Raw genomic sequence first — 49,870 nt, 5'->3', positions numbered from 1 at the left:
CTGAGCGAAGCGTTTATGAAACGTGTCGTAGTGTTGCTGAGCCAAGACCGTTGTCGGGACAAGAACCGCCACCTGCTTGTTGTTGCTAGCAGTCTTGAAAGCGGCGCGGAGCGCGACCTCCGTCTTGCCGTAGCCAACGTCGCCGCAGACGAGGCGGTCCATGGGCTTGGCCGTCTCCATGTCTCTCTTGACATCCTCGATCGCCATAAGCTGGTCCCGTGTCTCATCAAATGGAAACATCAGCTCGAACTGATACTGCCACGGCGTGTCTGGGCCAAACGTAAACCCCTGGATCGCCACCCTGGCCGCATAGAGCTCGAGCAGCTCCTTGGCGATCTGCTGTGCGACCTTCTTGACGCGACTAACGGCCTTCGCCCACGCGCTGCCGCCCAGGCGGTTGAGGCGTGGCTTGATGTCTCCCGAGGCCACGTATTTCTGCACGCCTGTCAATTCCTCTACGGGCACGTAAAGCTTGTCTTCTCCATCGTAAAGCACCGTCATGTAATCGACCGGGCGACCATCGACCAGCATCGTAGAAAGACCCACGTATTTGCCAACGCCGTGATCAATGTGAACAACGAAGTCGCCAGCGGAAAGGCTTGCAAAGTCGAGCATCTGCTCATCAACCTCTTTGCGCCGGCGCTTCTTGGCCGCCATCTTGCTGCCGAGCAGTTCCTCCTCCGAGACGAGAGTTATCGCAAGCTCCGGAAACCTAAAACCGCGAGATAGACGCCCAACGAAAAGCTGCGCCCTGCCCTCCCGATAGAGGTCAGCGAGGCAGAGCTCGCCAAAGAGAGCATCGGGGTCGCCCTGCACCTCTGGGCCCAGGTCGTCTGACAGCATCAGCCGCCTCATTTTCCTGGCCTGTTCCGCGGTATGGCAGACCACGTTCACCGTATCCGTCGCAGGACCTCTCCCCTTGCCGAAAAGCGACAGCAGCATGAGCACAACGTCGCTTCCGGACGGAATTACAGACGAAGTCTCAAACGAAAACCGCTCAAGCGACTGGCTAAATACATCTTCCGAAATGGGTGTTGCGATGGAGGTCTCGCCCTGTAAGAAAAGCCGGTGTCGCATCGAAAGCAAGCTCAAAAGGTCATTCTGAGAAACAAAGTTCAAATACATCTGCTCGCAGAAAAAAAGCGACGTCCTCGTCGCCGTCTTGGCCGCATCTCTCGCTCTCTCCCAGAAACTCGCCACGAGCTCCTCCACCGGACACGTCGTCGCTATGATCGTGCAGAAATCGTCGTCGAAAAAATCAAGCGTCATCGGGGCGCTCTCGTAAATGAGCGACAGGTAGTTCTCTATCCCGCTAAAATGGTTCAGCTGCTCGATCTTCTCCATCAAGTTCTGGTAGTTGAGGTATTGGTCTGAACGAGGTTCGATGGAAAGCAGCCTTCTCGTCGCATCTTTCGCAACCTCCTCGGTCAGGATGATCTCGCTGGCAGGAGGAATCACGGCGGACCGCAATTTTCTAACCGATCGCTGCGTGCTCGTATCGAACTCACGTATCGATTCGATGCGGTCGTCGAGCAGCTCGAGCCTGATACCGAGCTCCTCGTTCGGCGGGAAGACGTCAAGAATGCCGCCGCGGATGGCGAATGAGCCGGGCAGCTCAACCACATATTCACGTTTGTATCCCGCACCAAGCAGCCTTGTCGCGACCCTCTCCATGTCGCATTCCTCCAAGACGGCAAGGTCTAGCACGTGCTCGGCGATCAGGTCCTTGGGCGCCGTGCGCAGCAGAAGGGCCTCGGCTGGCGCAACTACGATTTTGGCCCGCTTCGTAAGCGCGGCTCGCAGCGCCAGATGCCGAAGCGCCATCTCCTGGTGCGGAGGTGAGAACATCTCAAAGGGCAAGATCGATCTCGACGGGAGGATGAAGATGTCATCCCGCGTGTCGGCTGGCGACCCATCCGCGATCAGATAGGCTCCCTCTTCCAGCGCATACGCGCCTCGCCGGACATTGAGGAAAAAGGCGAGGTCGGCCATCATGGAGTGGGCCTTTCGCATATCATCGACCACCACCAGGAGACGCTTTGAGGACTGATGGGCAACTTCAGCGATGATGAGCGTGGCCGCCGCGCCTCGTAGGCCCTCGAGAATTGCAGACTGGGCGCCGTCATCGACGAGCTTCAGTAGGGAGCTGATGTGCTCCTGGTCGATGAGATGCCTGATCCTGTCCCTAAGGTTCATCCTTCACCGGGCCTGAGCTGCCGCCTGTCAATAGCGAATCGTAAAGCTTGCTTGCATCCTTGAAGGAATAGTCGATATCGAGCACCTGCTCGAGGCATTCTTTCCCCTTTTCGAGCATGTTACCCCTGATCGAGGCCAGGGCAAGTAAATAGTAAATCTCCGTCGCCTCACGTGAGCGGGGACTGAGGGACTTAATCGTTGGCTCGAGGATGTCCCTTGCCTTCTGGTATTGGCCGTCTTTTATCAGACGTTCACCGAGAAGGCGAAACGCATCCAAGAAGTCTGGGTGGCCTGGTTCTACCCGCTGGAGCATTGACATGGCTTCCACGTCCGCGCCCAGGCTAAACAGGTATCTGGCCGCGTCTAAGAAGTCGCCAAGTTCCGCCTTTAACTCAGCCATCTTACGCACATCTTCTAGGCGACGATACATCTCGATGGCAGCCTCCTTGTCATTCAACTTGAGGTAATCTTTCGCAGCACGTTCGAACTCCTTGGCCCGTGCCCAGAGCTCCGCCGCAAGCTCGAGATTGCCATGCCGCTCGTAAATCTCGGCCGCCTTGCTCAAGTTTCCTGTTCTTTCGTAAATAGCTGCCGCCTCGATCGACCTTCCCGCAGTAAGCAGCGTGGTCGCTGCCGCGTCAGGCTTGCCAAGCTTCTCCATCGCCCGCGCGAGCAGCTCAGGATCGATCCTCTCTGCATCCGCCTTGTCAAGCGCCTCCCTCAGGAGCGCTAAGTCATTACTCCTAACAAGGACGTTGACCGCCTCAATAAACCGCTCAGCCTTGAGAAGCATCTTGCCAGCAGCCACGAACTCCGAAAACTCCGCGAATATCTGCGCGGCCATTCGCAGCCTCCCGCACGTCGCGTAAAGCCTTGCGCTCTTGAGAGCGTATTTGCGGACATAATTGTAGGCCTTCTGGTCATGCATACTGCCAAAATGGTCAATCTTCTCCTGCTTATAGAACTTCTCATACAGCTCGGCCGCCTTCAGTTTCTCACCAACCTTCTCGTAGTAGGCCGCCGCACCATGAATATGCCCCCCTGCCTCGTTCATCGCGGCCGCAGCGACGAAGTCCTGAGCCTGGGCATACATGTCCGCAGCAAGAAGGTATTTCCGCTCGGATTCATACTCTTTGCCCTGAAGCAGAGAAAGCTGCCTCATCTTGCCCGGCACGCCCAACTTCGCCTGAAGCTCCGACGCCTTCCTATAATCTCTCGCCCTCTCATAAAGCTCCGTGGCCTTCTCAAGGAATGGCCTTTTGCGCGGCTCGCCCGGCTCGCCCGGCACGTCACTCACCGCATCCAGAAGCATCGACTTCATCTCGTCTGCGGCCTCATAAAGCTGCGCCGCATCCAAGAACCGTTCTCTTCGTTCGTAACGCCGCGCCATCGAGGCCAGCTTACTGACCTGAGACATACTTGGTAATACTGCTTCCCCTGCACCATGGTAGCGCCGAATCGGCCTAACCACAGGTCTGACGAAAACGTTGAACGAAAGCTTCAGCACAAAAGCGAGGAGGAGTGCGCCCGGGACGCCGATCAGCACCCAAAAAAGATAACTCCCTTCCCTCTCAACCTCCACCATCCTCTTCCCCACCGCATCGGGAGCCATCGGCTGGTAGCCATCAGTTCCCTGGCCTGTGCCTCTCACGCGCTCAAGCATGCGACCAACCTTTCTGCGCGCCTTGCTGTCACCAGTCGCCCACCTCAAAGGCTCTTGCCCCGTCGCGCCGGGCTTGTTCTCCTGCCGGCGTATTGCCTCTCCAACCCCATCGCTCTGCGCACGAGCAGAAAGCGAGAATACGCTAGTGAGCACAATAATAACGGCAGCCAGAACGCAGCCAAACCAGCGCCCGGAAACTGGCACAGTCACGCAACTGGAGAGAGATAACGCTGACACGCCGTAGCCGAATGGTGCCTCACTGCGTGGCAAGGCGCGTCTCCATTTTTTGATGATCCATACTCGCTAACGGATTATAGCGTATTGTACTGTCCATAAAAGCTCACCATCGATCCTGATAGTCTCCCATCAACGGAACAAAAACACACTGCACCAGGCATGAGCGATTTCTGCGTGATCAACGCACTTATTATCGTTATGCTTTTAATATGTATGGCATGGTCAAAACTTGGAGAGGTGAGAGAATGACGCTTAATTATCTGTATCGACCAGGCGGCTTGGCGGCAGGCTTGTGCATCCTGGCCGCTTTGTTTGGGCTATTGCATGGACCAACTTTTGCGCAGCCGACGGTCTCAATCCACACTGACAAGCCGAGCTACCGAGGCGGCGAGAACGTCGAGACCGACGTGTCTGTCCGCAATCCTGACCGGGGCTTCAATGCGAGCATTTACGTTGGCCTGATCCCGTCTGAAAGGTCTCTCTTTATGTTTGCCGGTGGCCGATTCACCGAATCGATACTTCCCTGGGTCGAGAATGTCTATCTGCCGAGCGGGCTCAACGTTGAGCACATTTCGGTCTGTTCTATCGGCCTTCCGAGCGATGTTCCACCCATTGATGAGCCGGGCGAGGTCACCATATTCGCGGCCATTACTCATGTAGGCCAGCTTGAGCTCCCAGGCCAGCTGTCCTTTATTACCTTCAGCTATCTCGGCACTGGCCAAGACATTTATGTGGACGCCGAGCGCGGCAGCGACGGAAACGACGGAAGCGCCGAGCTGCCGTTCAAGACGATCACTCATGCCCTCGCAACGGCTTCTCCAACCGAGACCGAGCCTATCACCGTTCATGTCGCAGCCTCAATCTACTCGGCCTCGCACAGTGGCGAGAGCTTCCCGCTCAACATGAAAAGCTGGGTGTCGCTCATCGGCGAGGGGGCTAATCGTACGCTGCTCGACGCGGAGAGCTCATCGACGGTGGTCAATGTTGGCGCCGTGCAGAACGCCGCTGTGGAGGGTTTCACGATCACCGGCGGCAAGGCAACCAATGGCGGCGGGGTGACGTGCTCCGCAAGCTTTGTTACTTTCGCTGACAACAGGATAACCGAGAACACAGCTGATATGGGCGCCGGGATATATTGCCTCGGCGGCTCGCCGGTCTTTCGGGACAACATTATCGTAGGCAATACGGCAACTGGGCGCCTTGGTTATGGAGGCGCAATGTTCATCATCAACGCATCCCCCAGTCTCACTGGCAACACCATAAGTCAGAACTTTGGCGACTCGATCGGGTGCATCTATCTTGATCAGAGCTCTCCGATCATCGAGAACAACACCATTGCCGGCAACGTCGCGACTGGCGAGTGGGCTCTTGCAGGCGCGATATATGCTCAGGGTGGCTCGCTCATCATAAAGGGAAATGCAATCGTCGATAATGCAGCCACAAGTGGGTCAGGCCTCGTCGGAGGGGTTCACCTTTTGATGGCGTCAGGGTCACTCGAGGGCAACGAGTTCTCGGGCAACTGGGTAACGGGCGATGACGCACTCGCCGGCGGTCTTTACTGCCACCAGTCCTCGCCAGCGATCTTTGGGAACACTTTTTCAGACAACACATCGACGGGGGTCGGGGCACTTTATTGTCTCGAGGCATCACCGGACATAACTGCGAACCTATTCACGACGAATTCCGGGCTCGTCGGGGCGATATGCGCCGCCGAGGGTAGCCAGCCCATCATCACGAACAACGTGCTTGCGGGGAATTATGGCTTTGGAATAGCCTGTTTCCCGAGGAGCAGCTCGACAATAGTCAACAATTTGATTGTCAAAGGCGAGGCGTCCTACGGCGGAGCATCAGGAATCTGGTGCTGGGGCTGCACAGGTCTCATCTCCAACTGCACAATCGTCGGAAACGATGGTTCCGGCATAAGATGTTACAGGGAGCACCCGGTCATTCAGAACTCGATCGTGTGGGACAACGGCGACGACCTCTGGAACTGCCGAGCCACGTATTGCTGTCTCCCAGACCCCAGCGATCACGGCGCCGGCAACATCTTCGAGGACCCTCGTTTCGTCAAGGGACCCCTCGGGGATTACTATCTCGACCCGATGAGCAGCTGCATAGACGCTGGCAACGTGTCCGCTGAAGATGCGGGACTCTCGGACTTCACAACGCAGGCCGATGGGTCTCTCGACACAGGCCAAGTCGATCTCGGCTGCCACTATCCGGTGGAGTAGCCGCGCCTGGTAAGCGGATCACCTTCTGACCGGAACCGATGCTTGCCAGCCGCTGGCAGCCGCCCGCCTGAGGTTTGACCTGCACCCCTAAAGCGGGTTTGACCCTTGCGCCGTTTGACACCGCTTCGAAGTGTGTTATCGTTCCCCTCAAACGCATCCGGCGTTACCACTAGCACAAAACTGGGGAGAATGTATGTCTAATAACGAGGCGCTGCTGATGTATTCCGGGGGCCTAGATTCTTCCGCCTCGGCAATAATCATGCTTGAGCAGTTCGAGAGGCTCCACCTCATAACCTACAGCTATGGATACGGCCAGCTGTTTCTGAAATGGGCGAGGAAGGGGTCAAATGGGCTGATCGAGGTCTTCGGACCACATCGATTCATACACGTGATAACCTCCGTTAAAGACATCTTTCAGCGCATATTCGTCAGAAGCGCCGTCCGAGATTACAAAGACTACAAGTCGAGGTTTATATGGTGCCTGGCCTGTAAGCTCTCGATGCACACCGCAAACATCATCTACTGCCTCGAGCACGGCCTCAACACGGCGAGTGATGGCTCATCGGGCGAGACCGCCTACTACGTCGAACAAATGCCGCAGAGCATCAAGGCCATTCGCCAGTTCTACCGTGAGTTTGGCATTGATTTCGTGACGCCCGTTTACAACATGGGCTCGCGTGAGGCCAAGCTGAAACTACTCGCCCAAAAGGGCATTAGAAGTGTCGGGATCGCCGTCCGAGACCGTAACCCAGGAACGCAGCCGCTGTGCGTGGTCGGCAACATGATCCACTTCGCCTCAACGTTTTTCGACAAGCATCCCAGTTACAATGAGGAGCTAGTTTTGCGGTTCATCCGGGAGAAGACGCAGATATCCAAACGGATAATCGAGGACCGGGTCAAGAGCGACAAACCTGAGTAGGTGCGCACCCGCACGGGTGCTACTGCTGCGCCTGTATGGGGTAGTCGTCTTCAACAAATGCGGCCGCTGCGTGGTAGAGAAACATGGGGGTCAGCAGCTCAGCGTCGCGGTCGGGTGGGTCCCACTCGAGCTTCATTACAGCACCCCACCCAGCATCGAAGTAGTCAACACGGATGCGGTGGTAACCCGCGGCCAGCGTCGCTTTGCCGGCCCTGGTCGCCGCAGCGTGCTCGCCCCAATTATCTATGAGCAGGACACCATCAACAAAGAACCGTGAACCGTCGTCGGACGTGATGAGAAAACCATACTGCCCTGTCTTGGGGACCCGGAGATAGCCATCCCAGCGCATGCTTGCTGGGGCATCGAAATCCTTCCCAAAGTCCTTCTCATACTCGAAATCGACAACGTTTTGGACCTCCACCCGATACGCAGGAGGAAGCAGCTGCGGCCCCTTGAAGTATCTCGCGACCAGGCCGGTCTCGAGCGGCACTTTCGTGTCGAGCGGCAGAAAAATCTCTCCCTCGCTATGGGGTGGCTGTAAGAGGGCTGCATATCGCCGGGGAGCAAACACCGTCAGCGAGACCTGCGGCCTCAGATTGAATCGCTCCGCAACGAACCGGCCCTTGCTCAGCTCCTCAATCTCCTCTTCCTGATCGAGCGAGGCGACAATAATATCCGCCCGGAGAACCTTGCGAGCCGTTATGGTCTCTGGAAACCTACTGTCGAAACGGTGCAAGTACCAGCTCAGCGGCCACTGGCCCTTGGCGAAGACATAGATACACGTCCTGTCGCCGGCGACGCGCTTGGCGATTCTATCTATCCGGCTGACGAGGTCATTCATCTCCCGAAATGTCTGGACATATACGATCGGGATCTCGTTGTCGTCATATCGCACCAGAGAAACATCCCACGCCAGTGCCCCCGACCAACCGACGGCTCCGACGAAGGCGGCAACGCAGACCGCAGCCACCACACGGTGACCCTTCAGCGCCTTCAAGACCCGCCTGACAAAACAGGCAGCGCAGATGACCAGCGGCAGCATGATGTCCATGACAAGCCACGGCGTCTTGTATGGCACGGCAGAATAGACTATGAACGTCAGTAAGGCCCAGAATGACGCAAATCGCTCAAGAACATCTTGCGACCGAAGGCTCGTCGCTACCCCAAGCGCACCCAGAAGAAGCGTCAGCGGTTCAATCTCCCACAAAACCCTCAAAAAATAGAACGCGGGCTTGGAATGGCCACTCATCTCTAGCCCCGTTCTTGTCCAAGTGGTGAATGCGGCGAAGAAGTCGGCGATGCCCCTCAAGTTTGTGAAGAAGGATGAGAAGAACGTTACGATGACAACCCAGAAGAGCACAAGCGACGCGGCAAATGCTACGGGCTGGTCTTTGATGATCGACATTATCGCTCGTGCGGGCGCATACATGAGGCGGAGGAGGAGGTCTCTTGCCCGCGCTGGGGCTCGGTCGGGGCTTAGGCCCATCGCCAAGGCAAAAGCAAGGAGCATCATGGCCGAATGAAGCAGAGTCGTTTCCTTGGTGGTAAAGCCGAGCGCGAGCCATAGTCCGGATAATAAAAGCATCCGGGGCCTGCGTGTTCTGGCGAAGTCCTCGGCAGAGAGCAAGAAGGCCAACGTGAAGAAGACCAGATATATCTCGTGAATGAACTCTCGGCTGTAGTAAACAAGAGTCGGCGACGCCGCGACCATCGCAGCCGCACAGACGGCCGGGAACTTCCCGAGACGTTCCTTGAGCAGCCAGAATAGGACGACCATCAGTGCGCCCAGAAGGGCCGGCACGAACCTAAGAGCGAAGATGCTTCTCCCGAACGATTTGACGGCCGGAGCGGCCAAGTAGTATATGATAGGCCCGTGGTAGTTCTGGGGGTCGTAGCGATAGCCGCGCTGCTCGATCAGGTTGTCCAAGAAGAAGCCATTGACGCCTTCGTCGTGGTGAAGCGGCTTGACATCAAGGTTCCAGAACCGCACCAAAACGGAGAGCAGAGCGACAGCCAAAAACAGAAAGAAGAAGACATCGTAGGCCCTCTTGTCAGTGCTCATCCGCCTGCCTCGACACTCATTTTGGGCCTCCTCACGTCGAACACCTTGACCCCGTCCGAGGCATAGACCGTCTCAAAAGCTGACTGGAACTTCTGAAGCCCGGCCTCCCCATAGATTTCCCCTTCGACCTCGCCATAGTAGATCAGCTGAATACCATATTTTGAGATGACATCGATGGTCACGTTTGGGTCGGTCGACCTGAAGAGCCGTTCGATCTCGAATGCTCTGTGATGTATCGCCTCGAACTCATCCCGCCATCCTACCTCATGTCCCCACCAACCAACTACTGCACAGTGCCCACTGAAAGCAGAGATTCGGCCCGGCCAATCGTAGGCGGATGTGCTAGCCTCCGCGATGACAAGCTGACCTGGTGCGTTTTCCAGAAGCCATTTGACCGCGGCAGCGTCGGAAGGATACTTGTTCCTGAAGGCCCGGTCCGCATCAAGAGTATGGGCCTGCGAGAAGAGTTTGGTTCTGGAGATCGGCGCCAGCAGCGGATAGAGCACGCCCGAGCCAAGACAGAAGATAACAAGCCCCCAGACGGCTGGTCTAGCGACATGGCCCAGTCGTTTTAGCAAATGGCTTCTGAGCACCCACGCCGCGCACGCCGCCGAGACCCCCCACAGCACCCACACGTGCAAGTAAAGCTTGAAGACGGTATTCATCCGAGCCAGACCTCCACTGTAAACGTCCTCTACATAGAACATCTCACATGAAAAAGCTATCAGCGCCCCCGAGACCACAAGGACCGCGAAGAACCGACCCCGTGAGAGCCAAGCCTCTAACTCATCCTTGTCCCGCCCGGAAACTAGCCTACCCATGTGAAAGTATCCCAGGACTGCCAGCGGGATGACCAATAGGAGTAGCATCCAAGTTGGCCGCCCCAAAGCGACATATAGACAGACAACAAAAAAGGCCCGGACCACCCACGACGTCCCACCACTTGGCCCTGCATGACCCACCCGTGCAAAACGAATCGCAACCAGCGCCTCCACTAGAATCGGCACGAGCAATACCCCGAAGACAACCACAAAATCGGCAGAATCGGTTCGCTCCTTGACGAAGCCGATGGGGCGGTTCTGCGAGACGGAGAGTATGAAGGGGAGAAATAGAACCACTGCCCCGCCGAGAACCGGGAATGTAGTCCTGGCAATGGCGATAACATGCCGCAGGAGGCCAGTTCTCACAAGGGGCAGGGCGGAGATCACAACAGCAAACAGGACAAGTGACATCGAGATTAAGTCCCAGGCGTTCGTTACCATGAGCGCGCCTCCGCACAGTGCCAAGAGGACGATGAGCCCGTATGGGGTTTCCCTGCTGTCAGAATGCCCGCGCCTTGGTGTGAGTCGCCCATTCAGGCAGTAGATAAGGGCCAGGGACGTCGCAAAGAGCGGAAGCGAGAGGACGTAAGCGTGCAGATCACCCCACAGCAGGCTGAAGAATGGGAACTCATTGATGGTGTCTGGGATGATTCTCGAGGAGCCGAACCAGTCAAGCGAGAGGGGGTTACAGAGCGCCAAAAGTTGCAGTAGGGCGTCGAAGTTCCCCGCTATCCCGACCAAGAAAATGGCTAGGAAGCCGTATGAGGCGCGCCGGGTCATCGAGAAACCCAGTGAAAATATCCCGAGCCAGAAAAGAGCGAACCATAGCGCTTTGGCGGGGTTGTAGAACGCCACAGGGGTCATTTGGCAGAGCTTCGCAACCGCGGCCACGAGGACATGGCCGAAGTAGTAGTAGTTCATGCTCTCGCCGCTCATCCAGACGTCTTTCGCAGGGAAGTAATCGGTTCTGGATACGGAGTTGAGAATGCCCAGGTCCATCATGCCCTCCGAGCCCGGCGTTACGTCCGGATAATAGCCGACCAGCAGGAGAATCAACGCCAGGATGACGATGAACACGACCTCGGTCAGGGCGATCGAGCGCAGGCGGGGTTTGACGAGAGTCGGGACCTCCTTGCGCCTCAGAAGGAGCGTTAGGGACGAGGTTATGGCGAGCACAGCTGCGGAAGTAAGGATTGAAGGCAGGCCGAAAGGCACAACCTTGAGCGATGATGCGAGCCACGCGCCGTAGGTTACAAGCAGGGTCCCAAAAACTTTGCTGATGGCATATCCCCGGTCGCGGAGAGGCTTGCAGGGGAACATGATGACGGGCCAGGCCAGCAGGCCGAGGCCGAAACTCGCTCCCCACAGCCTAGCGAGTGTCGAGAAATAGGCAGTCATTGCCCTTCGTCGCAGCTATCCACAGACTTCTCTGAAGACTCTAAGCAGGTTCTCGCCGGCAACCTTGCGAACGGTCGCCTCCGTGTGCCCTCTCTCGAGAAGCCTGTCCACTAGAGACGGCAGCTTGCTTACGTTCTCCAGTCCCTCAGGCCCCACCGGAATGCCATCAAAATCCGACCCAAAGCAGACATGATTGTCGCCGACCAAAGAGAGAATGTACTCAATGTGGGCTATCACGTCGTCAATGGAAGCACCCGGGCTCGACCGCAGGAACGCCTCGCAGAAGTTCACGCCCACAATGCCATTGGCGTATGCGATCGCGCGAATCTGCTCGTCGTCCAGGTTGCGCGCGTGATCCTGAAGCGCCCTTGCGCAGGAGTGCGAGGCTATGAAGGGTCTATCGCAAACCTCCGCCACGTCCCAAAACGTCCGCTCCGAAGCGTGCGAGACATCAACAATTATACCCCGCTGGCTCATTCTCCTGACCGCTGCGCGCCCCAATGGCGTCAACCCGTGTGCAAATGTGTCCGCCTGGGCCGCGGAGGTCGCCAGCCAATTGGAGTTGTTCCAGCAAAGCGTTATCAACCGGACGCCGATGTCGTGACAAAGGTCGATCGATCCCTCGCCCGGCGCCAGACAGTGAGCGCCCTCGATCGCCAGCACAAGGCTGGTTTTAGACTCCGAGAGGTTTACCTCGAGATCCGAGCACGACCGGGCCGGAGCCACAAAACTTGACCCTGAAGAGATGAGTGATGAGACCTCGGCCAAGAGCGCCAGCAACCTCTCAGCGCTCCGCTTCGGAACCGTCGAGGCGCTCGCCCACAGGGCGAAGACCTGTAGATCGACCCCACCCGCACGGAGTTTGGGCAGGTCTATGTGGCAGTCAGGGTCTTCGCGGGTCAGGTCATGCCCATCTAACGCCCTTAGCACAGTGTCGCAGTGTGCATCCGCGACGATCATACCCTTGTACATCAGTAAACATATACCCTTCGAGTATAGGTGTCGGTCGCCCCCTCCGGGTCCTTAACGCGGAGCACAATGTCGTAGGCGCCCGGGTCCTCGAACGTGTGTGTAACCGTCTTCTGGACAGTGTAGGACGTATCGTAGGTCCCGTCTCCATCAAAATCCCACTGGACCTCGAGCGTCCCCGTGGTCGCCTCATCCTCATCAGACGAGCCTGACGCGTCAAGGAAGAAGACTGTCGCAACAGTGCCCGTGTCGGGGGTTACGGTGAAGTATGCCACAGGAGGACTGTTGCCCGAAGATTCCACCGTTATCTGTTTCGCGTAGTGCCCCGTAGCGCCGCCCTCGTCCAGAACCTCAACGACGATAGTGGGCTGACCAGGCTCCTCGAAGCGATGGCTTGCGGTCTTCATTGTGGTAAACGAGGTGTCAAACACCCCGTCATTCTCCCAGTCCCACCTAACCTGAAGCGTCGAGTCGCTCCCGTCCGGGTCGCTGCTGCACGAGGCATCAAACTCGAAATCGGTCTCGGTTGTCCCTCCTGCGGGGGTAACAGTGAAACATGCGCTCGGGGGAACGTTTCCCTCCTCGACATCGATTGTCCAGGTCGTCTGGTCCGTCGCTCCGTGTGCATCCCTGACCTGGAGCTTGACGGTCTTGGCGCCTGCCGTTGGGTAGCGATGGCTCGCGGTCTTCGTCGTGGTAAACGAGGTGTCAAACACCCCGTCATTCTCCCAGTCCCACCTAACCTGAAGCGTCGAGTCAGTCCCGTCTGGGTCTGTGCTGCACGAGGCGTCAAACTCGAAGTATGTGGCCGTGTCGCCGGACACAGGAGTTACCGAGAAACACGCCTCGGGTGGGTCATTCTCCGCCTCAACATCGACATCTTTCTGCGCTGTATCTGTGTCACCAGGTGCGTCGATGACCTCGAGTATCACCGTCCAGGTGCCCGGCGCCGCAAACTGGTGGGTTATGGTAGGTGAGCTCATATATGACGTATCGAACGTGCCATCCCCGTCGAAGTCCCACCTGAACTTGAGCGTCGAGAATGTGCCGTCAGGGTCGCTTGAGCACGAGGCATCAAAGGAGAACTCCGTGGCTGTGTTCCCGGTCTGAGGTGCATACGTGAAGCATGCGACTGGTGGGGAGTTCATCTCTTGAACGAAGATGCGCTGGTTCGTGGTATCGGTTGCTCCCTCTTCGTCCATAACCTCTACCGTCGGCGTCTTGTAGCCAGCCGTATCGAACGTGAAATAAGCCACTTTCGTGTGGCTGAAAGCGGTATCGAAAGCCCCATCTCCCTCGAAATCCCAGCGCACCTGCAACTGCGAGGTATCGGCCGAATCGGGGTCGCTCGAACAGCTCGCGTCAAACTCGAACGCCGTCTCGGTCGTTCCCGACTGCGGCTCAATCTCGAAACATGCGGTCGGCGGCAAGTTGCCCTGCGCCACAAAAAACGAACGGCTTGTCTGGCCAGACAAGCCCTGCTCATCCCGCGACTCAAGCACTACCGTCTTGGTGCCTGGACTCTCGTACTTATGATGCACAGTCGGTTGGTCAGAGAACAGCGTGTCAAATGTCCCGTCTCCCTCGAAATCCCAGCGGAACTCCAGCGTCCCGGCTGTAGACTCCCAGTCAGTCGTGCACGACGCGTCAAACGCAAACTCGGTGCTAGTGTCGCCTGTCGCCGGTGTAAACGCGAAACAGGCAGTCGGGGCGGTGTTCAAGACGGTAACCGTCCGCGTCGTGGTCGAGCGAGCGTCCTGTGTGTCAGCAACCTCGAGCGTTATCGTCTTCTGGCCCGGTGTGCTGAAACTTCGAGAGGTGGTCTTGAACGTTGTGAAATCAGTGTCGAAGGTCCCGTCAGAGTTGAAATCCCAACGCACCAGAAGTTCCGGCGCCGGGTCCTCCAAGTCTGAGCTGAGCGAGGCGTTGAAGGAGAAAGCCGTCCTGACGGTCCCCTCGTTGGGCGACGCGAGAAAGGCCGCTGTCGGAGGCGTGTTGATTACCCTGATGTTCTTCAGGCATACGCTGCTTCCGCCACTCGAATCCATGACTTCCAAACGAACCACGTGCGTGCCAACAGTCCCAAAGAGATGATGTGCGGTCTTGTCGAAGCCAAACGCGGTGTCAAAGATGCTGTCGTCGTCCCAATCCCAGCGGACCCGAAGCGAATCAAGCGAATCCTCCGTGTCGCTTGAGCAGCTTGCGTCGAACTCAAAATCGGTAATCACTGTGCCTTCCTCTGGGGTGGCCATGAAGCAAGGGGACGGGCTTAGGTTTGCCACTTCGAGGTCGTCCGTCGTCTGGCCGAGCCCGCCCTGCATATCCCGAACCTGAAGCGTTGCTGTGTAGAGCCGTGGACGGTCATATTGATGGTGCGCAGTCTTCTCTCTCGTGAAATCAGTGTCGAACGTGCCGTCCGACTCAAAATCCCAGCGCACCTCGAGCTCCTCGGTCGCGTCTTCGTAGTCTGACGACCCCGAGGCATCGAACGAGAAGACCGTGCCCACCGTCCCCGTCTCGGGAGCAACCACAAAGGCCGCTGTCGGGCGAGCGTTGCTGACCACCAGAGCACTTGTCTTGCTTCCCGTGGCACCATCGGTGTCCATCACGAGAAGGGTTACCTGCTTTTCGCCCGACGACCCGAAGCTGTGATACGCGACCTTGTCGAATGAAAGCTCAGTGTCCCAACTGCCGTCAGAGTCGAAGTCCCAGCGGGACATCAAACTGTCCGCCTCATCCTCTGCGTCCCATGAGTCCGAGGCATCGAACGCAAACGTTGTGCTCGAATCACCGGCCTCGGGCGAGATGGTAAACTCCGCGACCGGCGGTGTGTTGTCCGTCTCAAAAACGAAGACAATAGCATCGTCCGCGGTCGAGCCGACAACGTTGAGCGGCGTGAGCCGAACCACGCCTGGCCCCAAAAGAGCGTCCACAAAGCCCGTGATGTAGCCAAGGCCGAGATACCAGTTCTCTCCGTCGTAGGCCAACGTCGCCTCGTCTAGGTTCGACGAGTCGCTTAGGCATACGCCTGAAACGCACAGCGCCCCAGCGAACTCCATCGTTACGTCCTGCGCCTCGAAGTCATCGAGGTCGAACAGCACTATCTGGCCATAATCCCAGGCCAACAACTCATCGAATTGTCCCTCCCGATGAACAACGGAAAGCCTTCTGGGCTGGAATGCAAAGACGTCCGCGGCGAAGGCTCCGATCGGCACGACAGCCCAGGTCCGAGCGTCGCAATAGGACATCTGAAGCGTGTTCTCACTGAAGGCGATGTAGCCATCTACGATAGAATCTCCCGAAAAGTTGATAGGGATGACGTTCGTCGGGCTGAAGCTGAAAAGGTCCTCGCACAGGGCCGTGATGTCGGTAACCTGCCCTACGGAACCGTCGTAAAGCCCTATTCTAATGTAAGAGGCGCTAACGCTCGAGACGAGAATCGTAGCGAGCAGGAGCGCGAGCAGACATCTGTTCGGTCTGTTCATGGCAATCCTCCATGCGGAAGCCTACAAATTATTCTTAATAACGCTGTTGTTACAAACCCACGGGGTTGACCTCAACACACAGAACGCTGCCCTCAATCCCAGGCACGGCTAAGAACGGCAGGCACCAAGTATGACCACCTTGCGAATCCCAAGCAACACGAGCCCTAAACGAGAAACGCATCTCAGACCTCACCTAACCAGCAGCGCCAAGACCGACTTCTGCACATGCATGCGGTTTTCGGCCTGATCAAAGACTGCCGACCGCGGGTCCTCGTGGACTAGGTCAAAGGTTATCTCCTCGTCGTAATGAGCGGGAAGACAGTGCAGTATAGTTGTGTCCGGGGCCGCGACCGATACCAGCTCGGCGTTCAGCCCGTAGCCGGCGAAGTCCTTTCTCCTCTTGTCGGCCTCATCCTCTTGCCCCATCCCGGTCCAGACATCGGTATAGACCACGTCAGCGTCCTTGAGCGCCTCCTTAGTATCATTTCCGATTAGGATTTCCGCCCCGCCGGCGGAGCCTATCTCCCGCGCCCGCTCAACGATAGTAGGGTTCGGCTCGTACCCCGGTGGCGTGGCGATACTAACATCCATTCCCACGGCCGAACAGCCAAGCATCAACGAATTGCACATATTGTTGCCGTCTCCGATGAAGGCCAGCTTGAGGCCATCGAATTCGCCCTTTTTCTCCCATATCGTCAACAAGTCCGCCAGAACTTGACAGGGATGATAAGTGTCGCATAGCGCGTTTATGACTGGAACGCTCGCGAACTCCGCAAGGTCCACCACTGTCTTATGTTCGAGAACCCTTGCCACAATGCAGTCCGCATATCGCGACAGGACCTTCGCGGTGTCCGCGACGCCTTCCCGATCGCCGAGCTTGATGTCGTCCGGGGCAAGATAGACGGCGTGTGCACCCAGGTGCTCGGCGCCGATCTCGAAGGAGACCCGCGTCCTAAGCGACGGCTTCTGAAATATCATCGCGATGTTCTTGCCCTTAAGCAGCCTGTGCTGCTCGCCTGCAAAGTGCTTGAGCTTGAGCGTCTGAGCATATTCAAGTATCTGAATGATCTCCTCGAGCGTGAGGTCACCGAGCGTAAGAAGGTCGCGTCCTTTGAGATTTACTGCCATTCCGCCTCCATTCCGGCTAGTTAGGTTGGCGGGTGTGGGCAAGGCCCCGACCCAGCCAATCTTGCTAAAACAAGTTCAACTACATCTCAGGCAGCCAGTTGTCCTATGACCCTAGGTGCCGGCCGCAAGATAGCACTCATCGCCGCCCGCCGTCAAGATAGAGGCAAGGAAGAGCAAAGCGATATGCGGCTTGAGGCTGCCTCGGCCAATCAGGCACAGCCCACAGCCACAACCTGCCCGACCCAAGTCTTGGGCAAACTCCGTGCTCTCCTGAAACGAAAGCAGTGCTTTGGACGGTGTTTACGTCCGAAAAAAAACACTTGACGCTTCTAGTTGCAGGCGTCATATTTTAAGTAAGGTTGTAGGATAAAATAGGGGAATGGGATGAGGTTCCTACATTCTGCGGCGTCATTCTCAACTGCTGCTACATGTCGTAGGGGGAATGTCGTGCGCTATTCCCTCTTGCCCGCGATAGCCTCCTCCCTCGCACTAACTACCAAGGACAGGGCGGAGACGGCCGACCCAAACGAACGAGGCCCACCTATGCACACCGCGCAGAAGTTTCACCTCGGTGATTTTCGGCATGAAAGCCGACCAAGAGACCTGAAGCCCCTCGGCCGGGAGAATCGGAAATGAGCTTAAGAGAGAGGAGGTCGATATCAGCCAAGAATGCAGACTGAAGAATTGTCGAGCTGAGAAGAAAGCCGACCAGGAGGCATTAGCCCCCCGGCCGGCAAGGTTGAGCGCCATGCGGCGCTCGCCAGAAACGGTAGGGAAACCTACCAAACTACGACTTTCAAGTAAAGGAGATAGTCGATGAGTAAAAGATCTTTGATAGTCTTGTCAATCTGTTTGGTGGTGGGTGCCGGCATCGCTCTGTATGTCTGGGCTGATAACTGCTGTTCGGGCGATGCGCTGTGCAACGGCGGCGTTGTAGCTGGCGTCAACAGCTGCGTGTTCACTTTCAGCGTTTACCACAACTTGGTGGACCCGCCTCATGATGTATATTTGTACATCAAGAAAGATGGGGACCCAGCTTTTGTGCCGCATCTCACGGAGATCGGCGAAAGCCCTCAGCCGCTTTGCGTCTTGCATGTCGTAGCTTTGGAGCTGGACGAGAACAGCACCTATTACTACTACTTCCAGTGCGAGGATTGCGATAGCCGAGATCCGGATGGCTCCCTGCCATACAGCCTAATGACCGGAGACTGCGGCGGATAGGCTGAAGAGGTAGTTTAAGAGGTCTGGGGGACCGGGAGTGTCCGGCCCCCCATTTAATCCTGTGAAGAATCAAGAGAGGAGTTGGAAAATGAAGAGTCTTCTGTCTTTCATTTGCTTCGTTGTTCTCTTCTGCGGCATCGTCAATGCGGGCGACTTCGTGCTTTATGATAATCCGTTCTGCGCTACGGGTGTCAGCTACCCGCAGGTGGGCACTGACGGGACCCTATGGTTTAGGGCCGGTCCCGGAGGAGTTGTTAGCTTCGTGCCATCGACGGGCGAGTATAAGACCTACCGCGTTGAGGCGGCTACCTGGTCGATAGGTCTCGCTATCGATACTCAGGGCCGGGTGTGGGTCGGCTCGTGGAACAAGGTCTTCTGCATAGCTGAGGATTTCGTTGCTTGGCACGAGTTCCCGGGTAACATTGGGGCTATTGCCGCGGCGCCCGACGGAAGCGTGTGGTGCTCGTTGTGGGGCGAGCTTTGGCGCTTCGACGGCGAAATCTGGCGCTCTGTAGAAGGTGTACCTAGCTTCTATGCACAACAAATATGTTTCGAGCAAGACGGGACGGGATGGTTCGCTGTCTCACGACAGGGAGGGAGGCTTGCCAGGTACAGAGATGGCGTGTGGAGGGTGTTCGACGACTTGCCCCTCCTTGATCCGACGGACATGGCCGTCGGCGGGTCGGGCGAAGTATGGATAACGGACATGAACCTGGCGCATCGATTTCAGGATGGCGTCCTGGTGCACTCATACATGCCCGATGACGGTCTTGCTGGCTATATGCCCATGTTTGTAGATGTAGGTCCGGACGGCCGGGTGTGGGTCGGCGACTATACTTCAGGTGTCTCCATGTTCGACGGCGAGAGCTGGACCACCTTCAACACGCTCAACTCCGGCCTCGAATCGAACGTCACCATGGGCGTCGCCTGCGCCCCGGACGGAACCGTGTTCATCTGCACCACTCAGGGCATAGCGAGCTACAAGAACGGCCTCTGGACGAACTTTCCCGGCGATACGGTCATGAGCAACGACGTGCACTCCGTCGCCGTCGATGAGCGAAGCAAGGTCTTCTACGGGTGTGGACAGGCCGAAATCGGATACTACGACGCGCCGAACTGGGAGGTCCTTTACCGCCCGGAGGCCTACGGCGTCAACGCCGTCTATGACATCGCTTTCGACGGGACAGGCGCGATTTGGTTTGGCCAACAGGGCATGCTGCGGAAGTGGCAGGGCACGTTCATCAACTACTCCAGGGCCGGCAGCGATGGGATACCGCTCAGCTACTGCAAGGCCCTCTGCTGCGATTACGAGCGCAGGCTCTGGGTCTGCGCCCTAAACGGCCTCGCCCGATACGACGGCGCCTCTTGGATGTCCTGGCCAACCGAGTCGTGGGGTAGTCCGCAGGCCATCGCCCTCGACGAGCTCGGCAAGGTCTGGGTCAGCATCCCTTCGGGCGTCGCGGCCTTTCTCGGAAACAGCGTTGTCAGATGGCTGCCCGAGTATCAGAACGTAACGGCGATGGCCTGCGCAGGCCGCGACGCGCTTTGGCTCGGGTTCAAGGATACAGGAGTCTCCCTGGTGGATTTTTCAGGGGAGCTGGCTCGGTACACGGTCGATGATGGGCTTCCCTCGAACGCTATCAACTGCATCGAGTGCGATGCGCAGGGCAACGTCTGGGTGGGCACGGCCGACGGCCTGGGCTACTTCGACGGCCACGAGTGGAAGATGTGGGACATCGACAGCGGCATTCCCGTCAACGAGATACGCGACATCTCGATAGCCCCGAACGGCGACGTCTGGTTCGCAACGCCGGCTGGCCTTTTGTGCCGCGAGTCGGGCGTCAAGCCGCCTGGACCCACGATAACGATAGGGACCGACAGCGAGGAGTACCACGCGGGGGACGTGATGACGGTTGCGATAAGTTACGAGAATCCGGGGCCGGACATAGACATCGACATCCAGATCGCCTGTATGCTGCCTGACGGCACGCTCTTCTATTATCCTGGCGGGGACCTGCCGGCGCCGTTTATGAGCGGCATGCTGCCGTCCGGGACGATGATGCCAACGGTGCTCGTGCTCATCTACGACTTCCCGGAAGATTTCGCGACTGGGCAATACACCTGGATGACAGCGATATTCGAGCAGGGCACTTTCAACATGATAACCGACATCTCGAGCGCCTCGTTCACATTCATGTAGGGGCGGCGGAGAGCCTCCGCTCCCTTACCCTGGGCCTGGGTGGCATGGCCAGTTGTAGAGGCTGTCCAAAAACATCGGGCACCGTAGGGGCGATTCACGAATCGCCCTGGTCTAGTCCGATCGGGGCTCCGTAGGGCGAAGGGCGGTTCGTGAACCGCCCCTACATGGCTGTGCCGTGGGCACCTATGGGCCGCCGCCCAGACACTGGGTCGCAATTGACTGACGGGGCTGGTGGCGTTATCTTGTCTGACCTGTGAGACCAGTTGCTTCTGTGGTCAGTGGAGTATTGTGGTTTGAGGACGTGCAAAGATAAGAGGTGCTAGATAAATGGACCCCAAGAAGATAGAGCAGGGCGTTCGGCTTATACTTGAGGGCATTGGCGAGGACACCGAGCGAGAGGGTCTGGTTGGGACGCCGAACAGGGTGGCGCGGATGTGCGAGGAGATATTCTCGGGCATAGGACAGGACCCCAGGGATTTGCTGAGCAAAGTCTATCAGACGAAGCACGACGAGATGGTGATGGTGAAGAACATCCCGTTGTATTCTGTGTGTGAGCATCATCTCTTGCCGTTCCTGGGCAAGGCACACGTCGCCTACATCCCCCGTGAGGGGGCGATCGTTGGGCTTTCAAAGCTTGTGCGCGTCTTGGAAACACTGTGCAAGCGCTTGCAGTTGCAGGAGCGCCTCACTAGCGAGTTCGCGGACATGATCATGCAGGGGCTGAACCCGCTGGGTGTCTTAGTCGTGATCGAGGCGGAGCATCTTTGCATGTCGATGCGTGGCGTCGCCAAGTCAGGAAGCGTTGCCACGACGTCCGCTGTTCGGGGCGCGTTCCAGAAAAGGGAAAAGACGCGCCTTGAGGCCATGAACCTTCTGAACGCGTAGTTGAAGTTGCCTGAGACGGACAGGGGTAGGTTCAAAGTCTTATTCGTGTGCAGCGGGAACATCTGTAGGAGCCCACTTGCGGCCGCGTTGCTTGAAAGGGAGCTGAGGGTGCTTGGGACCGAGGGTGTTGTCGCCGAATCTGCTGGGACGTTGGATTTGGATGGCCGTGGCGCTTCGCATTGGGCGATAGAGGTCGCAGCGGAAAACGGGCTTGATCTCTCACATCACGTGTCAAGACAGGTGAATAAGAGAATGCTCGAGGATGCAAGCATAGTCGTGGCTATGAGCCAGGGACACGCGGAGCAGTTGAGCTCGATCCTGCCAGCCGTCGAGCGTAGAATGCTAGTGTTGGATGTTCCTGACCCGTATGGGCTTCAAAAACAGGCTTATGAGGCGGTGTTCGGGGCCATAAAAGATGCGATGCCCTTGATAATCGATGAGGTGAGGGTGAAACTCGGTCAGTAGGGAGTTGTTATGGAAACTAGACTTGCGATAGCCAGCGACCACGGAGGCGTCGAGCTGAAGCGGGTGCTGATCGAGCATTTGAGAGCCTTGGACTACGAGGTTCTTGATTTGGGCACTGAAGGCCCTGCCTCGGTTGATTACCCGGACTTCGCCGAGAGGCTGTGCAAGGCGATTCTTGCTGGCCAGGCCGAACGAGGCATTCTAGTCTGCGGGACAGGGATCGGCATGTCGATTACGGCAAACAAGTTCAAGGGGATATATGCCGCGCTTTGCACGAACGAGTTCATGGCCAGGATGTCGCGTGAGCACAACGATTCGAATGTTCTGTGTTTGGGCGGTCGGGTGCTGGGGGATGAGGTCGCGAAGGGCATCGTCGAAGTCTGGCTGAACACGGCATTTGGGGGCGGAAGGCACTCTCGCAGGACAGGGGAAATCAGGGTGATAGAGGGGGAGAACATTGCGGAATGATGCGTCGCCGGCAGGGCATCTGCGCAGGCGAACCGTTTGCCCGCAGCAGTGGGGTTGTGCGCACAATACAACAGGCATAAGTAGGACAATGGATGCGCTCGATGGAGAGCATTATTAGATTAGGAACAGACTTGGGCAGAAGGAGGCGTCTTGATGGAACCAGTGGCGATTGCGTCCGATCACGCCGGATTCAGTATGAAGCGTGTGTTGTGCGAACATCTGACGAAATCGGGTTATGAGGTTATGGACCTCGGCGCGGATAGCAGCGCTGAGGTGGACTATCCCGAATATGCTGAGAAGCTCTGCAAAGCGATTGTCCAGGGCGAGGTCAAACGGGGCATACTGCTCTGTGGCATAGGCGTATGTATGTCAATTGCAGCCAACAAGTTCAAGGGGATATATGCCGCGCTTTGCACGAACGAGTTCATGGCCCGAATGTCCAGGGCGCACATCGATTCAAACGTGTTGTGCCTCGGCGCCGGTGTCATAAGCGATGAGGTAGCAAAGGCCATAGTGGATGTGTGGCTGACGACCGACTTCGAGGGCGGCAAGTACAGCCGCCGTCTGGATAGAATCAAGAAGATTGAGAACAGCCTTATCTAAATGCCGGGGCCATTCATGTCGCCGGGGCGGGTCGTATCGATAACGGTTTGTTCGTGATCGATGAATGATTGAGGCCAAGTAATGTCCGACAAGAACATCCTTTACTACGGAGATAACCTGGAGGTCTTAAGGCTACACATCAAGGATGAGTCGGTCGATCTCATCTACCTCGATCCACCCTTCAAGAGCAACCAGGATTACAATGTCTTGTTCGCCGAGAGAAATGGGGCTCGCTCGAGGGCTCAGATCAAGGCGTTTGATGACACCTGGTTCTGGGGCGAGGAGGCGGCAGAATCTTATCAGGACATTGTCGAGGCGGGGGGAAAGGTCTCTGAGGCGATGCAGGCCTTCCGAAAGCTGCTCGGCCATAACGACATGATGGCCTACCTCGCCATTATGGCGCCGCGACTGGTGGAGCTAAATCGGGTTCTGAAACCGACCGGCAGCATTTATTTGCACTGCGACCCCACGGCAAGCCACTACCTGAAGCTGCTCATGGATGCGGTATTCACACGTAATTTCCGCAATGAGATCGTTTGGCATTACCGGAGGTGGACCGCTGCCTCGAAGACCTTTCAAAAAATGCATGACGTTTTGCTCTGGTACAGTAAGACCAGGACTTGGGTTTACAACAAACTAATGCAACCATTCTCTGAAAAAACTGCAATTGCTACCTTCAAACGCAAAGTAGAGGGAGGCCGCGCTATCCAGGACAAGACCCGGCTAATGGACCGTGACCCAAGCAAAGGCGTGGCTATGCACGATGTATGGGACATCCCATACGTACATCCTGTGGCGAAGGAGCGTTTGGGCTATCCTACGCAGAAGCCGGAGGCTCTTCTGGAGCGGATTATCAGAGCCAGCAGCAACGAGTGTAACGTTGTTCTCGACCCATTCTGTGGCTGCGGGACGACCATTACTGTAGCGCAGAAACTCAATCGGCGCTGGATCGGGATCGACGTAACGCACTTGGCAGTGACGCTTATTAAGCATCGTCTTCAAGACACATTTGGGGAGAAGATCAAGGACACTTACGACATCGTTGGCGAGCCAGTATCCATTTCTGGGGCGATGGAGCTTGCCAAGCAGGACCCGTATCAGTTCCAGTGGTGGGCGTTGGGTCTGGTAGGGGCAAGGCCTGCGGAGCAGAAGAAAGGAGCGGACGAGGGGATAGACGGGCGACTCTACTTCCACGACGAGGGCAAGGGCCGCGAGACAAAGCAGATAATCTTCTCGGTGAAGGCGGGCCACGTAGGTGTTTCGCACATTCGGGACCTGAGGGGCGTCATGGAACGCGAGAATGCCGAGATGGGCGTCCTGATAACCATGCAGCCGCCCACAAAGCCCATGCAAAGGGAGGCCGCAAGAGCGGAGTTTTATCATTCTCCGGGCTGGAACAAGCGCTATCCCCGCATCCAGGTCCTCTCGGTCGAGGAGCTCATTGGCGGCAAGGGCGTCAACTACCCCCCATCAAAGCACGTGAATGTAACATTCAAGAAGGCTCCGAAGGCCAAGCCAAACAGCGACTGCAATTCGAGCGATCTATTCAACTGACTGAAGGACAAGGAGATCAACTGATGCTTTCGATGGAGATTGTCAAAGAGGTCGATCCAGAGATTTACGAGGCGATAATGAACGAGGAGCATCGTCAGCTCGAGAAGCTGGAACTGATCGCGTCGGAGAACTTCGTATCCGAGGCTGTTCGGCAGGCGCAGAGCTGTGTGATGACGCACAAGTATGCGGAGGGCATTCCGGGCAAGAGGTATTATGGGGGGTGCGAGTTTGTCGATGTTGCCGAGCGGCTCGCGAGGTCACGCGCGATGAGCTTGTTTGGTGCGGACTACGCCAACGTGCAGCCTCATTCAGGCGCTCAGGCGAACATGGCGGTATACATGGCGGTGATGAAGCCGGGCGACAAAATGCTCGGGCTGTCGCTCACCTGCGGCGGGCATCTGACGCACGGCAGCCCGGTCAATTTCTCCGGGAAGCTCTATAACGTCGTTCCCTATGGCGTGAATCGGCAGACTGAGCAGATCGATTTCGATGAGGTCGAGAGGCTGGCACTCGAGCACAGGCCGAAGCTGATCGAGGTTGGCGGCAGCGCCTATCCGAGGACACTGGATTTCGCCAGGTTCAGAGAGATAGCGGACGAGGTCGGCGCCGTTGTCATGGCGGACATTGCGCACATCGCGGGCCTGGTTGTTGCTGGGGAGCATCCGAGCCCCGTTCCACACTGCCAGTTCATTACGACAACGACACACAAGACGCTTCGTGGCCCGCGCGGTGGGATCATTCTGTGTACCAAGTCCGACCGGAAGCTGATCAACAGGAGCGTATTTCCGGGGGTGCAGGGCGGGCCTCTGATGCACGTCATTGCATCGAAAGCGGTTGCGCTCAAGGAGGCGGCGACCGACAGTTACAGAGAATACATCGGTCAGGTTGTGAAGAACGCGACGTCGCTGGCCAAGACGCTCATGGATAGGGGGTATCGGCTTGTTTCTGGGGGCACGGACACGCACCTGATGCTGGTCGATGTGAGCGCGAAGGGTATGACCGGCAAGGATGCGGAGGAGTGGCTGGACAAGGCGAACATTACCTGTAACAAGAACACGGTCCCGTTCGAGACGGAAAGCCCGTTCATAACCAGCGGGATCAGGCTCGGAACGCCGGCGCTCACAACACGCGGGATGAAAGAGCCAGAGATGGAAAAGGTGGGAGAATTCATTGCCGATGTGCTTGACAGCCGCGGCGACGAGGGCGTCGTGGCGCGGGTTGGCAAGCAAGTCAAGGAGCTCACGTCGGGCTTCCCGCTTTATGCGCACTAGCGGGTGTATGGAATCTGCGAGGAGCTTGCGTGCGGATTGGCGGGACCTATCGAGCGTAGGGCGAGCCCCGGACGCCGGCGGTTTGTAGAGCTTCCCCGGCCAAAAGGCCCACGTATGCGGCAAATTGACGGCGAGGCGGCCCGCAACTGGCCCGATTTTGTCGGAGCGTTCTGTCAATCTTGCGCTTTGTTGGTTGACAGATCTCGCGATCGATGATATAGTTAGAAATAGCATGGACATGTCAGAAGCGGTTTGGACTGCGATAGCCCGCAATTGTTGTTCGGTAATTAGAGCGTAAATAATCCCAATTCCTCTAGGGGTACCCAAATGGTGACAAAGACGAGTCTGGCTAGGTTACGGGAGGAACTCCTTAAGAAAGCAAAGTGTCGCAAGGTAGTTACCTACCAGTGGATAAGCGACGAGTTGCCTTCTGGCGTTCCGGTATCTGGCGAGGAGCTGGATGACCTGATGATGGCGTTGAGCCAGCACGGCATCGAGATCGTGGACGCTGGCGCCGACGAGTTGATGGACCAGCTCGTGCAGGAGTCTGTGCCGGAGGAGGCGCCTGAATACGCCGATGACGAGTTGGATATGGATGAACATCATTACGACTCGGCCAAGGAGCACTCGCCCGTTAATGTGTCCGACACGTTGAAGATGTACTTTCGGGACATGGGCAAGGTGCCGCTTTTGGATAGAGAGGGCGAGGTCAGAATCGCCAAGCGGATCGAGATCGGCAAGACCAGGATTCTCAAGGCCGTTGTGTCTTCCCCGTTGGGCATCAAGGACCTGTTGCGTTTTGCGGCTGACCGGAGGCGGCGGGACAACATTCGGGAGATCGTCAAAGTTGAGGATTATCGGGAGAGTTATGACGAGGACGAGGATCGTGCGCGTGTTCTTAACACACTCTCCGATGTGAAGGCGGGATACAAGGATTATCTGAGCATGATGCGGCTTTGCAGGCGGGATGCGACCGCGACCAGGGATAACCGCAAGAGGGCCGGCAAGCTGTTTGCCGAGATAATCCAGAAGCTCATGTCACTAAATCTAAACCCGAAGTACGTCAACAGGATCACCGAGAAAATACGCGATCTTCTGAACCAGTGGACGGAGTGCGAGAAAGAGATTCGCAAATATGAGGAACACTGCGGGATGCCGGTTCAGGAGATCAGGAACGCGATACGTAGGCTGCGCGGCATTGCTGTCGAGAACAGAGACCGTAAAGAGAGACAAATAGGGTTCACGCTGGAGGAGCTCAGGGAGATAGACAGCATAATCAAGGACCGGCGCAGAAAGATAAAGAAGATCAAGGCCGAGTCGGGGATGACCTTGCCTGCATTGATGCAGGTATCGCACAGGGTTGCGATGGGCCAGGAGATCGCCAAGGAGGCCAAACGAGAGCTTTCAGAGGCCAATCTTCGGCTGGTTGTAAGTATCGCCAAGAAGTATGCCAACCGCGGATTGCATCTGTCCGACCTGATTCAGGAGGGCAACATTGGGCTGATGAAGGCAGTTGACAAATTCGAGTATAAACGTGGCTACAAGTTCTCGACGTATGCTACGTGGTGGATACGCCAGGCAATCACTAGGGCAATGGCGGACCAGGCTCGAACGATCAGGATACCGGTCCACATGATCGAGACTATCAACCGTATTGTTCGCACTTCTCGTTACTTGGTGCAGGAGTTTGGCCGTGAGCCGACGCCAGATGAGCTCGCACAGAGGCTCGCGATACCTCCGGACAAAATTCGCAAGATCATGAAAATAGCTCAAGAGCCGATCTCGCTGGAGACCCCGATCAACGAGGAGGAGGACAGCCACATCGGCGACTTCATCGAGGATAAGAAGATAATATCCCCGACCGACGCGGTCGATCGTCAGAACCTCAGGGAGATCACCCACCAGCTTCTGAGAAAGTATCTAACGCCGCGCGAGGAGATGGTAATCATGCTCAGAATGGGCATCGACACCGGATACGAGCACACCCTTGAGGAGGCGGGCATCATGTTCAACGTCACGCGGGAGCGCATTCGCCAGATCGAGGCCAAAGCCCTCAGGAAGCTACGGCATCCGACGAGGCGCAAGTTCCTCAAAGGCTTCACCCCTTAACCTGCTCGACCGACAAGACAGCTTCGATGGGCGCGTATCGCCTCTTGCTTTCCTGATCAATGAGCCTTATTGCAGTTTCGGACCTTCATCTTGCGCCAGGGGAGAACGAGCTTCAGGCCTGCTTCGTTCGCTTCCTCGAATTCATAAAGCCTGAGGCCGAATCAATTATCATAAACGGCGATCTGTTCAGTTTTTGGTTCGGATATCGCGATGTGGTTCCGTACTGCTATGTGCCGGCGCTATCCAAGCTGCTGGACCTTGCCGACAGCGGTGTTACTTTCAAATACCTGCACGGGAACCATGACTTCAACCTCGGGCCATTCTTCGAGCGAGCGCTGCCCGCAGTGATTTTCGCCGACTCGCTTCAGCTGGACTACCTGGGCGCCAAGGTCCACGTAGAGCACGGCGACCTCCTCGATCCAGACGATATCGGCTATAGGATTCTCAGGAAGGTCGTCAGGAGCAGACCCATGGCCTGGCTATTCCACGCTTTGCCGCCTCATATAGGCCTTCATGTGGCCAACTGCTCTGCACACGTCAGCAGGAACTACGTGATCGGCAAGAACAGCAACTTCTACTATCACTGCTTCGATTCGGCATACAGAACGATGAAGTCGGGCGCAGACCTTGTCGTCTATGGCCACGGCCACCGCACCATCTTCTCCGAGATGCTCGTCGATGATCGCCAGAAGCTGCTGGTGATGCTCCCCGGCTTCGAGCAGGACGGGCTGTGTTTCCTGCGGCTTGCGCCGGGCAGAAGTGGGATATTCACTTTCGACATGAGCACTGGCAAGGAGAGGCCGCTTCATCTTTTCGATATCGCCACGCTTGGTAAGGAACTCGAGGTGTAGTGTTACTTGACGCTTATCTTAGGCATAGATACATCCTGCGACGACACGTCCTGCGCGGTTGCGTCGGACGGAAGAGAGATTCTCTCCAACGTCGTCGCCTCGCAAATCGCTGACCACTCCGAGTTCGGCGGCGTAGTGCCGGAGATTGCCTGCCGGCGGCACATTGAGAACATCATATCGGTTGTCAGAAGAGCTCTTTCGGATGCGGACTGCACGCTCGGCGACTGCTCCGCGATAGCGGTTACGCAAGGCCCTGGGCTTGTCGGTGCGCTGCTTGTTGGGATAGGCGTTGCCAAGGCAATCGCATACTCACGCGGCCTGCCACTGGTGCCCGTCAACCACCTTGAGGGGCACATCATCTCGCCTCTTCTTACCCCAAGCGCTCAATGCAGTTTCCCGTTTGTCTCGCTCGTCGTCTCCGGCGGCCACACCAGCCTCTACGTTGCAAGAGACTTCGGTCAATATGAACTCAGGGGCCGGACGGTTGACGACGCGGCCGGCGAGGCGTTCGACAAGGTAGCAAAGGCGCTCTCGCTGGGCTATCCGGGCGGCCCGGTGATTGAACGGCTGGCGAGCCAGTCACGCGGCGATTGCATCTCTTTCCCAAGCCCGATGATCAGGCACGACAACTACGACTTCAGCTTCTCCGGTCTCAAGACAGCAGTCCTCAACTACCTCAGGTTCGAGCTCGGGATTGCCTCACCGCAAGATGCCTCGGCCAAGCTCGAGGCCAGCATGGTCAGCAGGATATGCGCTGGGTTCCAGCAGGCCGTATTCGACGTCTTGATCCACAAAACTCTGAGGCTTGCCCAATCAGAGGACATCTCGCTGATCGGACTCGGCGGCGGAGTCTCAGCCAACGCCGAGCTGCGCAAGCGGCTCTCGGACGCGGCTCGAGAACGGGGGCTTCACGTTCTGTTGCCGCCCAAGGACCTCAGCACTGACAACGCCGCGATGATCGCCTGCGCTGCGTTCCACCACCTCGAGAAGAACGAGCTCGCAGGCCTCGACCTCGACGCGGTCCCTGGCCTTGCTCTATGACCGCTCCCCTCGCCGCAGCTTCAATCGGACAAGCATATTGAGAGGGTTATGGTGGAAGACAATAACGATGCCGAGAACCTAATACGGCCGAGCAGAAACGGACGGAGCGAGCTGCTCCTCCTCGCGCTCGTATTCCTCATGCTTTCCGTGGTCTTCACTCGCAACGTTGCGCTGTTTATCGCTGACGGGACCCCGTGCGGCGGTGGCGACTCGGCCATGTTCGCCTGGAACTTCTGGTGGGTTGCCGAACAGATCAAGCATGGCGACCTGTTCTTCAACTGCGACTGGGCGATGATCCCGTTCGGGATCAGGACAATCTATCACACCACAATCCCCCTGCACTGCGCCGCGCTTGCGCCCATTACTTGGCTTTGGGGACCAATTGTCTCGAGCAATCTAAGCCTGATCTTGTCGTTCGCTCTTGGAGCACTCGGCATGGCCGTTCTAGTTCGGTTTCTCACCGGCTCCCATTTGGCCGGCCTCTGTGCCGGAATCGCGTTCGCCTTCTCTACAACGCACTGGTACCACGCTATCGGACACTACAACCTGACAGCTACAGAGCTTCTCCCATTTTGCCTCTATTTCCTGCTCAAATGGACCAAAAACCACAGACAGTTTGACCTTGTCATGGCGGCCGCGCTCCTTGCTCTAAACCTCTACAACGACTACACCACGACAATCATCCTTGGCCTGTGCGCTGCCCCGATCTTCGTGCTGGGTCTCGTCCGGACAGCAAGGTCTCGCGGCAAGAAGAAAAGCCTGTTGGCCCTTAGTTTGGCGGCTGTTGTGTTCTGTGTCATAGCCTCTCCTGTAATCTACTACGCCAGCGAGTTCTCGTCGCTGTTCGACGCCGATTGGGGGCGCGACACGGGTCTTGCGGTGCGGTCATCGGCAGACGCATTCAGCTACTTCGTCCCGGACAGCCTCGTGTGGTTCGCCAGCGAAAGGCTCAAGCAAGGATGGCCCTCTCGAATCACCGGCGGCGGACTGGACCGGCCCCAGTTCTTTGGCGTCTTCGCGCTGCTTCTGCTTTGTCTTGGCGCTTTTTCTCTTCGCAAGAAAGACAAGGGCCTTCTCGTGTGCCTGCTGGTCGGACTTCTTGTCTGTTTGGCCATATCGCTTGGGCCCAAGCCAAAAGCGTTCGGCGTGCAGTTCATTCCAGCTGCACTGTCTCCATTCACCCTCCTAACAAGCCTTCCGCTGCTCGCAGACCTCAGAATCCCCGGCCGCTTCGGGCTCGGAGTAGCGCTGGCCGGGGCGATTCTCGTTGGCTTCGGCGCTGCAAGACTCTTCTCAAAACAAAGGTCTAAGGAGGCCACGGCGATACTGACCGTGCTGGTCGCCGGACTATTGTTCGCGGAGCGAGTGCACGTGCCCATCACCACAAATAGGACCAGGCTCCCTTCGGTCTATAATGCGATTGGAACGCTTTCGCCCAAGCCACGAGGGATTCTCATTACTCCATTCCAGGTGTGGTCAGGGCAGGGCATGGTTGGGACCTTCCCGTTCGTGGACCCCTCGATCATGCTCTTATACCAGACAGTGCACAAGACCCCCATGGCTAACGGCTATGCATCTCGCATACCGAGGGAGATCACATCGTATTACCGACAAGCGCCCCTTCTGTCCAGCCTCATGGCTCTTCAGACCGGACGAGGGATTGACCTCGACCGTATTCTCTCTGAGAGGGACTATGTCGAGCAGATCACGTCCCTTCTGGGACTGACTCATATCGTCTGCGATTACAGGGCCAACTACTGGGCGGGCGGCTATCCAATGAAGCGCTACATCGAAGATGTGCTCGGCGCTAAAATGGTCTATCAAGACAGGACAGGGCGCATCTATCGACTGCCACTCACCGACAAACCGGCGAGACGGCTCGTCATCACACCCGACGAGCCCTCGGCAAGGCTATATCTCATGGAGGGCTGGCAGAACCCCATCACATATTCAGGCAGAAAGCGCATCATCTTCGACCCCTGCCGGCGCCGCGCCGGGAGCTCTCGTGCCCCGCGGCTGAGGGTGATCTTCAGAAACTGCACGAGCTCGAATGAGCTACATTACGTCTGTCAATTCACACCTGTCTTCCCTGCTCGATTCAAGATGACTCACTTCAGAATCGACCTTGACGGCAACGCCATCCCGAACGACCAAATCTCTGAAGACGACAGGACGTTGGTCCGAGGCGCACTCGATTCAGAGTTGCTGCCGGGCCTGCACTACCTGACGCTCGCGCCGAACCACGATGTTGAGGAGGACTCGCAGCCGGATAGCCTGTCCGACCAAGCGATGTTCATCGAGAGCATCGAACTTCGGTGGTGACGTGGGTCGCTCGCCGTCTAGGGCTTGCGCCGAAGAAGCGAGAAGAACATCCCGTCGCAGTCATAGACATGCGGAAACAGCGTGAGGCCAAACTCGCCCATCGATGGACGAAGCAGCGCGGGAACATCGGGTAATCGGCAGACCTCGAAGTCAGCATTGCGGCTCAAGAACTTCCTGATGACTTCCTCGTTTTCCTCGGGCTCCAGGCTGCACGTGGAATATAGAATCGTGCCTGGCTGCTTGGCGAGTTGCATGCACGATTCGAGCATGTTGAGTGCCAGGCTGGCCGTTTTTCTCAGATGCGACGGCCGCACGCGCCACCTTATCTCTGGGTGTCGGCGGATGGTGCCTGTGCCGGTGCAGGGCGCATCGAGAATGACGAGGTCGAAGGATTTTGGTCTCAGCGTTGGGGAGAGAAGGTCGCCAGCGACTAGGCGGACGTTCTTGAGGCCGAGCCTCTTTGCCTGCTCTCTGCTTTGCTCCACCTTTCTCAGATAGGTGTCGTTTCCGACCACGAGAGCGATTGGGAAACGCTCCGCAAGCAGCGTGAGTTTTTGGCCGATGCCGGCGCAGACATCGACTATCGAGTGCGGCCTCAGAGTTTCAACAAGCAGGCTCAAGACCTGTGCTCCTTCGTCCTGAACAGTGAACAACCCCTCGCGCCACTCCGGCGTCTCCTCGAGCGGCCCAGGTCCCGAGAGCCTGAGCGCACTGGGGCACAGCGCGGACGCCTCCGCACCAAAGCCGCGCATAGCGAGCCTTTCTGCAAGGTCGGACACTGTTATCTTGGTCCTGTTCACGCGAACGGCCTTGACTGGCAGCTCGTTAAGCTTCGAGATGAGCGCGACTAGCTGGTCCCTCGCAAACCTATGGCGCCACCTCTGCACCAAGTATTCAGGGAAAGAGAACGCAACAGCAACCGACTTCACGAACTTCGCCTCGTCCGCCTCGAACGCGACTTTGGGGCGCTCGAGGGACGACTTGCAGCGGACGAGGCGCCTCAGCAAGGCGTTCACAAAGCCAGCAGCCTTCGGCCCGCATCGCTCCTTCACAAGGCCAACGCTCTCGTTGACCGCGGCAGAATCAGGGACCCTTTCCATGAACATCACTTGATAGGCGCCGAGCCTGAGCGCTGCGAGGGTCCGCACGTCAGTTTTGCCGGGCCGGAACGACCCGGCCTGCATGAGATAGTAGTCAAGCAGCGTGCGATTCCTCAGCGTGCCAAAGATGAGCGCCTTGGCGAATCGCCTCTCGGTCGGCGGGAGATTCTGGCTTTTGGTCAGGAGCGCATCTAACAGCGAGTCCGAGTAGCTCCGCTGCGTTTGGACGCGCAGCAGCACCTCATAAGCGATGGTTCTTGCGGATGTCATGTTTTGGTATAGGAGAGAATGCGCCTCAAGAGCTCCGACCTTCCCAGCCCTGTCTTCGATGAGAAGAGGATGACTTGCGAGCTCTTGATGCTTTCAATCGCGCCCGTTATTGCCTTGACGGCTGCGTTGTGCTTTGACCTCGATATCTTGTCGGCCTTCGTCGCGGCAACCACGAGCGCAACGTTGTGTGCGGCCAGCCACCGCCAGACAACCACGTCCGACGTCTCAGGCGGCCTTCTGCAATCTACGAGCGAGACGCACAGCGAGGCGCGGCCGGATGACAGGTATGCCTCGATCAGCGGCGCCAGTTTTGCCCGAAGGGCCTTAGATGCCTTCGAATAGCCATATCCCGGCAGATCGACCAGGCAGATAGCATCGTTCACGCTATAGAAGTTGATACACCTCGTTCTCCCCGGGGTTACGCTTGCCCGAGCGAGGCGCTTTCTCTGAACAAGGCAGTTGATTAGCGAGGACTTACCGACATTTGACCTTCCGGCGAACGCGATCTCTGGCAGAACTTGGTCTGGCATCCAATCTAGTGAGTGCGAGCTCGCCATAAATCGAACCGAGCTTATGCGCATGAGTTTGCGGACGTGTTGTTATTGTGATCGAAAAACTCGCTACCCCGCCCAAGACACTAAATAACAGAGGTCGCCCTCACAGCGGACGACCTCTGCAGGAGAAGAATAATGAGAGAAAAATCAGCTACTCGATTCCTTGGCCAAAGGCCTTCTGCGCCTTCACGAGACATCCATCGCCGCTAGAGCTATTCCACAGCATTGCCCAAGCGATAAGAGGCATCGGCGGCACCGCATTTGAGCTAATCGTCAAGCACCCGTGCCCCACAGTGTCCAGCATGCTAACCGATATTGAGAACAGGCCGCGCGGCATCAAGCTAAACGGGACCTCGCCTACGAGGAAACCACGCTGATCGTTCACTGATATTTTGCCCGTGACCGGCGCATCGTTGGGGTTGCGGACCCATATAAAAGTATCCTTGTATAGAAGCGAGTCAAACTCCCAATACGGGATATATATGGGCGGCGTGAAGCTCTTGGCTGGGGGAACAGGATAGAACTGAGACCGGTTGCTGTTCAGCCATACTGCGAACACGCCTATCTCGCCGCTCGTTGGCCAAACCGCCCGGGCCCAACCAGCCTCCCCAGTCATGGTGCATCTGCTAGCCTGAATAACGCTCATTCCACCTGCCGGCACCGAGGCAAGGTCGGCGCCTCGGATGTTCGCTGCATCATTGTAGAAAGTAATCTGAGACGAGACAGGCCTATCGCCGAGATTGGCAAAAACGACGTAGGTGTCAAGGTTGAAAGCGGGCTGATTCCTCCAAGACGGCACCAAATACGGCGTCGTCTCGCCGCTGCCAAGAACAGGCAGCTCAAATCCTCCGCCTCTCACTTTGTTGAGCATAACGGCCCAGACCCTAACCGGGTCGCTGAAGACCAGCTTGGCCGAACCGATGCTGGTCCCAGTTATTGCCTCGGAGAAAAGCAACGTCCTAATCCCGAAAGGCGCCAACTCCAAGTGTGTCGTTGCTGTGGCTGCGCCAAACTCATCAAGAAAAGTGATCTCCGCGCTCACATCGCGATCAAACTGGTTTGCCAGGGCGATAAATGTATCGTATTTGACCTTGCCATCTCCGTACCTGATGACCTGCCAAAACGGCAGGCGAAGCGGGCCTGGCCTTGCACCTGTAAGGTCAAGAGCGATAGTGGGTCCCGCATCGACCTTGCCCCACACAACCAACCGCCCGTTCGTCCACGTGAGGTTCCCACTGCCAGTATCGGAATCGGTTACTCCAGGAATCTCCGAGACCTTCAGGACCTTCGTCTCGTGCCCAGCAACCTGTATCGAATTCGGGGTGATCGGCTGACCGTTGTATCTCCAAAGCGAGACCTGAACGTCAACCGGGTCGCGCCCGGTGTTGGTCAGCACGATGCTCGTCTCGATGTTCGGCGAGATGTTCTTCTCAACGATCCAATACGGTAAGATCGCCTCCTCCTGATATATGACCGTCGGACCAGCGAAATAGCCGGTCTCGGGAGACCTCGCCGTGCCACCAAAGCCATCGTTTGCGAAGAAGTAGTAGTGATGCTCGCCCGACGATAATGCGCCCGGCGATGCGACGTAAGTGTAGGTGCCGTCAGAACCTTCTCCCGACGCAAGCCACATCTCGTGTTCATCACCGTCCAACCAGACAGACATAAGATGAGGCGCATCACCCTCCTCATCGAAGTAATCGACGCCGAACACGTATCTATCGAAAAACCTACCTGTCTCGGGATTGACCGCCGGATCGCTCAACACTGGTGGTGTGTTGGTCTTGCTCACATAAGGCCCCTCGAACTCGTCTCCAGCGCTTGGCGTCCTGGTCTCGGCGCCCAAGCTGTCTTTGGCGTAGAACCAATACGAGTGCAGCCCTTCGGAAAGACCGAAGACCGACACCCCATAGACGCCATTCGCAGGGCTGCCGCTCAGAAGCTCCATTTGGTGGGAGTCCCCATCGAGATACATGAGGACCTCTTCGGCGGGGTTGGCGTTAATATCTGAATAATCAACGCTGAACTGAAACTCCGTTGTCCCAGTACCGGACGCAGGGTCCACCATTCCCCTATTCAGATTAGGCGGCGCGTTAGTTCCGGTCACATCAGGGCCTGATATAACACCTTTCATCGGCAGCCGGCCTGCACCACCCGTCTCGTCAATGAAGCTGAAATAGAAGCTATGACTACCCAAAGCTAGCTGTGAGGTGCTGAAGTAGTAGGTTGCCCCGCTAGCGAAGTTGGCCAGCTCAGGTATCGCGGTCGCCGCGCCGTCGTCAGTAATGCCTTCGAGGAACGACATCTCATGCGGTGAACCATCCAGGACCACCGTCTTGCTTATCGGTGTATAATCGTGCGGACTCGTGTAACGAACGGTGAATGCGACTGGTGTCTGAAACAGCGGGCGCCTCGGCGAGACCATCCCATCAGAGAGCATCGGAACCTCTCCCCCGCCCAGCACAACCGGCCCGCTGACGTAGCCGGCCGATGGCCATCGAGTTGTCTTGCCGTAGCAATCGTCAAACTCGAAGTAATAGACGTGGCCCTCCTCGCTCAGGAAAGTCTCATACCTGTACAAACCGTTCTCCGCAGAGCCAGATGCCAGCCACATCTGGTAAGGAACGTCATCTATGAACACGTAGGGGTTCCCCGGAAGGTCGCCGTCCGAATCGTAGTAATAGACCGAATACGTAAACAAACTGATACGTGATCCTGTCAAAGGCGAAACGCCCGGGTTCGAGAGATCCGGGGCAGCATTATACTGCTCACCGACCCTGACGTTCTCGTATGTCCCGCCACGGGCCGGAAGCCGTCCTGTGCCACCATTGCCGTCCTTGAAGTAAAAGTAGTACTTGTGGATACCTGGGCCAAGCGTTACCTGCGCCTGATAGTATGCATCTGAGCGTTTGACCGCACCCGGACTGCCAACTATCAGCATCGGATAGGGAACCTCGTCGATCACGACACAACCGTCGTAAGGACCATTGTCTCCGTCCCAGATTCCATTGCAGTTGGCGTCATCGAAGCGCTCCGACTCCCATAGTCCATTAGCATTGAGGTCGATGAAAGTATCCCCGTCCTTCGGATTGTACGGCGAGTCTTGGGAGGACCACCAGTCAGTCGGGTCCGGCCAGGGGTCGCTGCCCGGATCAACATACCATGTGTCATCCGAGCAGTGGTCGCCCATATCGTTCCAACCCTCATAGTCAATGATGCCGTTATTCGCTATCAGGTCACCCTTGTAGTCTCTCTGCAGCGTTCCTCCAGCCCAGTTCCCACCGTTGTCGTCTCCAGTCCGGAACGGCTCAAAATCCGGCGCCCCATCGACATAAAATCCAGCCTCGTTCACGTCGTAGTAGTGAATACTAAACGTAAACACCGTGCCTGGCGGTCCCGAAAGCGGCGAAACCGATGGCTCGGTGAGCTCTGGCGGGCTGTTGCTGAAACCCAGCGGCGCGGCTGTTATGATCGACCAGTCCTCAAAGTTCTCCATGGCTGCATGCGGCTTGCTGCCGTTCGACCACCACCACGTATTGTGGGCAATAACCTGGTGGGTGCCAGCTGAGTAATTATACCCAACCCCCAAGACCGCATGTGTGTTCCATCCATTCCCAGAGTAGTCAGAGCTGATCCCGAAATAGACAGGATGGTTCTTGTCGATCTCCTGCTGAAGCGTGCTAATTATCGCCGGAGAAACCCCGCGACCCCAATAATCCAAATGGTCGGTGGTGAAGGAGTAGCCGTAAAACTCGCCTGTCTCCTGAATCGTCCTCTCTGCAACCTCACGATCTATCCCGTATTTATTAAGTATGCAGCCGTCGTAGCCTGGGCCGCCCAGCTCCTCGCGACCAAACTCACTGTCAGCTATGTTCTGTCCAAACTCCACAATCTTGTCGTGAAGGTCCTGAATGGTGAACGGCGCTGTCCCGCACCAAGAAAGACTCTCTGGCCCATCAAACCAGAAGTTCTTATAGCCCCAAGCATTGCCATAATAGCCAAGCATCATCGTCATAGAGGTCGGGCCGCAGCCCTTATACCACGTGAACTCGTAGTCGTGCGCCTCGGAGTTGATGATCTTTGCGACCAAGACATCGGCGCCTTGCTTCACTTCCGGGACCCCATTAGCCGACAACACATATTGCCGCCAGAAGCCTTTAACTTTGTCCCGATTCTGCAAGGATACGCTTGTGTATCTGTCCAGGTAAGCCGCCACCTCGACCTTGGGGCACACCCGAAAACTGCCGAGATGAATCACGATGCCATCGGCCGCGTCGCGGTCCTTTGTATTCTTGGCTTTAATCTTCACCAAGTAGTCGAAGGGCGGCGCGAAAACGAACTGCACATCGCCCGGCTCGTAGCCCATATCCCATACTGTGTCCAGAGACCTTTCAAGGCCCCAAGACGGACGCAGACCGCCGGAATATTCGAAGAATGGGTGGAAATCATCCCGGGCGCTGACAGTCATATAACCCAGATACACGTTCTCCCGCTTGACCGAGTAAACATAAACAAGTGGGACGCCACTCAGATCGTAGTATGTTTCCCGGTCAGCGAAATCCGCGTCCTTCCATTCCGGAAAAGATGCAGAGGCCACTGTTTTGCAGTATTGAAGTGATTTATCGAGCTTCTCGGGCGTCAACACCTCTCCCCATACGAAGCTCGCAAAGACAACAAGCAGCACAGCTGCTAAGAGAATGGCGCGAAGCCATGAGGTTCTCGCAGATTTTCCAAATGGGCTGGCCATTTGTGCCTCCTCCTTAATATTTCTCCTGAACATTTCGCTCAAACGATCAACACAATAAATATACCGAGGCGCCCACCACCTTGTCAAGCGAATCCGTAAACACAATAATCGCGCTGTCGGGTTAGCTGCGTTGCAGGTCTGTTTGGGGTGTGGCGGCATGACACCACACCCCAAAACCTCCGACTGGTGCGATTGCGAAGCCAAGTCGTGCGCCCAACGAGCGCATATCGAAAGCGTTAGACGCGCTTGAGGTATAAGACCTCCGCTGCCCAATCTCATCCTTGGGCCCCACTCGCGCAGTTGAAATGCTAGTGCACTTGCCCTACGATGTGCTCGAGTTTTTTGGCGCTTATGGTAATAGGCGAAGTGAGGATCTGTTGAAAGCGAAAACGCTAACCAAGCGAGAGATAGCGCAGGCCTTACGGGATGCGCACGGTGGGCTTTCGCTTGCCGAGTCGCACGAGCTGGCAGATGCTATTTTGGGCGCAATTGAGGAGGGTCTGCTGGCCGACGCGAAGGTCAAGGTCAGAGGCTTCGGAACGTTTGAGCTGAGGAGGCGCCGGCGGAGGACGACGAGACATCCGGTAACGACTGAGCCGGTTGAGGTCCCGGAGTTGGTCACCGTGCGGTTCCGGCAGGGCGGCGACTTCTTCTCGAGATAGGGAGTGCTCCCCGTCTTCGTGGGGTGAAATGCTTTGGCTAAGATGTTCTACAGGATCGGCGAGGTCAGCAAGCTAGCAGAGGTGGACGCTCCCACGCTGCGGTATTGGGAGAAGGAGTTTTCTCTCCTGAAGCCGCAGAAAACCCGGTCGGGACAGAGGATATACAGCCAGCGGGACCTTGAGCTGGTTCTTAGGATAAAAACACTGCTATATGAAGATGGATATACAGTGAGCGGCGCAAGGAAGAGGCTTTCGGGCCCGGCCCGCGAGGTGGGCGAAGCGCCCGATGACAGTGGTCCCGAGACGGATAGGCCGCACGCGGACCGGCTTCGGCGCGCGAGGCAGTTGGCTCGTGAAATACTGGAGATTCTCAATACTCAGAACATATCGGAGTGAGTAATGGCAACGAAGGTTTTGGTTACGGGTGGTGCGGGGTTCATCGGTTCTCACCTGGTAGATAGGCTGCTTGATTCGGGCTATGAGGTTACGGTTTATGACAGCCTCGAGAAGCAGGTCCACGGCGAGGAGCAGAGAGTCCCTGGGTATCTCAGTTCGGATGCGGAGTTCATAAAAGGCGACGTCAGAGACAGGGATGCCCTTTACAACGCGATTAAGGGCAAGCAGGTCATATTTCACGAGGCGGCCGCGGTCGGTGTTGGGCAGTCGATGTACGAGATCGCGCGCTACACGGACATCAACACTATGGGCGGTGCGGTTCTGCTGGACATTCTCGCAAATGAGAGGCATCAGGTGGAGAAGGTCCTGGTGGCGTCGTCCATGTCCATCTATGGCGAGGGCAAGTACGAATGCCCCCGATGCGGAGCGATCCATCCGAAGCTGCGGTCTGAGGACCAGCTGGCCAGAGGCGAGTGGGAGATGCACTGCCCCAAGTGCGGAGCCATCGCAAAGCCGCTGCCGACAGACGAGGAGAAGCCGCTGTCCCCCACTTCCATCTATGCTATCACCAAGCGAGACCACGAGGAGATGTTCATCAGCACGGGCGTTGCCTACAAGCTACCGACCGTCGCGCTTCGATACTTCAACGCTTATGGGCCCAGGCAGGCGCTGTCCAATCCCTACACGGGCGTGTGCGCCATTTTCGGAAGCCGAATCCTGAACGATCATTCGCCAATAATCTTCGAGGACGGCCTTCAGAGCCGCGACTTTATCAGCGTGCAAGACATCGCCGAGGCGAACCTCCTGGCGCTTGAGAGCGACAAGGCCAACTACCAAGTATTTAACGTGGGGACTGGCAGGGGAACCTCGGTGCTCGATATCGCCAGCATCCTCATCGACAGGGTCGGAAAGGTCGAGGGGCTCGTGCCGCAGATTGTAAATAAGTTTCGGGCTGGGGACATACGACATTGCTTCGCGGATATAAGCAAGATCAAGAGCTCACTGGGCTTTGAGCCAAAGGTCTCATTCGAGGACGGTATAACTGAACTGACGAGCTGGGTTGCCAACCAGACCGCGACCGACGGCGTGGAGCAAGCGCTTGCGGAGCTCAGGCGCCGCAATCTGACCTCGTAGTGACAATCCGGTGGGGAGATTCCCACATCGGGATGCGCTTAGGTTCATGGCACTTCGCACCTTGTCTCTTGACAGATCTGAGAACCACCCTTACGGTAGATGTGTTTTGCTCAAGAAGAATACAGACTATGCGAGGCTAGTCGAGAGTGAGAAGAACTGCGTCAGCGCTGCTTATACTGTCGTGCTCTAAACGGAAGAAGCACACTACTGAGCCACTTCCAGCCATTGAGCTCTATGACGGACCCGCATTCAGGGTGGTTCGCAAATTCTTTAGGGAGGCTAACGGGGCCCCGAAGGTCGACGTCGTGATTCTGTCTGCCAAATACGGATTCATTTCCGGAGATGACAGAATAGGGCATTACGATCTTCGCATGTCAAAGAAGCTGGCTAGCGAAAACGCCAATTTGTGGCGAGGTCAGCTTATCAGGCTTCTTAATGGGAGGTTGTACCGCAATGTGTTCGTTAACCTCGGCCGCGATTACATGCTGGCACTGCCCGATCTCGCAGAATATGTAACGAAGATGGGTGAAATCACCACGGCTAATGGGAGGATTGGTGAGCGATTGCATGGGCTGAAGCAATGGCTCCGGGCTCTGGCGTTCGGCCAAAAATAGGAAAGAGACATGTCGGATATTTTCGATGACCCAGATCTAATAAGATGCATTGCCAATGAAGGAGGACTCCTTTTTCTGGGAGCCGGCTTTTCTCAAGCTGCGGGGCTTCCTGGAACACGCGATTTGTGTGATTTACTGCTTAAGAAAATTGCTAATGAGGCACGCAAGAACAAAAAGGATCCGCCAAGAATCGGGGAATACGACCTGGCGGGTGCAGCAGACCATTATGACCATTTCTGTGGCCCCGGCGCCGCGAAGCACGATGTGGCGCAATACTTGAAGCAAAAGACCAAGTCCGCCGATTCTTCGCTTGCATTGTCATTAGTTGATCTGCCGATCTCGGTGATAGTGACCACCAACTATGACGAACTCATCGAGACGGCATTCGGAGACAAAATAGAAGTCTGGTCCAGGGACGATCACGTAGGGCAACGCCAGAGAAGGAGTCTGCTCATCAAAATGCACGGCAGCGCAATAGACGAGAAGGCGATGATTCTCAACCGAGATGACTACGACAATTACCAGAGGCAACGCCCCAAAATGAGCACCGTGATCGAAAGCGAACTCCTGCAATCACGGGTCGTCATAGTTGGCTGTGGTCTTCAAGATGGGAACATGCGTCGAATCATCAAAGGCTTGAGAGACGATCGGAAATGGCAAGCTCCTATCACGTGTGTCATGTTGGATGAGGACAGCACGCTAGAGAACGAATGGAGAAGTTACGGTTTTTGCTTTGTACATTGCGACGCGGGAGAATATCTTCGTGAATTGGTGCAGAAGGTTGACGAATATTCAAGACAAGAACATGAAGTGCTCCATCCAAGAGAAGTGCCGTCTGACATTCCCCCGCAAGAAGATCACAATCCATTCCGGTTCTTCCAGGCGGATAAAATAAGTCCAGAAGACATAGACAAAGTCAGGAAGTACTTCATAGACACCCCGAACTATGCTAAAGTATGCTCAGAAGCCAGCAATACACTCATAGAAGGCCATCGGGGTTCGGGCAAGACCATGCTTCTTCGACATCTTTCGCTTGAAGTTCAGCTAGCGGAAAAGCGAGAGAAGAGCGAAAGGCCTCGTTTCTGTGGCTTTTACATCAAATGTGGGATCAAATATTTTAGCTCTCAACTCTGTCTTGGGTCAGGAGATACAAAGGACAGGGCTTGGGTAGATTATTTCACCCACGTTTTCAACCTGCTTCTGGCTTTGCGGGTGACACAGACATTGAGACTAGTATCGGATCTTGACCTTCTAGACATTGACCGGAATCGCGAAATGGTCTTTTGTCAAGAGCTCTTAGGAGATTTGCTGCGAATCACATCTCTACGTGGCAACGAGAAAACTTGTTTTAAGAGTGCCGACCGAGCAATTGAGGCAGAATTCAATGATGCACGGGCATCACTTGACAGAATAACCTCCTGTTTGCCCCTTGATTTCCCATATCAACTTGTTAACCGTCTGAGGGATTTGCACACGCTATTTGGGAATGCTCAAATCTTTTTTCTACTGGATGAGATGGAGCATCTCACTGATGCACAATCACGCGTTGTGAATTGTTTCCTGCGTGCACGTGATGCTCCCATAACCTACAAAGTTGCTTCTACATATGAGCGATGGCCAAAGAGGGATGTAAACGACGAACTGCTCCGCCTTGGGCATGACTACACACTGGTTATCACAGATAAATACAGTCGTAACGATAAGCAGCGATATTTCAATTTCCTAAGGCGAGTAGCAGATAAGTGTCTTCAGCAGTCTCGCTGTGGCGTCGAAACAGTCGATGAACTGCTTGAAGAACGAAAACGAACCAGCAACGAAGAAAAGATCCGACTCGCGGGCCGGGATTTCTCCGGTTGGCGCAGGTATCCATATCTTTGTTCAGGGATAGTCCGCACGTTCGTAAGCCTGTTGAAGGACACAGTGAGTGCCGCCTATCCTGATATAGCGAACAAAGCTGTGCGAATCAGACCGATCTCCTTTCAGATTCAGCGTTCAGTTGTCTCGAGAAAATCAGCGATACACCGTCTCGGCTATTTGGACACCAAGGATCCTCTGCAGGTGCTTCGATTCATCGACGCATTATCTAGGATGTTTCGCGAGGAGTTTGAGCATAGCGCAAGGCAAGAGCTGGAGAATCTCGCGGAACAAAAGGGGTTTTCCCGAGATAACATCAGGACTGTGTCGCAATTCCACATAAGCGATCCTGGAGACCTATCCCCAAAGATAAAGACCATAATCAACTATTGTGTTGAAGTAGGACTACTTCAGACACCCCTTGGGGCGAGGCAGCCCCAGCAGCGCCGGCACATCCCTCATGACGGCTATAAGCTCCACAGGATGCTAACACCCTATTATCAGCTTTCGTACGCCAATCGACACCCCAGAACTCTTGGTGCTGGCCTATTGAATAGAATATTTGAGCTTTCAGAAAGTGAATTCGTCAAATCCGCTTTGTCGAGACAGCGAAGACCTGAGAATGATCAGTATTCGCTTTTCCAGGAGACGGCCACAGAGGCCAAGCCGGACGAATTACCCGGGCTTGACTATGGGGAGGACGATGACTTCTAGACGAATTTCCCCGCTACTAAACGCTAGTCCGGGATTGGCCTCCGATTCATTTCTACTTACCGCGGTGAGCTTTGAGGAACGATTTATCGCTGGGCTGACCAGACTTACGGAGACAAAAGCGATTTCTATGGTAATGCTCGTTGTTTTTGACGTCTATTTCAGAGAGCCGGAAGAAGGGTCTGACGACCGTGATAAGGACGCTCGAGAGCGCTTTCATGAAAACCATAAACGTGGTCTTCAGATCCTGGTGGATCGCGCAATCCCGTATGATGAAATGCGGCTTACTTTGGATGACCTGGATACATGGACTAAACTCGCGCAGACTCTAGATGTGAGAACCATGGTTTTTGACATCTCCACCTTCCCACGGTCATATATCCTCACGATGCTGCGGTTTATTCCTAGAAAGCCCCAATTTCTCGCATACACTAAGGTCGGACGGCATCGATATCCGGAGGATGCGTACGCGATTGGTCTGAAAAATGTGATCACGCTGCCAGGCTTCGAAGGGGCTGTCGGCTGGCGGCCTACACTTCTTGTGATCTCGCTTGGCTATGAGGGAGCTCGAGCATATTCGCTCTTCAAGCGGTACGATCCTATTCGTACACTCGCAATACTGGGTGATCCGGGAGAGAAAGATTCGGCTCGTAACAAAATACTGGAAACGGCCAAGAAGAACAATAGCACCTTGCTTTCCACGGATTCCGTGTACTATGCGAGTTTACCGAGCTATGACCCCCAGGCATTCTGCGCTCAGTGCGAGGCACTGATCGAGAGACTTCGGCAATCTGTCGAACGCGAACAAGGAATCGCTCCCGATATCGTTCTGGCGCCAGTCGGCACGAAAATGCAGGCTATAGGCTTATACGAGGTGTGGAATAGACATCAAGAATATCAAATGGCCTATCCGATACCGATGAAGCGAAGAAGGGGAACCGAGGAGGCCGGGGAGACTCTATTTTATTCCGGCCCGGAGCAGTGATCCCCTTCTTTGTGGTTGACCGGCCGATGTCATTGAACATCATAAAAACTTTCTTTGTTAATCATCCCGGCGTGCGATTTGGTCTAATGACCCATGCTCTAGTATCGCCGCGGTTTCGACAGCTCTATGCTGATTTCCCTTGTGACAAGTCCGGTTGCTGGCTTCGGACTGATCATGCCGAGTGTCGTCTAACTGAGCCCTGCCGGAAGGCCCTTCAGTTGAGAAGCGCCGTGGTGAAAGCAGTGGATTGCGGGATATTTGCGGACAAGCCGCGGCCGGCCTATCCTGATTTATTTCGCACCTATGAAGAAATGCGCGCTGACTACGGCATAATGACTGATACATTCAGGGACCCGGACTCAACCTATGAGAGCGCGCTAAAAGGCTTAAGCGTTTATCAGAGTGGCGATCGGAGATTTGAACTGATCCTGGTTGCACAAGGAAAGTCAGTGGAGGAATACGTCAAAAGCAGCATCCAGCTTGCGGAGCTCGGGGTTGGGAAACTGGCTATAGGGGGGCTTTTGAATAGGAATGACCACACGGTTAGATATGCTAGTGCTGGCTCCATGAGGAGAATGGGGCAAGTGCTTTCCGCTGTGCGCGCGGAGCTGCCCGAAGAATGGCTCTTCATATTGGGCTGTTATCATCCGAAGAGGCATGCGCTGTTTAAGTCATATAATGTCTATGGAAGTGACTACAAGGGATGGATATTCAACTACAAACACAAGCTCGAGAAGCTGGCAAAAGTGCACAGCGAATTGCTTGGCTTCGAGGCGAAGCTGAGACGAGACTCAACCATGCTAAGGAGCGCGTCGAAAAGAAGCCAGATCTGGCGCGAAGCGGCAAAGGTCCGCAAGAACTATGCCACAACGAGAAACCGGTCAGGCAAGGATACCGAGGAAAAGGCCAAACATCGCCAATCACTTGACGCTCTGTTAACCCGACTCCAAAAACTAGATAGTATGCTTGCCGATATGAGGTGGGACGAGGCTCACTGCGACGGCCTGCCAAAGGAATATTCGATACTTGCTGCCTGTTATCGCCGCCTAGTAGGCCAAACCGATCAGGAGGTGCGGGTGGCAGGGGTACATGACTACCTAGCGCGTCAAGTTTTGCCTAAGCTCAAACCGGCGACCTTAACAAACAATAGAATAACCGCATACGGCGCGCAAAGACCCCAGACTTGATCATCAGGGCCCGAAGCGTACTTGTGCGTGAGCTACAACCTGAGCGGCTAGATATGCGCCAGTGAATCCTCTAGCCTCTGAAGCGCCTCGTCTATATCGCCCGGCGTAACGTTCAGAGCTGGGCGGAACCTGATGCCGCGGACGCCGGTCTTCAGCAGGATCAGACCATTCTGATACGTTTTGCCGAAGAGCTTATCTCGGAGCGCCGTTTCGGAAAGATCGAAAGCACACATAAGGCCCCTGCCTCGAGCGTTCTGGACGGTCCCGGGAAATCTCTCCTGAAGCGCCTTGAGGCCATCAAGCAATCTCTCGCCCATTCTGGCCGCATTCTCAACGAGGTTCTCCTCCTCGATCACCTCGAGAAACCTCTGGCAGCGCACCATGTCCACAAGGTTGCCGCCCCAAGTGGAGTTGATTCGGCTTCCCACTTGGAATACGTTATCCGGAACATCATCGATCCTGCTGCTGCAAGCGATCCCGCAGACCTGTGTTTTCTTGCCAAAACAAAGAATGTCCGGCGCCATGCCGAAGTGCTCGTAGCACCACATCTTGCCGGTCAGGCCAAGTCCGGTCTGAATCTCATCGAAAATAAGCATCGCGTCGTTGTCGTCAGCGACTTTCCTGAGCGCCCGCAAGAACTCTGGGCGGAAGTGATTGTCGCCGCCCTCGCCCTGGATTGGCTCGATGATGATCGCCGCGATGTCGCCATCGTTCCTCAGGAACGCCTCGTGCATCTGGGAAAGAGCACGCTCCTCTGCGGCCTCGACTGCGGAAAGGTTCTCGCCCTCGAGCGGGAACGTAACCTTGGGATTGTCAACTCGCGGCCACTCGAACTTCGGGAAGTACTTAATCTTAACCGGGTCGGTGTTGGTCAGAGAAAGCGTATAGCCGGTCCTCCCGTGAAACGCCTCGCGGAAGTGTAGGACCTGTGTGCCCAGCTCCTTCTTAATGCCGGCCTTGAGATTCTTGCGAACCTTCCAGTCGAACGCTGCCTTCAGCGCGTTCTCAACCGCCAGGCCGCCACCCTCGACGAAAAACAGGTAGCGCGCATGCTTGGGCATGGCGATTCGACCGAACGTATCGACAAACTCCGCCATCTCGACAGTGTAGATGTCGGAGTTGGACGGCTTTTGAACGGCCGCCCTAGTTAGCTTCATCAAATAATCCTTGTCCCGAAGCGCCGGATGGTTCATGCCTAGTGGATTCGAGGCGAAAAACGAGAACATGTCCAGAAACTCGCGATTATAGCGTGAATCGTGAAGCCTGCTCCCCTTGCTCTTCTCAAGATCGATTACGAGGTCGAACCCATCCACAAGCATGTACTTGCCAAGCGTCTCATGAACAGCCGTCGGTTTTATGCTCCTTGTAAACGCCATTTTCCTACACTCCTTGATCTTTCTCATCGTTAGGGCTCTCAGCAGGTATGTCCACAGGGATGCGCGTCGTCTCCTTCGGCGAAGACAGCACGATCGTAGTTTTGGTCTGCCTCACCCCGGGTATCCTGTTTATATTATGGAAAAGAAGGTGTTCAAACGTCTCGATGTTTCGGGTTCTCACTTTCAAGAGAAGGCTGAAATCGCCTGTAACATGGTGACACTCCAGAACCTCCGGCACAGCACGGAGCTCCTCCAGAAGCTTAGACTCGAACCTCGGATGCTCAACAAAAACAAACACAAACGCTGTAATGTCGATTCCAAGAGCGTGAGCGTCCAGAATCGCCGTGTAGGACTTAATGATCCCTGTCCTCTCGAGGCGCTTTAGCCTCTCCGAGATCGAGGCCGGCGAGAGGCCCACGCTCCGAGCCAGCTCAACCTGGGGAACCTTACAGTCCTCTTGAAGCATCGAGAGGATCTTCAAGTCTATACTGTCCAATGCTTCACCCTCAATTGAATGATATTAGGCCAAAGGCCGCTTTCACAAAACAATATAAGACAAATCCGCCACTTGTCAAGATAATGTTCAACAGAAAGGCGGCCGGTCAAGACAGAAACAAAACCGACAGTGGCCGAGGCGCACTGGGCGGGGCCGTAGGGGTGCTGCTTGCCGCACCCTATTCTGCCATGGAGGACAATGTAGGGGCGATTCACGAATCGCCCTTCGCCGTCACAGTGCCCGATCGGATAGTGTAGCAGGTCCCGGACCTGCCCTTTACAGGTCGGTCAAACCAGGGCGATTCGTGAATCGCCCCTACGACCCACACTGATTCTCGGACAGCCCCTACGACACCCTTCTGCCGTTTGGGCGGAGCAAGGGAGGCGCAACGCAGAGACAAATCCGTCAAAAAGGATCGAGAATGATAAAGTCTGTTTTTTAAGCTTGACAAGGCCGGTCCGGATGGAGTATATTTATAGTAAGGTCGCACAATGCGCCTGGGGATGCGCGAGCTTCCACGCAGAGGCGCAGACCTTTTGAGGGGAGCGATGAGAATCGCCAAAGTTTCTCGGAACAGTTTTGAGGATGATGAGGCCAGCGAGGCTGACTTTTCAGCCTATGCCCGGCTGCATTCGGATTCTAGGTTCGGCCACAAGCTGACACATCGGGCGCGTGCGTTCTGCACCGTTGCTCGTTCAGCAAGACCGGCAACGTCTTTCACTGTAATTCTTCTCGTCCTCCCTCTCTGTTTGCCGTTGGTGGCTTCCAATGCCTGGCAACCTATTTCGTTGGAAAGTGCGGGGGGGGCAGCGCAAGCCAGAACCCGGCCTATAAGTTATGATGATGTTTCATTCTCTACTTGCGTTTACAGCCGGGCCTTTCCTGCCGAGTGCGGGAAGAGGGCTCGCGGTACAGTTTAGACCACGAGGCCCTCCTATTCGCCCCGCGCGCCGTTCTTTCAAATGGCATCACCGTTTATGAGAATAATGTCAACTTAGACACAATAATGCAACTTTTTCGAGAAATGTATAGGAGGTTTGAAATGTTGAGAAGAGTTAGAGTAATAGCGATTGTTGGCTCGATCGCTTTGTTGGCCGCACTGGCTTTCGCGGGCTACTTCACTAGTGATGGCTGGGTCACACCAACCAGCGGGTTTGCGAACAGCACTATCTTTCACTATGAGGTTCGCTACAATCTGGATGAGGAGCAGGTACCGCCGAACTGCTACCTCAAGGTCTGGAAGGGCGAGAATCTGTATATCAACCAGCTGATGGCTTGGCAGGATTTTGACGACGTGGTTCACTACATCTATGAGACGACGCTTCCTGAGGGCGACGACTACACATACCAGTTCGAGACATTTGATGATTATACGCTCGTGGGAGTCGGACCTGAAGTGATTTAGCGTCAACAAGACGCTAGAATGGGCGGCGAGGGACCTGAGTCCCTCGCCGCCTCATCCCCTAGAGATAGAGAGGAGAAAACGTGATGCGTTATCTGACAGTGTTATTAGTGTTTGCGTTTATGTTTGTTGTGGCTGTCACTGGTCAGGCGGACTCGTTCTGGCCGATGTTCCAGCGCGACCCAGGCCACACAGGACTTGCCCCTGTCGCAACCGCGGATGACATGGAACTACTGTGGCAGCGGGACGTATGGGCTTTCGGGCTGCGTTCGGACTCACACCT

At 56.0% G+C, this 49,870-nt stretch carries 36 protein-coding genes; 24 read left to right on the top strand and 12 right to left on the bottom strand.

Annotated features, from left to right (window positions below; all coding sequences use genetic code 11):
- The coding region (locus tag VM163_02580) for a CarD family transcriptional regulator (protein HUT02760.1) at positions 1–2,196 on the bottom strand (2,196 nt) is incomplete at its 3' end.
- Positions 2,186–4,129 (bottom strand): hypothetical protein, encoded by a 1,944-nt coding sequence (locus tag VM163_02575; protein HUT02759.1) that lies wholly within the window; start codon positions 4,127–4,129, stop codon positions 2,186–2,188. The genes VM163_02575 and VM163_02580, both read right to left, overlap by 11 nt.
- A gap of 212 nt (positions 4,130–4,341) precedes the next feature.
- On the opposite strand from VM163_02575, the gene VM163_02570 reads away from it, so the two are divergent.
- Complete coding sequence (locus tag VM163_02570; GenBank protein ID HUT02758.1) at positions 4,342–6,327, top strand: right-handed parallel beta-helix repeat-containing protein; 1,986 nt, start codon at positions 4,342–4,344, stop codon at positions 6,325–6,327.
- Positions 6,328–6,520: 193 nt separating this feature from the next.
- On the top strand, positions 6,521–7,246 hold the full coding sequence (locus VM163_02565; protein HUT02757.1) for a hypothetical protein: 726 nt from the start codon (positions 6,521–6,523) through the stop codon (positions 7,244–7,246).
- A 19-nt stretch (positions 7,247–7,265) separates the two neighbouring features.
- Here the strand turns inward: VM163_02565 and VM163_02560 are convergent, their stop codons facing one another.
- The 5 genes from VM163_02560 to argF all read right to left on the bottom strand — a co-directional run bounded on the left by VM163_02560 (position 7,266) and on the right by argF (position 17,109).
- Positions 7,266–9,308 (bottom strand): flippase activity-associated protein Agl23, encoded by a 2,043-nt coding sequence (locus VM163_02560; protein HUT02756.1) that lies wholly within the window; start codon positions 9,306–9,308, stop codon positions 7,266–7,268.
- Positions 9,305–11,527 carry a DUF2298 domain-containing protein gene (locus VM163_02555; GenBank protein HUT02755.1) on the bottom strand — a complete coding sequence of 741 codons (2,223 nt, stop codon included), beginning with the start codon at positions 11,525–11,527 and terminating at the stop codon, positions 9,305–9,307. Before VM163_02555 ends, VM163_02560 begins: the two co-directional genes overlap by 4 nt.
- A gap of 15 nt (positions 11,528–11,542) precedes the next feature.
- Positions 11,543–12,499 carry a dipeptidase gene (locus VM163_02550; GenBank protein HUT02754.1) on the bottom strand — a complete coding sequence of 319 codons (957 nt, stop codon included), beginning with the start codon at positions 12,497–12,499 and terminating at the stop codon, positions 11,543–11,545.
- Entirely contained in the window at positions 12,499–15,981 is a 3,483-nt protein-coding gene (locus VM163_02545) for a PKD domain-containing protein (protein ID HUT02753.1), read from the bottom strand. Before VM163_02545 ends, VM163_02550 begins: the two co-directional genes overlap by 1 nt.
- Before the next feature lie 189 nt (positions 15,982–16,170).
- Entirely contained in the window at positions 16,171–17,109 is a 939-nt protein-coding gene (gene argF, locus VM163_02540; protein ID HUT02752.1) for an ornithine carbamoyltransferase, read from the bottom strand.
- Between the two features lie 816 nt (positions 17,110–17,925).
- On the opposite strand from argF, the gene VM163_02535 reads away from it, so the two are divergent.
- The 12 genes from VM163_02535 (at position 17,926) to VM163_02480 (ending at position 32,099) form a co-directional block, all read left to right on the top strand.
- The gene (locus tag VM163_02535) at positions 17,926–18,330 is read left to right on the top strand and encodes a hypothetical protein (GenBank protein HUT02751.1); all 405 of its coding nucleotides are present in this window, start codon (positions 17,926–17,928) and stop codon (positions 18,328–18,330) included.
- Positions 18,331–18,418: 88 nt separating this feature from the next.
- Positions 18,419–20,530 (top strand): two-component regulator propeller domain-containing protein, encoded by a 2,112-nt coding sequence (locus tag VM163_02530; protein HUT02750.1) that lies wholly within the window; start codon positions 18,419–18,421, stop codon positions 20,528–20,530.
- A gap of 327 nt (positions 20,531–20,857) precedes the next feature.
- Positions 20,858–21,415: a GTP cyclohydrolase I FolE gene (gene folE, locus VM163_02525; GenBank protein ID HUT02749.1), complete on the top strand. Its 558-nt coding sequence runs from the start codon at positions 20,858–20,860 to the stop codon at positions 21,413–21,415.
- On the top strand, positions 21,416–21,880 hold the full coding sequence (locus VM163_02520; GenBank protein HUT02748.1) for a low molecular weight phosphotyrosine protein phosphatase: 465 nt from the start codon (positions 21,416–21,418) through the stop codon (positions 21,878–21,880).
- A 9-nt stretch (positions 21,881–21,889) separates the two neighbouring features.
- On the top strand, positions 21,890–22,348 hold the full coding sequence (gene rpiB, locus VM163_02515; GenBank protein ID HUT02747.1) for a ribose 5-phosphate isomerase B: 459 nt from the start codon (positions 21,890–21,892) through the stop codon (positions 22,346–22,348).
- 153 nt (positions 22,349–22,501) lie between these two features.
- Positions 22,502–22,951: a ribose 5-phosphate isomerase B gene (rpiB, locus tag VM163_02510; protein HUT02746.1), complete on the top strand. Its 450-nt coding sequence runs from the start codon at positions 22,502–22,504 to the stop codon at positions 22,949–22,951.
- A gap of 81 nt (positions 22,952–23,032) precedes the next feature.
- The gene (locus VM163_02505; protein HUT02745.1) at positions 23,033–24,505 is read left to right on the top strand and encodes a DNA methyltransferase; all 1,473 of its coding nucleotides are present in this window, start codon (positions 23,033–23,035) and stop codon (positions 24,503–24,505) included.
- 32 nt (positions 24,506–24,537) lie between these two features.
- Positions 24,538–25,776: a serine hydroxymethyltransferase gene (glyA, locus tag VM163_02500; GenBank protein HUT02744.1), complete on the top strand. Its 1,239-nt coding sequence runs from the start codon at positions 24,538–24,540 to the stop codon at positions 25,774–25,776.
- 327 nt (positions 25,777–26,103) lie between these two features.
- Complete coding sequence (gene rpoD / locus VM163_02495; protein ID HUT02743.1) at positions 26,104–27,885, top strand: RNA polymerase sigma factor RpoD; 1,782 nt, start codon at positions 26,104–26,106, stop codon at positions 27,883–27,885.
- A gap of 59 nt (positions 27,886–27,944) precedes the next feature.
- Positions 27,945–28,736: a UDP-2,3-diacylglucosamine diphosphatase gene (locus VM163_02490; protein ID HUT02742.1), complete on the top strand. Its 792-nt coding sequence runs from the start codon at positions 27,945–27,947 to the stop codon at positions 28,734–28,736.
- Positions 28,737–28,742: 6 nt separating this feature from the next.
- A complete protein-coding gene (gene tsaD / locus VM163_02485) occupies positions 28,743–29,777 on the top strand; it encodes a tRNA (adenosine(37)-N6)-threonylcarbamoyltransferase complex transferase subunit TsaD (GenBank protein HUT02741.1) in 1,035 nt (344 codons plus the stop codon).
- 48 nt (positions 29,778–29,825) lie between these two features.
- Entirely contained in the window at positions 29,826–32,099 is a 2,274-nt protein-coding gene (locus tag VM163_02480) for a hypothetical protein (protein ID HUT02740.1), read from the top strand.
- 17 nt (positions 32,100–32,116) lie between these two features.
- On the opposite strand, the gene rsmB is transcribed toward VM163_02480, so the two are convergent.
- The 3 genes from rsmB to VM163_02465 all read right to left on the bottom strand — a co-directional run bounded on the left by rsmB (position 32,117) and on the right by VM163_02465 (position 38,770).
- A complete protein-coding gene (rsmB, locus tag VM163_02475) occupies positions 32,117–33,469 on the bottom strand; it encodes a 16S rRNA (cytosine(967)-C(5))-methyltransferase RsmB (GenBank protein ID HUT02739.1) in 1,353 nt (450 codons plus the stop codon).
- On the bottom strand, positions 33,466–34,026 hold the full coding sequence (gene yihA / locus VM163_02470; GenBank protein HUT02738.1) for a ribosome biogenesis GTP-binding protein YihA/YsxC: 561 nt from the start codon (positions 34,024–34,026) through the stop codon (positions 33,466–33,468). Before yihA ends, rsmB begins: the two co-directional genes overlap by 4 nt.
- Before the next feature lie 148 nt (positions 34,027–34,174).
- A complete protein-coding gene (locus VM163_02465; protein HUT02737.1) occupies positions 34,175–38,770 on the bottom strand; it encodes a hypothetical protein in 4,596 nt (1,531 codons plus the stop codon).
- A gap of 377 nt (positions 38,771–39,147) precedes the next feature.
- Here VM163_02465 and VM163_02460 point away from each other — a divergent pair, with 377 nt between their 5' ends.
- The 7 genes from VM163_02460 to VM163_02430 all read left to right on the top strand — a co-directional run bounded on the left by VM163_02460 (position 39,148) and on the right by VM163_02430 (position 46,313).
- Complete coding sequence (locus VM163_02460; GenBank protein HUT02736.1) at positions 39,148–39,432, top strand: HU family DNA-binding protein; 285 nt, start codon at positions 39,148–39,150, stop codon at positions 39,430–39,432.
- 42 nt (positions 39,433–39,474) lie between these two features.
- Positions 39,475–39,828 (top strand): MerR family transcriptional regulator, encoded by a 354-nt coding sequence (locus tag VM163_02455; protein HUT02735.1) that lies wholly within the window; start codon positions 39,475–39,477, stop codon positions 39,826–39,828.
- 3 nt (positions 39,829–39,831) lie between these two features.
- A complete protein-coding gene (locus tag VM163_02450; protein ID HUT02734.1) occupies positions 39,832–40,962 on the top strand; it encodes an SDR family NAD(P)-dependent oxidoreductase in 1,131 nt (376 codons plus the stop codon).
- Between the two features lie 146 nt (positions 40,963–41,108).
- Positions 41,109–41,576 (top strand): peroxide stress protein YaaA, encoded by a 468-nt coding sequence (gene yaaA / locus VM163_02445; protein HUT02733.1) that lies wholly within the window; start codon positions 41,109–41,111, stop codon positions 41,574–41,576.
- Positions 41,577–41,585: 9 nt separating this feature from the next.
- Positions 41,586–44,144, top strand: coding sequence for an SIR2 family protein (locus VM163_02440; GenBank protein HUT02732.1), 2,559 nt, complete (start codon positions 41,586–41,588; stop codon positions 44,142–44,144).
- Entirely contained in the window at positions 44,134–45,126 is a 993-nt protein-coding gene (locus VM163_02435) for a hypothetical protein (protein HUT02731.1), read from the top strand. The genes VM163_02440 and VM163_02435 overlap by 11 nt, the downstream gene beginning before the upstream one ends.
- A gap of 233 nt (positions 45,127–45,359) precedes the next feature.
- Positions 45,360–46,313, top strand: a complete 954-nt coding sequence (locus VM163_02430; protein HUT02730.1) for a hypothetical protein — start codon at positions 45,360–45,362, stop codon at positions 46,311–46,313.
- A 47-nt stretch (positions 46,314–46,360) separates the two neighbouring features.
- Here the strand turns inward: VM163_02430 and lat are convergent, their stop codons facing one another.
- On the bottom strand, positions 46,361–47,716 hold the full coding sequence (gene lat / locus VM163_02425) for an L-lysine 6-transaminase (protein HUT02729.1): 1,356 nt from the start codon (positions 47,714–47,716) through the stop codon (positions 46,361–46,363).
- Positions 47,694–48,185, bottom strand: a complete 492-nt coding sequence (locus tag VM163_02420; GenBank protein HUT02728.1) for an Lrp/AsnC family transcriptional regulator — start codon at positions 48,183–48,185, stop codon at positions 47,694–47,696. Before VM163_02420 ends, lat begins: the two co-directional genes overlap by 23 nt.
- Before the next feature lie 83 nt (positions 48,186–48,268).
- On the opposite strand from VM163_02420, the gene VM163_02415 reads away from it, so the two are divergent.
- From VM163_02415 to VM163_02405, 3 genes are all read left to right on the top strand, one after another.
- Positions 48,269–48,442, top strand: coding sequence for a hypothetical protein (locus tag VM163_02415; protein ID HUT02727.1), 174 nt, complete (start codon positions 48,269–48,271; stop codon positions 48,440–48,442).
- A gap of 785 nt (positions 48,443–49,227) precedes the next feature.
- Positions 49,228–49,590 (top strand): hypothetical protein, encoded by a 363-nt coding sequence (locus tag VM163_02410; protein HUT02726.1) that lies wholly within the window; start codon positions 49,228–49,230, stop codon positions 49,588–49,590.
- An 83-nt stretch (positions 49,591–49,673) separates the two neighbouring features.
- Positions 49,674–49,870: hypothetical protein (locus VM163_02405; protein ID HUT02725.1), on the top strand; the 197-nt coding region annotated here is incomplete at its 3' end.

Source organism: bacterium (assembly GCA_035527515.1).
GTDB lineage: Bacteria > B130-G9 > B130-G9 > B130-G9 > B130-G9 > B130-G9.
Note: the sequence above shows the minus strand (reverse complement) of the source record. Positions and strands in the feature narration are given on the sequence as shown.

Excerpts from the sequence above, each read along its gene's own strand:
- VM163_02555 (HUT02755.1), bottom strand. The coding sequence starts at position 11,527 with ATGACTGCCTATTTCTCGACACTCGCTAGGCTGTGGGGAGCGAGTTTC.
- lat (HUT02729.1), bottom strand. The coding sequence starts at position 47,716 with ATGAGAAAGATCAAGGAGTGTAGGAAAATGGCGTTTACAAGGAGCATA.
- rpoD (HUT02743.1), top strand. The coding sequence starts at position 26,104 with ATGGTGACAAAGACGAGTCTGGCTAGGTTACGGGAGGAACTCCTTAAG.
- argF (HUT02752.1), bottom strand. The coding sequence starts at position 17,109 with ATGGCAGTAAATCTCAAAGGACGCGACCTTCTTACGCTCGGTGACCTC.
- VM163_02570 (HUT02758.1), top strand. The coding sequence starts at position 4,342 with ATGACGCTTAATTATCTGTATCGACCAGGCGGCTTGGCGGCAGGCTTG.
- VM163_02505 (HUT02745.1), top strand. The coding sequence starts at position 23,033 with ATGTCCGACAAGAACATCCTTTACTACGGAGATAACCTGGAGGTCTTA.
- VM163_02490 (HUT02742.1), top strand. The coding sequence starts at position 27,945 with ATGAGCCTTATTGCAGTTTCGGACCTTCATCTTGCGCCAGGGGAGAAC.
- VM163_02440 (HUT02732.1), top strand. The coding sequence starts at position 41,586 with ATGTCGGATATTTTCGATGACCCAGATCTAATAAGATGCATTGCCAAT.
- VM163_02560 (HUT02756.1), bottom strand. The coding sequence starts at position 9,308 with ATGAGCACTGACAAGAGGGCCTACGATGTCTTCTTCTTTCTGTTTTTG.
- VM163_02455 (HUT02735.1), top strand. The coding sequence starts at position 39,475 with ATGTTCTACAGGATCGGCGAGGTCAGCAAGCTAGCAGAGGTGGACGCT.
- VM163_02410 (HUT02726.1), top strand. The coding sequence starts at position 49,228 with ATGTTGAGAAGAGTTAGAGTAATAGCGATTGTTGGCTCGATCGCTTTG.
- VM163_02545 (HUT02753.1), bottom strand. The coding sequence starts at position 15,981 with ATGAACAGACCGAACAGATGTCTGCTCGCGCTCCTGCTCGCTACGATT.
- VM163_02435 (HUT02731.1), top strand. The coding sequence starts at position 44,134 with ATGACTTCTAGACGAATTTCCCCGCTACTAAACGCTAGTCCGGGATTG.
- VM163_02480 (HUT02740.1), top strand. The coding sequence starts at position 29,826 with ATGGTGGAAGACAATAACGATGCCGAGAACCTAATACGGCCGAGCAGA.
- VM163_02450 (HUT02734.1), top strand. The coding sequence starts at position 39,832 with ATGGCAACGAAGGTTTTGGTTACGGGTGGTGCGGGGTTCATCGGTTCT.
- glyA (HUT02744.1), top strand. The coding sequence starts at position 24,538 with ATGGAGATTGTCAAAGAGGTCGATCCAGAGATTTACGAGGCGATAATG.
- rsmB (HUT02739.1), bottom strand. The coding sequence starts at position 33,469 with ATGACATCCGCAAGAACCATCGCTTATGAGGTGCTGCTGCGCGTCCAA.
- VM163_02535 (HUT02751.1), top strand. The coding sequence starts at position 17,926 with ATGAGTAAAAGATCTTTGATAGTCTTGTCAATCTGTTTGGTGGTGGGT.
- VM163_02415 (HUT02727.1), top strand. The coding sequence starts at position 48,269 with ATGTTCAACAGAAAGGCGGCCGGTCAAGACAGAAACAAAACCGACAGT.
- VM163_02550 (HUT02754.1), bottom strand. The coding sequence starts at position 12,499 with ATGTACAAGGGTATGATCGTCGCGGATGCACACTGCGACACTGTGCTA.
- VM163_02565 (HUT02757.1), top strand. The coding sequence starts at position 6,521 with ATGTCTAATAACGAGGCGCTGCTGATGTATTCCGGGGGCCTAGATTCT.
- rpiB (HUT02747.1), top strand. The coding sequence starts at position 21,890 with ATGGAAACTAGACTTGCGATAGCCAGCGACCACGGAGGCGTCGAGCTG.
- yihA (HUT02738.1), bottom strand. The coding sequence starts at position 34,026 with ATGGCGAGCTCGCACTCACTAGATTGGATGCCAGACCAAGTTCTGCCA.
- VM163_02530 (HUT02750.1), top strand. The coding sequence starts at position 18,419 with ATGAAGAGTCTTCTGTCTTTCATTTGCTTCGTTGTTCTCTTCTGCGGC.
- folE (HUT02749.1), top strand. The coding sequence starts at position 20,858 with ATGGACCCCAAGAAGATAGAGCAGGGCGTTCGGCTTATACTTGAGGGC.
- VM163_02465 (HUT02737.1), bottom strand. The coding sequence starts at position 38,770 with ATGGCCAGCCCATTTGGAAAATCTGCGAGAACCTCATGGCTTCGCGCC.
- rpiB (HUT02746.1), top strand. The coding sequence starts at position 22,502 with ATGGAACCAGTGGCGATTGCGTCCGATCACGCCGGATTCAGTATGAAG.